Here is a 56714-nt window from a genome sequence, read left to right as displayed (position 1 = left end):
CGCTGACCGGCTTTATGTCACGCAATCGGCGGTCAGCCTGCGGGTGCAGCGGCTGGAGGATACGCTGGGCCGGCAGCTGTTCACCCGGTCCAAGGCAGGGGCCGAGCTGACCTCGGCGGGCAAGGAATTCGAACGCTATGCGCTGTCGCTGATCAAGATCTGGGAAGAGGCGCGCCAGCAGGTCGCCATCCCCGAAGGCTTCACCGACAGCCTGGCCATCGGGGCACAATATTCGCTGTGGCCGCGTTTGGGCTTTCGCTGGATCGACCATCTGCGCCAGACGCGACCGGACCTGAACATCCGGGCCGAGCTGGGCATGCCCGACCGTCTGACGCGGTTCCTGATCGAGGGCGTGGTTCAGGCCGGGCTTTTGTATACCCCGCAGCTGCGCCCGGGCCTGGCGGTGGAAAAGGTGATGGAGGAGGAGCTGGTGCTGGTCGCGCCATGGGAAAACCCCACGATGGATCTGCAGGGGCGCTATGCCTTTGTCGACTGGGGCCCGGAATTCGTTCATGCCCACGCGCTGCACCTGCCCGATCTGACCAATCCCGGCCTGACCCTGTCGCTGGGGGCGCTGGGGGCGGAATTCATCCGGCGGCGCAACTTCGCCGCCTATCTGCCCGCGCGGTATGTCAAGCGGCTGATCGATGCGGGCGAGCTGTTTCTTGTGCCCGATGCGCCGACCTTTCCCTATCCGGTCTGGGCGGTCTGGCGCGAGGACCTTCCGCCCGAGATCCGTGACCCCGCCGCACGGACGCTGCGGGCCGTGGCGCAATCGCTGAATGCCGAACAGGACAGCGTGATCGACGTGCTGGAAGAAATCAGCGTCGACCATCATGTCGACCGGCTGGGCGACGAGGGGGCTTCCATGGATAAGTAAATATCGTTTTAAACATTGATATTTTGAATTTCCCTAATTCATGGTTCGTCCCTAAATCCCGTTGCAGCAGAAATGCTCCCGCCGCCGACCCCGGCGCGGGTCACATTGATGGGAAAGGACTGACCCATGAAAGAACGCACTACTCTGGCCGCGTCGGCTCTGGCGCTGCTGCTGGCCGCCCCCGTATACGCACAGGGCGCGCTGGTCGGTGTCGAGGCCCTCGATGACCGTATCGACGACATTCAGGAAGATGTGGCCGACGACATGTCGGACTCCGACGACGCGGAACGCTTTGGCCAGAACCAGTTCGCACAGGGCTGGGCGGGCAGTGTCTCGCTGGGCTTTGCGGCGACTTCGGGCAACACCGACACCGCAGACCTGTCCTTTGGCGGCCGCTTCCGCTATGGCAACGGCCCGTGGAACCACACCTTTGGCTTCGCTGGCGAATTCGCCGAGGACAACGATGTCCGCAACAAGGAAGAAGTGTTCGCAACCTATGACGTGAACCGTTACTTCAACGACCGGTTCTATGTCTTCGGCCTGGGCTCTGTCCGCTATGACGGCTTTGCCTCTAACGAATGGGACAGCTTCCTGGGCGTGGGCCCCGGTTATCGCGTGGTCAACCAGGACAACATGACCTGGCGCCTGCAGGCCGGCCCCGGCGTGCGCTATCTCGAAGAGCAGAACGGCAACACCGAGACCGAGGTCGCGGGCATCGCATCGTCGCGCTTCTACTACAAGATCAGCGACACGATGTTCCTGACCAACGACACCGATATCCTGTTCTCGGACACCGATACGGTCGCGACCAACGATCTGGGCGTGAACTTCAAGATGACCGATGCGCTGTCGACCCGCGTGTCCTATCGCACCGAATTCAACAGCGATCCGCTGCCCGGTGTGAAACATTCCGACAACACCCTTGGTGTGTCGCTGGTCTATGGCTTCTGAGCCGATCCGCGTCATGCCTTCAGGGGGGCGGGGCTTGCCTCGCCCCCTCTGGCGCTTTCTGTGCCTGCCCAACTGGGCTAGAGATGCCGCCATGACCGTCGATTCCCTGATCGAGGACCCGCGCTGGTCCGGCCCCGATCTGACCGCGCTGGCCGACCGTGCCTGTGCGGCCACCCTGTCGCATCTGGGGCTGGTGCCCGCCGCGTGGGAAATCAGCCTGCTGGGCTGTGACGATGCGCGCATCGCCGTTCTGAACGCCGATTTCCGCGACAAGCCGCGCCCCACCAATGTGCTGTCCTGGCCGTCCGAGGATCGCGCCGCCGATGCCGACGGCGCGCCGCCCGCGCCGCCGCTGGGCCCCGACCCGGAACTGGGCGATATCGCGATTGCCTTCGACACCTGCCTGCGCGAGGCGCAGGAGCAGGGCAAGCCGCTGGCCGATCACACCACCCATCTTCTGGTGCATGGCTGCCTGCACCTGTTGGGATATGATCACATTCGCCCCAAGGATGCAGATCTGATGGAGCAGATCGAGGTGGAAATACTTGCATCTTTGGGTATCGCCAATCCATATGTATAACGCGACACCGGATGTCGTGTGATGTGGTAAGGAACGATGGGCGAAGACGACGGGTCTTCTAGCGCCGCGCAGGGCGCGCAGGATTTCAGTAAACAGATGCAGGGCGGCTTTTTTCACCGCCTGTTCGGCGCGCGGCGGTCCCCGGTCGAGGCGATCGCGCCACAGGCCGAACCGTCCGAACCCAGCACGGAACTGACGATGCCGGTGGCGATGCCCGGTCTGCTGAACCTTCGGCGGATGCGGGTCGAGGATGTGGCCATCCCCAAGGCCGAGATCGTGGCCGTGCCGGCCGATATCGACAAGGATGCCCTGATCGGGATCTTCAGCGACAGCGGCATGAGCCGCCTGCCGGTTTACGAGGGCACGCTGGATTCCCCCGTGGGCATGCTGCACCTGAAGGATGTCGCGCTGCGCTACGGGTTCAACGGGGCTGCGGCCGAATTCTCGCTGCGCGAGCTGCTGCGGCCGCTGCTTTACGCGCCGCCGTCGATGCCGATCGGGGTTCTGTTGCAGAAGATGCAGAATGAACGCGTGCACATGGCGCTGGTGATCGACGAATATGGCGGGGTCGACGGTCTGGTCACGATCGAGGATCTGATCGAACAGGTCGTGGGCGAGATCGCCGACGAGCACGATGTCGACGAGGGCGAATACTGGCTGCTGGAGCGGCCGGGCAGCTATCTGGTCCAGGCCCGCGCGCCGCTGGACGAGCTGGAGCCCGAGCTGGGCCTGAAGCTGGCCGATGAAGAGGACGAGGAAGAGGTCGACACGCTGGGCGGGCTGGTCTTCATGATGATCGGCCGGGTCCCCGCGCGGGGCGAGGTGATCCCCCATGAAAGCGGGGCCGAGTTCGAAATCGTCGATGCCGATCCGCGCCGCATCAAGCGTGTGCGTGTCCGGCTGCCCAAACAGGAAACCTGACCCGTGCCAGCACCGATTGCCGGCAAGCGGCCCCGGCTGATGCGGGCGGCCTTCTGTCTGCTGGCCGGGCTGGTCGCGGCGGCGGGGCAGGCGCCCTTTCACCTGTGGTGGCTGGCGCTGCCAGCCTGGGCGTTCGCCCTGTGGCAGATCCGCGATGCGCGCGACCTGAAACAGGCGGCGTTTCGCGGCTGGCTGGTGGGGGCGGGCTATGTGCTGGCCACGCATCACTGGATCGTCAGCCCGTTTTTCGTCGACGCCGCGCGCCATGGCTGGATGGCGCCCTTTGCGCTGCTGGCGATGGTGTCGGGCATCGCTCTGTTCTTCGGCGCGGCCTATGTGCTGGCCTTCTGGCTGGGGCGCGGGCCTGTGACGCGGGTGCTGGCGCTGATCCCGGCGCTGACGCTGACCGAACTTGGCCGCGCCTATGTCCTGACGGGGTTTCCCTGGGCGCTGATCGGGTCGCTCTGGGTCGGGCAGCCGCTGGCGCAGGCGTCGTCGGTGATCGGGCCGCATGGGCTGGTCTTTCTGACGCTGGCCATCGCGGCGCTGCTGGTGGCGTTTCGCGGGCGTGGGGCGCTGGTGGCCGGGGCCGGGGCGGTGGTGCTCTTCGGGCTGGCCACGGGCTATGGGATGCAGCGGCTTCAGGCCCCGGTGGCACAGACCGGCAAGACCGTGCGCATCGTCCAGCCCAACGCGGCGCAGCACCTGAAATGGCGCCGCGACATGGTCGATCTGTTCTTTACCCGCCAGCTTGACCTGACCGCGCAATCGTCCGAGCGACCGCTGGATCTGATCCTGTGGCCCGAAACCGCCATTGCCTATGGGCTGAGCCCCGACAGCACGGTCTGGGATCTTCAGGCCGAGGCCGCACAGGGCGTGCCGCTGCTGTTCGGGGTGCAGCGCAGCATCGGGCGACGCTGGTACAACAGCCTTGCGGCCATTGGCGCCGATGGCGGGTTGCTGGGCACCTATGACAAGCACCATCTGGTGCCCTTCGGCGAATACGTCCCCTATGGCGATGTGCTGGAGCTGATCGGGATTTCCAGCTTTGCCGCACAGGCCGGGAATGGCTACAGCGCCGGACCGGGGGCCGAGGTGCTGGCGGTGCCGGGCATCGGCAAGGTGCTGCCGCTGATCTGCTACGAGGCGATCTTTCCCCAGGATGTCGGCGCCGCGCAGGAGCGCGCCGACCTGCTGATCCAGGTCACCAACGATGCCTGGTTCGGCGGCACGGTCATGCCCCGGCAGCATCTGGACCAGGCTCGCCTGCGCGCCGTCGAACAGGGGCTGCCGGTGGCGCGGTCGGCCAATACCGGGATTTCGGCGATGATCGATCCCTATGGCCGGGTGGTGGCCGCGCTGCCCTATGGCCAGGCCGGGGCGCTGGATGCGGCGCTGCCCGCGCCGCTGCTGCCCACGGTTTACGCGCGCACCGGCGATTGGCCCATTCTACCGCTGCTTGTGGTGGGCTTTGCGCTGTTGGCGCTGCGTCGCAGAGCGAATACCGGTTGACCGGACCGGGCCAAGCGCGTATCCGGCCCTGATCGACCGTCACAACGGCTTCCTGGCGTGACGGCGTAAATGTTAATGGAGCACTCCTCATGAGCCGTCAGAACTATATCTTCACTTCGGAATCCGTGTCCGAAGGCCACCCCGACAAGGTCTGCGACCGGATCTCGGACGCCATCCTCGATGCCTTTCTGGCCGAGGAACCCGAGGCGCGCGTCGCCTGCGAGACCTTCGCCACCACCAACCATGTCGTCGTGGGCGGCGAGGTCGGCCTGTCGGACCCCGAAAAGCTGACGCGCATGAAGGACGACGTCGAAAGCATCGTGCGCGATTGCGTGCGCGATATCGGCTATGAACAGGACAAGTTCCACTGGAACACGCTGCAGGTTACCAACCTGCTGCACGAACAATCCGCGCATATCGCTCAGGGCGTCGACGCGGCCGAGAACAAGGACGAGGGCGCCGGCGATCAGGGCATCATGTTCGGCTATGCCACCAATGAAACGCCGCTGCTGATGCCCGCGCCGATCCTTTATGCCCACGCCATCCTGCGCCGCCTGGCCGAGGTGCGCAAGTCCGGGGTCGAGGCGGTTCTGGGTCCGGACGCGAAATCGCAGCTGTCGGTGCGCTATGAAAACGGCAAGCCCGTCGGTGTGACATCGGTCGTGCTGTCGACCCAGCACTTGGACGAGACGCTGACCAGCGAAGATGTGCGCGCCATCGTCGAACCCTATATCCGCGAGAGCCTGCCGGGTGGCTGGCTGAACGCGGAAACCGTCTGGCATGTGAACCCCACCGGCAAGTTCGTGATCGGCGGCCCCGACGGCGACGCCGGCCTGACCGGGCGCAAGATCATCGTCGACACCTATGGCGGCGCGGCGCCCCATGGCGGCGGCGCGTTTTCCGGCAAGGACCCGACCAAGGTCGACCGCTCGGCCGCCTATGCCGCGCGTTACCTGGCCAAGAACGTGGTCGCCGCGGGGCTGGCCGACCGCTGCACGGTGCAGCTGTCCTATGCCATCGGCATCGCCGAGCCGCAGTCGATCTATGTCGACACCCACGGCACCGGCAATGGCCGGGATGCGGCGATCGAAACCGCCATCGGCAAGGTCATGAGCCTGACGCCGCGCGGCATCCGCACGCATCTGGACCTGAACAAGCCGGTCTATCAGCGCACCGCGGCCTATGGCCATTTCGGGCGCGAACCCGATGCGGATGGCGGCTTCAGCTGGGAACGCACCGACCTGGTCGATGCGCTGCACAACGCGCTTTAAGACCCGCGCGGTTGGCCGGGGCGTGACGCAGCGTTTCCGGCCACCTGCGGCAATCGTCGCAATTTTGCCCGTATTTTGCGAAAATTCTGCCTGCACCGGTCGCTACATCCGATCATCGAGGCCATCCGACCCTGCCGTTCAGGTGACGATGGCGCAGCCGCAACCGCGTTGCCGAAAGATGAGCGAAGATGTTGGTCAAGCGAACAGTCCTGTCTGCCATCCTGATCTGGGCGATCGGGGTCGGTGCCGCGCTGTCGCAAAGCGTGACCTATTCGACCGACCTGTTTCTGGACACCAATCGCGATTGGGCTCAGGTCCAGGCCGAGGTCATACGCGAACGGCTCTATCTGCGCGACACCTTTACCCGTGATATGAAACGTGTCAGCGACCAGCAGGCACGCGATATGGCCCGGTTTAAGGGCGCCGACAACCGCGACGCCCGCCGCCGCGCGCGCTTCCACGCCAAGGCCGAACGCGCCCGCCTCCGCGAGGCCTATCGCTACAGGTGGCAGGAATTGCAGGACAAGATGACCTGGGCCCGGCGCGAATACACCCTGCGCCGGAAATACAGCGCGGGCACCTACCGGATCCTGAACCGGGACGATCTGGCGCGCGACCCGGTCCTGCCCAGCATCTCGGCGATCCCGCTGGCGCGCTAGCAAGAACCCCCTGTTTTCACTGGAAAGATCGCCGGTTGATGTGACCGGGCGGCTCGTGTTTTAATACGTCTGTTATTGTTGTGACAGAATTTCAATGCTCCCTGTTTCCGAAAGGGCCAGGTATTATGACATCGAATATTGAAGCGATCCGCGCCGCCGAGGCGCGGCTGCCTGACTTGCAGGGCGAGTTGAATCGCATCCGTACGCAGGCCATGGCCGATGACGTGATCACGCCGGATGAACAGCGCCAGATCGACGCGGTCGAGGGCAAGATCGGCGATCTGGAGCGGCTGCTGACCGAAAAACGCCGGATCTGGGAAGAAAACAAAGCAGCTTATGAGCAGTTGCGCGCCAGTATCGACGCCAATCTCACCAGCGCCGCGCAATGCGAATACGAGTTCCTGGCCGAGGACACGCAGGCCATTGCAGACCTTCAGGCCCAGATGGAAGAGGCCGCCGCAGCCGAGGATTACCAACTGGCCCTGGAGCACGGGCGCGCACTGGAAGGGGCTGTCGCGGACTTCCTGATCAAGCTGGAAGAGCTGGAGCTGAAGCGGGCGGAATACGAAACCACCCTGACCGCCTTGCAGCCGCGTCTGGACCAGTACTCGCAATCGACGCCAGAGCTGGCCTATGTCGACGATCTGATGTCCACGCGGGTCACGTTGCAGACCGAGATGGAAGCCGCCGCTGAATTCGGCGATTTCGACAATGCGCTGCGGCTTCAGCAGCAGCTTTCCGACAAGCTGGACGAGATCGACGCCGCGATTGCGGCCAAGCGCGAGGAATATGAAACGCAACGCGCGGAGCTGGACACGCGTTTGGCCGAGATTTCCGGCCATACCTATGTTGATATCGCCAGTGAGCGGGATGCATTGGCGTCCTCGACCGATGCGATTGACGCAGCGGCGGGGGCCGAGGATTGGCAGACCGCGCTGGACCTGACCGGGCAGGCGCTGGTCGATTGCGATTCATATCAGGCGCTGGCCGACGAGCAGGAGGTCACCAAAAACACCATCGAAACCCGCATGGGGACGGTCCGGACCGAGTTGGCCAATCACAGCGGTTCCACATCGTCGGTCAAGCGCGGGGCAGATGCTAATGTGGCCAAGGTGGACCAGGCGCTGGGTGGCGGCGGCAGCCTGAACGAGGCGCTGGCGCTGACCGACACGCTGATGCGGCAGATCGAGGAACTGGAGGCGCTGAAGGCGGTCATGGACCGTCTGGACGCCGCCGATCCCGACGATCTGGACGATGTGTCGCGCACGATTGTCGAGGAGATGACCGCCGCCGGAACCCTGGACACGCTGCCAACCGAAACCCGCACCACGCTGGTCGACAACCTGATGTCGGGCACACCCACCGAAGACGAGCATGCGGCGATACAAGAGATCTTCAGCATCCCGCATGTGGATCGCCAGTTCGAGGATTTCGACAGCCAGACGCGCCAGAGCATCGTCGATGCCTATATGAGCGACCCCGAGGTTCAGGAGCTGGCCGAGAACTGGCACGAGATGGAACCGGCCGACCGGATGGCGGCGGTCAACAAGCTGATCCAGGTGCCCTGCGGCGAGGACGGCTGGGATGTGGGATTGCCCGGCACGATCACGCCCTTCGACGAAGCCTTTGATGCCGATGGCGGTCTTTATGGGGCCTATGACCACGGCGGCGACGAGATGACATTCAACGTCAATGACGACGCCCATGGCGATTTCGGCGAGGTTCTGGACACGATCACCCACGAGATGGGCCACCGGTACCAGATGCAGTTGATCGAGCGATTGGACCCCAGCCACCCCGATGCGCTGAGCCCCGGCGATCCGGAATACGAACAGGCGCGCTGGTTGCAGCAGGACGACAATTACCTCAACCGGTTCTCGGACCCCGATGACGATGACGACCCGTTCGACCGGATCTATTTCACCTCGCCCTCGGAAACCCATTCGCGAGTGATGGGGCGTGAGGTCAAGGAGGGTCTGCGCGAAGGGTTCGACATCCCCGAGGATGACGACGAGGACGGCGGGGGGCATCACCATGACCACGCCCATTAGCCTTGGCAAAGCCGCTGCAGGAGAGTTTCATGAACGGGCCGAAGGCGTTAACAGTTCTGTGGGTGGCGCTTTGCGCGCCAGCCGCGATCACACCGGCCGGGGCGGACATGGCGCAGGAGGACAGCACGATGAGCATCGCATTTAACGTGGGCGAACTGACAGGCGGCAGTTTCGTGTCGCTGGGAACGGTCCGTTTCGACGATGCGGGGGCCGCGACGCTGGAGCTGACGGCCAGCGGTGATGCCGCCGCCAAGCTGCAATCCGCCTTTGCCGAGGCAGCGGCCAAGGACAAGCTGCATGTGCGCCGCACCAAGCGGGTCAAGAACGCCAATGGCGGGGTCGTGACCCAGTTCATCGGCGTGAACGTGGCCAAGGGTACGTCTGACTATCCGCAGGCGCTGGTTGACTACCTGTCGAACGAATACGGGTACTTTGCGCAGATCGCGAAATAGCTTAGCCCAGTTCCAGCGTTGCCACGGCGAACAGGCCTGGTCCGGCGGTGGGGGCGGGGCCCTTGTACATGCGGGCGGTTTCGAATGTAGCGGCGAAGCCTTGGGCGCGCAGGGCGTCCTGTAACGCGGGCTGGGTGTCGGGCACGTCGATGATCATGGCGCGCGCGTCCAGCGCGCCCGCCGCCGCCTGTGCCAGGGACAGCGCCGCATCCCTGTCGCCCGCGATCACCGGCCCCAGCTTGCAGCCCTGACGGCACAGCCGGGCCGTGGCGAACCCGGTTAGCCGGTCGCCCGTGACCTGCACGACGGTTTTCCGTGTGTCAGCATCTGTCAGCCAGGCGTTCAGGAACCGGGGCCGGTCGAACCCGTTCGCGGCGCGGTCCAGCGTGGCCAGGGCATCCAGATCGGCGGGGGTGACCGGGCGGATGCCGGTCACATCGGGCGCCGCGCAGGGGCCTTCGAACCGGGTCGTCGCGCCGGTGCGGACAAAGCCCGAGCGTGCGTAGTTTTCCTGCTGCGCGGCGACGCCATCCAGCCCGACGGTGCGGGTCCCGGCATGGGCCAGGGCGTGCTGCCACAGCGCATAGCCGATCCCGCGCCCACGATAGGTGGGCTGGCACAGGTAAAGCCCCAGAAAGGCGAAACTGTCGGAATGGTTCACCACCGAAATCGCGGCGACCGGCTGGCCATCCTGTTCGGCCACGAAAAACCCGCCCGGGTCGGCATCGGCAAAGGCGGCCGCATCGTCCAGCCCGGGGTTCCACCCCTCGGCCGCGGCCCAGTCCAGCATCTGCGCGATCTCGGCCCGTGTGGCGGTGCGCATCATGGCCCCAAAGCCTCGCGCAGGGATTGCGGCGCCGAGCTGTGCGCGCGCAGGTCGAGCGATGTCAGCAGATCCAGCAGGTGGCTTTGCATCAGCTCTTCGGCCCGGGCGCCATCGCCGGCAGAGATCGCCTTGATCAACGCATGGTGGGCCTGACTTTCACACAGCGCGGCGCGGCGCTGCCAGTAAAGCGCGATGATCAGGGACGAGCGCGAGACCAGCTGCGCGATGAAATCGGCGATGGTGGCCTGATCGGCGATGCGCGCGATTTCGATGTGGAACTGCCCCGACAGGTTCAGCGCCCGGCCCGTGTCACCCGCATGCAGCGCGGCGTGTTCATCGTCGATATGGCGTTGCAGGATTCGGGTATCGGTCGGGGTGATCCGCTCTGCCGCCGACCGGGCGGTGCGCGGTTCCAGCAGGGCGCGGGCCTCGAACACCTCGCGGGCCTCTTTCACGGTGGGCTGCGCGACGAAGGCGCCGCGATTGCGTTTCAGGTCGACCAGCCGCAGATGCGCCAGCCGTTGCAGCGCTGCACGGACCACGGTGCGGCTGACGCCAAAGATCTCGCCCACCTCGTCCTCGCTCAGCTTCATGCCGGGTGCCAGTCGGTGTTCATGGATCGCCGTGGCCAGCCGCGCGGCCACCTGTGCGCCCACATCCTTTTCCGTTTCGTCCGCCTGAACCTGCATCGTCGTGCTCTGCCCCTTGTGCATGGAATCATTGTCGGGCCGCGCGGGCGGGATCGCAAGCGGGCAGCGATGAGCAACAAGATTGTATACAAAATTGGATCATCATTCGCGCACGATAATGGGCGATCCGCCCAAATAAGCGGCATTCGTGGATCGCGGGCCGTGGGCGGGCACGAAACCCTCGCCTTGCGGGCGCGGGTTTGCGCAGCATCGGGTCAGAACTGGGATGCGAAAGCGGGGCGTCGATGCGATCGACAGGGGATCTGGAGCTGGTCCACGTATCGAAACGGTATGACGATGCGGTGGCCGTCAACAATATCAGCCATGTGTTTTCCGAGGGCAGCTATGTCTGTCTTCTGGGGCCGTCGGGCTGCGGGAAATCGACGACGCTGCGGATCATCGCGGGCCATGAAAGCCTGAGCGATGGGTCGGTCGTGCTGGACGGGCACGACATTTCCGGCCTGCCGCCCGCGCGGCGCGGCACGGCGATGATGTTCCAGAACTATGCGCTGTTCCCGCACCTGTCGGTGCGCGACAACGTTGCGTTTTCGCTGCGGATGAAGGGCGTCGACAAGGCAGAGCGCCACCGCGCCGCCGATGAGATGCTGGAACTGGTGCAGATGACGCAATTCGCCGCCCGCCTGCCGGCGCAATTGTCGGGCGGCCAACAGCAGCGCGTGGCACTGGCGCGTGCGCTGGTGACCAAGCCGCGTGTGCTGCTGCTGGACGAACCGCTTTCGGCGCTGGACCCGTTCCTGCGCATCCGCGTCCGGGCCGAGCTGCGCCGGTTGCAGCGCGATCTGGGCATCACCTTTATCCATGTGACCCACGGCCAGGACGAGGCGCTGGCGCTGGCTGACGAACTGGTGGTGATGAACAACGCCGTTATCGAACAGGCCGGACCCGCGCGCGAGGTCTGGAACGCCCCGCGCACCGAATTCGTGGCGCGGTTCATGGGCGGGCATAATGTTCTGACCCTGGACAGCGGCAAGGTCGCCGTGCGCGCCGACCAGGTGCGGCTGGGCGATGATGGCCTGTCAGCCACCGTGACGGCGGTGGAATATCAGGGCGCGACGGTCGCGCTGACATCGGTCACTGATGCGGGCGAGGACGTGCTGGCGCTGGTCCCCGAGGCCGCGTTCTTTCAATCACCGAGATCCCCGGGCGATGCGGTCAGGCTGGCCTGGGACACGGGGCGGCAACACCGCCTTTCCGCCTGACGCACTCATATAAAACAGGGAGCTTCCACATGTCCAAAATGCGTTATTCACGCCGCAACCTTCTGAAGACGGGGGTCGCTGCGGCGGCGGCCTCGACCCTGCCGGCCCCGATGATCTGGGCGCAGGAAATCAAGGATGTCACGCTGCGCCAGTTCGGCACCGGGGTGTCGAACCTGAACGAGGTTGCCGCGAAGGTGAAAGAGGATCTGGGCTTCACACTGGAAATGACCGCGCTCGATTCCGACAGCGTGACCCAGCGTGCCGCGACCCAGCCCGACAGTTTCGACATCGCCGATATCGAATACTGGATCTGCAAGAAGGTCTGGCCCACCGGCAACCTGCAGGCGATGGATGTGTCGAAGATCAAGAATTACGACAAGATCGTCGGCATCTTCAAATCCGGCAAGCTGACGCCGGAAAGCGTGATCGCCCAAGGCACCGCGCCCCACACCGTGGGCTTTGTCGAAGGCCCCGACGGCAAGAGCTTTGCCGCCGAGGAAACCGGCTGGATGACGCTGATCCCCACCATCTATAACGCCGACACGCTGGGTATCCGCCCCGACCTGATCGGGCGGCCGATCAGCAACTGGTCGGAACTGCTGAACCCCGAATTCAAGGGCAAGGCGTCGATCCTGGATATCAGCTCGATCGGGATCATGGACATGGCAATGGTGTGCGAGTCGATGGGCGAGATCACCTATGCCGACAAGGGCAACATGACCAAGGAAGAGATCGACAAGACCATCGGCATCTTCACCGAGGCCAAGAAGGCCGGGCAGTTCCGCGCCTTCTGGAAGAGCTTCGATGAAAGCGTGAACCTGATGGCGAGCGGCGAGGTCGTGATCCAGTCGATGTGGTCGCCCGCGATCACCGCGGTGAAGTCGCGCGGCATCCCGTGTGTCTATCAGCCGCTGGAAGAGGGCTATCGCAGCTGGGGCGGCGGCATCGGCCTGTCGAAATCGCTGAGCGGGATGGAGCTGGACGCGGCCTATGAATACATCAACTGGTATCTCGACGGCTGGGTCGGGGGGTTCCTGATGCGCCAGGGCTATTATTCGGCGGTGCCCGAGACCTCGAAGAACTATATGTCCGAAAACGAATGGGGCTATTGGTTCGAGGGCAAGGAAGCGGTCGAGCCCATCGCCAACCCCTTCGGCGACGTGATGGCCCAGGCGGGCGAGGTGCGCGATGGCGGGTCCTTCTACGACCGGATGGGGGCTGTGGCCTGCTGGAACGCCGTGATGGACGAAAACCAGTACATGGTCCGCAAGTGGAACGAGTTCATCGCCGCGTGATGAACCGCGCGGGGGGCTTTCCTCCCCCCGCACCCCCCGAAGGTATTTTCGCCAAGATGAAGAAGGCACGCGCAAGATGACGAGATCGGTGATCGGCTGGGTGCAGGCTGCGCCCCTGGCGCTGGTGCTGGCGGGGTTCCTGGTGGCGCCCATCGTGATGATCGTGATCGTCAGTTTCTGGGGCGCGACCGAGTTTTCGATCTATCCGGCGTTCCAGTTCGACAATTACGCCTTTCTGTTCGGGTCCGAGGTCGTCTGGCGCGTTATTGGCGCGACGTTCAAATACGCCGCGATCACCTGGGCGCTGACATTGGTGATCGGGTTCACGGTCGCCTATTACCTGGCCTTTCACATCCGGTCGCAGACGGTGCAGATCGCGCTGTTCCTGGTCTGTACAATCCCGTTCTGGACATCGAACATCATCCGGATGATTTCCTGGATCCCGTTCCTGGGCCGCAACGGGATCGCCAACAGCGCGCTGATCGACTGGGGCGTGATCGACGCGCCGCTGGAGTGGCTGCTGTATTCCGATTTCTCGGTCATTCTGGCGTTTGTGCATCTTTACACGCTGTTCATGGTGGTGCCGATTTTCAACACGATGATGCGGATCGACCGGTCGCTGATCGAGGCGGCGCGCGACGGCGGGGCGTCGGGGCTGCAGATCCTGCGCCATGTGATCATTCCGCTGACCAAGCCCGGCATCATGATCGGTACGATTTTCGTGGTGACGCTGGTGATGGGGGATTTCGTCACCGTGCGCTTCATGTCGGGCTCGCAGCGGGCCAATGTGGGGCGGCTGATTTCCAACGATATCGGGCTGTTGCAATACCCGTCTGCGGCGGCGACGGCGGTGGTCCTGCTGGCCACGGTGCTGATCGTGATCGGCATCCTGCTGCGCTTCGTCAATATCCGGAAGGAGCTGTAGCGATGGAGCCGCGATCCAAGAGCTTTTACGTGCTGTCGGTGTTCTTCGCGCTGTTCGTGCTGTTCCTGTACGGGCCGACGGTCACCATCGGCATCCTGTCGTTTCAGGGGCCGCAGGGCGGGCTGACCTTTCCGATGAACGGGGTGTCGACCTATTGGTTTCAGGATCTGTTCCGCGAGCAGGCGGTGGGCGATATCTGGGGCGCGTTTCGGCGGTCATTCGGGCTGGGCCTGATGGTGATGGTGACGACGGTGGTGGTGTCGGTCATGTCGGGGCTGGCCTTTCGCAAGCGGTTTGCGGGGTCGGGGGTGCTGTTTTACCTGGCGATCACGTCGCTGGTCATACCGTCGATCCTGATCTCGCTGGGGGTTGGGCTGATCTTCAACCAGCTGGGGTTGAGGGTGCATTGGGCGACCTCGGGCTTCGGGGCGCAGCTGACATGGACGCTGCCATTCGGGTTGCTGATCATGTTTGCGGTGTTCAACCGGTTCGACAAGTCGTTCGAGGAGGCCGCGCGCGACCAGGGCGCGACCGCCTGGCAGACGCTGGCCCATGTGGTGCTGCCCATCATTGCGCCGTCGCTGATCGGCGTGGCGCTCTTTGGGTTCACGCTCAGCTATGACGAGTTCGCGCGGACGCTGCTGACGGCGGGATCCTATAACACCCTGCCGTTGGAGATCTTCGGCATGACCACCAATGTGACGACACCGGTCATCTATGCGCTGGGCACGCTGACGACGGTGTTTTCCTTTCTGGTGATCGGGGTGTTCCTGCTGACGGTCTGGATCATGGGCAAGCGGCGGCAGCGGTTCGGATCGGATGCGGGCAAGGGCGTGTGAGATGCGCCTTCTTTATCTGAACCCGAATTCCACGGTCGCGATGACCGACAGCATCGTTGCCTCGGCCCGCCGGGCGGTGCCGGGGGCCGCGGTGACGGGCTGGACCAATGCGGGCGGGCCACCCGCGATCCAGGGGCCAGCCGATGGCGATGCAGCGGTGCCGGGGTTGCTGGCGATGCTGCCCGCGGCGCGCGACCATGGGGCGGATGTGATCGTGATCGCCTGTTTCGACGATACCGGGCTGGAACAGTTGCGCGCCGCGGCCCATTGCCCGGTGATCGGGATCGGGCAGGCCGCCTATCACATGGCGGGTTTGCGGGCGGGCGGGTTCACGGTGCTGACGACGCTGCCGGTCTCGATCCCCGTGATCGAGGGCAATGTGGCCCGGCAGGGGTTCGCGCGGCAATGCCATGGGATCAAGGCCAGCGGCTTTCCGGTTCTGACGGTGGAAGAGGGCGCGCCCGACACGCTGGGCACGCTGGCCGGTCAGGCCAGCGCGCTTTATGCCACGGAGGCGGTGCCCGTGGTGCTTGGTTGCGCGGGTATGACCGCGCATCTGGAAAAGCTGGCCGCGCAGACCGGCGCACCCCTGATCGACGGGGTGCGCGCGGCGGCGCATCTGGGCCGCGCGCTGGCGCTCAGCTAAGCCGTTCCAGCGCGACCGCCGTCGCCTCGCCCCCGCCAATACACAGCGATGCGATGCCGCGTTGCAGGCCGTATTTTTCCAGCGCCGCCAGCAGCGTCGCCATCACCCGCGCGCCCGAAGCGCCGATGGGGTGGCCAAGCGCACAGGCCCCGCCATGCACGTTCACCTTGTCATGCGGCAGGTCCAGATCGCGCATGGCGGCCATGGCGACGACAGCGAACGCCTCGTTCACCTCGAACAGGTCCACATCGCCCAGATCCCAGCCGGTTTTGTCCGACAGTTTCCGCAGCGCGCCGATGGGGGCGGTGGGGAACAGGCTGGGCTTGTCGGCATGGGTGGCGTGGCCCACGATCCGGGCGAGCGGTGTCAGGCCCCGCGCCTCGGCGGTCGAGGCACGGGTGATCACCAGCGCCGCCGCCCCGTCCGAGATCGACGAGGCATTGGCCGCCGTGACCGTGCCGCCTTCGCGGAAGGCGGGGCGCAGGGTCGGGATCTTGTCGGGGCGGGCCTTGCCGGGTTGTTCGTCGATCTCGACCACGGTGTCGCCCTTGCGGCCCGCGATGGTAACCGGCGTGATCTCGGCCCCGAAGCTGCCATCGGCGATGGCCTTTTGCGCGCGGGCAAGCGAGGTCAGCGCATAGTCATCCTGCGCCTCGCGCGTGAACTGATAGGCCTGCGCGCAATCCTCGGCGAAAGTGCCCATCAGGCGACCCTTGTCATAGGCATCCTCAAGCCCATCGAGGAACATGTGATCGACGACCTGACCGTGGCCCATGCGATAGCCGCCGCGTGCCTTGGGCAGCAGATAGGGCGCGTTGGTCATGCTTTCCATGCCGCCCGCCACGACCACATCGGCGCTTTCGGCGCGGATCAGGTCATGGGCGAACATCGCGGCCTTCATGCCCGAGCCGCACATCTTGTTGATGGTCGTGGCGCCGGTGCCCAGCGGCAGGTCGGCGCCCAACGCGGCCTGTCGCGCGGGGGCCTGGCCCTGACCGGCGGGCAGGACGCAGCCCATGACGACCTCGTCCACGGCATCCGGTTCCAGCCCTGCGCGCGAAAGGGCGGCGCGGATCGCGGTGGCGCCCAATGCGCTGGCGCTGGCGCCGCTCAGATCGCCCTGAAACCCGCCCATGGGGGTGCGGGCCATGCCGGCGATGACGATGGGATCGGATTGTGTCATGGGGTCTCCTCCTGTTTACGGGTCACTTCGGGGCCATGCGCAGCGCGCCGTCCAGGCGTATGACCTCGCCATTCAGCATCTGGTTGTCGAAGATATGCCCGACAAGGGCCGCGTATTCCGCCGGATCGCCCAGCCGGGGCGGGAAGGGCACGCTGGCGCCCAGCGAATCCTGCACCTCCTGCGGCAGGCCCGCCATCATCGGCGTGCCGAAGATGCCCGGCGCGATGGTCACGACCCGGATGCCATGGCGCGCCAATTCGCGCGCGGCGGGCAGGGTCAGTGCCGCCACACCCCCCTTTGACGCGGCATAGGCCGCCTGTCCGATCTGGCCGTCGAAGGCCGCGATCGAGGCGGTGTTGACGATCACGCCCCGCGCGCCACTGTCATCGGGGGTGTTTTCGGCCATCGCCGCCGCCGCCAGCCGCAGCATGTTGAACGTGCCCACAAGGTTGATGGTGACGGTGCGCGCGAAACTGTCCAGCGCGTGGGGGCCGTCGCGGCCGACGATCTTTTCGCCCGGTGCCACGCCCGCGCAATTGACCAGCCCGTCGATCCGCCCGAACGCATCCCGCGCCGCGTCGATGGCGGCTTGGCCATCGCTTTCGCTTGTCACGTCGCAGCGGCAGAAGATCGCCGCATCGCCCAGGGTATCGGCCATGGCCTGTCCGCCTGTGTCGTTCACGTCCAGCAAGGCCACCTTGCCGCCCCCGTCAACCACCGCCTGCGCAACCGCCGCGCCCAGCCCCGAACCGCCGCCGGTGATCAGAACCACTTTGTCTTTGAATGCCATGCCGTCCTCCGTTTCCGGCAAGATAGATCGCGCGCTATTGCAAACAATGACGAGATTTGCTGAATAAGGTGATCGTTTTTGCAATAAAGGGGCGCGATGGACCGGCGCATGATCTCACCGCTTTTCGTGCAGGATGCGCTGGACGGACTGCGCGCCGCCGATATCCCCGTGGCCCCGTTGCTGGCCCGGGCGGGGATCGATGCGGACCTGTCCGCGGCCGTGACGGCGGACCAGTTCGGCGCGCTGTGGCTGGCGATGGCCGACGCGATGCAGGACGAGTTCTTTGGCCTGGCCGCCCGCCCCATGCGCCCGGGCAGTTTCGCGCTAATGGGGCACGCGGTGCTGCACGCAGGCACACTGGAACAGGCGCTGCACCGGGCCTTGCGGTTTCTGCGCGTGGTGCTGGACGCGCCGCATGGGCATTTGCTGGTGACCGGCGGGCAGGCGCAGGTGGTGCTGAGCGACCCCGATGGCCCGCGCAGCGCGTTTGCCTATCGCACCTTCTGGCTGATCCTGCACGGGATGGCCTGTTGGCTGGTCGGGCGGCGCATCCCGTTGCAGCGGGTCGATTTCGCCTGTGCCCCGCCGGGCGACCGGATCGAATACCGGGTGTTTTTTGGCGCGCCGGTGCGGTTTGGCCAGCCGCACAGCCTGTTGGCGTTTGATGCGGGCTATCTGAAGCTGCCGATCCACCGGTCGGAACAGGCGCTGAAGCAGTTCCTGCGCGGCGCGCCCGCCAACCTGCTGGTGCGCTATCGCCATGATGCGGGGCTATCGGCGCGGGTGCGGGACCGGTTGCGTGGGCGTCCCGCGACCGACTGGCCGGGCTTCGATGCGCTGGCCGCAGACCTGCGCCTGTCGCCCGCCACGCTGCGCCGCCGCCTGCGGGCCGAGGGGCAGAGCTTTGCCGCGATCCGCGACGAGCTGCGCTTTGCCGAGGCACAGCGGCTGCTGCGCGACACCGCGATGACCGTGGCCGAACTGGCGCAGGAGCTGGGCTTCAGCGAACCCAGCGCCTTTCACCGCGCGTTCCTGAAATGGTCGGGGCAAAGCCCTGGGCGGTTCCGGCGCGCGGCGGGGTCAATCGCCAGAAATATGCCGGTCGACCAGCCGGTTCAGCCAGGCCAGCCCGGTCAGCGCCAGCCCCAGCCCGACGAATGAGGCGACGCGGATCAACCCCTCGAGCCCGCTCATGTCGATCAGGAACACCTTGGCGATGCTCAGCCCGACCCCGGCCATCGCCAGCTTGCGCAGCAGAGGCGAGCGCCGCAGGAACGCCGCCGCCAGAATGCAAAGCGAAGCCGCCATCAGCGCAACGGTATAGCTGTAAAGCTCGCCATCGCTGGGCCCCGCCGCCGACAGGTCCGGCCCACGCCAGAGCCTGCGGATTTCCAGCCAGACCCAACCGGCCACCATCAGGGCCGTTGCCCCCGCAAGGCCAAGTTGAAGCCAGGGCTGGCCAAGCCGCCGGGGCGTGGCGACACGGGCCGCCCCAACGCCGAACACCGCCGCCAGCGGCAGGAAGCTGAGCGCCAGGCTGTCCAGCAACGGCGGGCCAAGCACCGGATGGCCCATCTGGCCCAGCATACGGCTCACCGCCGCCGCCAGCATCGCCAGCGCGCCCAGCCCGGCCAGCGTGAACAGGATACCCGCGATCAGCGGGATATACTGCTTCAGGATGTCCTCGGGCCGCAGCCGCCAAAGCTGCGCCAGCGCGGCCATGAACCAAATCGCGGCCATCAGCCCGGCAACCCAATGGTCCTGATCGTTGGCCGTGCCGACGAAGCGCAGCAACAGCACGCACAGCAACAGGCCGAGCACCAGCGCGCCCATGGATTCCGATATCCGCCGCAGGCTGTTTTCGCCCCGGGGCAACAGGACCAGCGCGCCGGCAAAGGCGAGCGCCGGCGCCAGGTGGGACAGGATCGCATCCGTCAGCGTGGCGCGTTCCAGCGCCCAGCTTACCCCGGGATCGGCCAGCAGCCGCCAGGCGATCACGGCGGTGCCCAGGTGAAAGATCCAGCGCAGCGGTGGCATGGGCCAGCGCCGCTCGATCAGGATGACGGCGATCAGCAGGACGCTCAGCGCCAGGGTCAGGGCGGCCTTGGTCAGCATCACGAAGAAGGCCAGCGCGATCATCAGGATGGCGGTCGCGGCAAAGAACCCCGATTGCAGGGCGGCTCCGTCGCCGCCCATCCGTGCGCGGCGTTCGGTCAGTGTGACCATCAGCGCGGCGGCGGCCATCGCCGTCAGCGCCCAGGGGTAGCGGCCCAGGATATATGCCGGTTCCCACAGGAATTCGGCTGTCAGCAGCGCGGCGGGCAGGACAGTCGCCGCCGCCAACGCCCAATAGGGTTGCGAAGCCTGCGCGCGGCGCAGCCGCAGGAAGCCAAGCACGGTGATCGCCACGCCCCCGACCAGCAGGAGCCACAGGGTCTTGGGCAGGGGCGATTCCGGTGGGCGTTGATCGGTCGCCACCCACAGATCGAACAGCGGACCGCCCAGCAGCGCATGCAAGGCCAACCCGACCAGGAACGCCGCCGCCGGGGCCAGCGCCAAATCCTCGAGCGCGGGGGCCTCGGTCAGCCACAGGGTCACGGCCGCACAGAGCAGGACCAGCAAAGCAAACCCCAGCGCGGCGCCGGTCGCGTAGTCGTCGGTCAGGATCACGATCAGCCCGGCCGCCGTGGCCAGCGCCATGCCGCCGCCCGCCAGCCGCGTCGGGAATTCCGGGCGCGCCCAGGTGATGATCAGATCTGCCAGGCGCGGCCCCTGATGCCGGGGTGTCAGGCTGCGCACGGGCAGGGCCACCGCGCCGATGAACAGCGCAAGCGCCGCCCCGGTCAGACCCAGCGCATTGGGCGCCCCCATCCACAACATCCAAAGCGCCAGCGCAGGCAGCGCCAGCGCCATCGCCGACACCCAGGCCGACCGGCGCAGCGAATCGATGGCCAGCCCCACCAGCCCGACGAGCGCGAAATAGGGGTAAAGCAGATCGGCACCATCCGGCCCGCCGCCAATGGCAAAGGGCGCGGCGCTGGCCCCGATCAGCCCGATGGCCGACAGCACCGGGCCATAGAGCCAGCCCATCAGGACCGCGCCCAGCGACACCGCCGCCAGGCCGACCAGCGCGGGCAGCGCCGCGATCAGCCCGTAAAGCCCATGCGCCGACAGAATTGCAATGAACAGGATGACTGCCCCGGCGCCCGACAGGGTCGATGGCATATGGCGCAGCGTGGGCGTGTCCAGATCGCCGTGACGGCGGCGCAGAACCTCGCCCCCCGCGATCAGCGCCAGACCCAGGGCCAAGGCGCCCAGCACCCGCATGGGCGGGGTCAGCAGACCCTTTTCAACGCCATATTGCACCATGAACAGCCCACCCAGGATAAGCGACACCGCCGCAATCGCCAGGGTCCAGTTCTGGCGCAGCCAATCGCCCGCCGCCTGCATGGTTTCGGGGTTCAGGACATAGTTCCGCGCAGGTGAAGCGTCGGGCGTGCGGGGATCAGCGGGCGGCGCAACCACGCGCGCCTCTTCCGGCGTGGGGCGCTGCACGATTGGCGGGGACGGTTCGGCGGTGGGTTGTGGGACAGGGGCGGGAGCGTCGGCCCTGGCACCGCCCAGCTGTTGGGTCAGTTCCCGCACCTCGCGCCGAAGCCGGACATGCGAAATCATCAGAACCGGCAGGCCGATCAGGACCAGAATGCCGTAAAGAATGCCGAAAATTGCTAGTACCTGCATGCGCGCCTTCTGTCCGTGTTTTGCAGGACACTAGGCGCGAAGCCACGCCACCGCAATTGCAGAGAACCGGCCCCGGGGGCCACATGCGGTCAACGATGAGGGGGATGGTAGCGGAGGAGGGACTTGAACCCCCGACACGCGGATTATGATTCCGCTGCTCTAACCAACTGAGCTACTCCGCCAAAGTGTGGCGTAGGTAAGCCACAGCCGATGATGCGTCAAGCGGGAATTTCCCGAAATCCGCCCGAACTATTCCGCCGCCCGCCGATAGCCCAGCGACGCCTCGAGCAGTGCGCGGGTATAGGGGTGGTCCGAGGTCATCCGGCGCATCGCGTCGACCGTCATCACCTCGACAATCTCGCCGTTTTGCATGACCGCCAGCTGGCTGCACATATGCGACACGACCGCCAGATCGTGGCTGACCATCAGGAAGGTCAGGTTGTGTTCGGCGCGCAGGTCGGTCAGCAGGTTCAGGATTTCCGCCTGCACCGATACATCCAAGGCCGAGGTCGGTTCGTCCAGCAACAGGATCGCGGGGTCCGAGGCCAGCGCGCGGGCAATCGCCACACGCTGACGTTGCCCGCCCGAAAGCTGGTGCGGATAGCGGAAGCGGAACCGCGACCCAAGCCCCACGTCGTCCAGCAGCCGTACGATCCGCGCATCGATATCCTTCATCCCGTGCAGGTACAGCGTTTCCGACAGCACCTGATCGACCGAATGACGCGGATGCAGCGAGGCATAGGGATCCTGGAACACCATCTGAACGGTCTTGAAGAATTCCCGGTCGCGTTTGGGACCCAGCGGCTGGCCGTTCACCGCCATCCGGCCCGACCAGTGGGGCGCAAGCCCGGTCAGCGCGCGCATGATGGTGGACTTGCCCGAGCCGCTTTCGCCCACCAGCCCGAAACTGTCGCCAGGGGCCACATCGAATGTGGCGCCCTTGACCGCATCGACCCGGTCGCGGCCGTCGCCGAACCAGACATTCAGGTTTTCAAAAGACAGGGCCGGGGTCATGCGTCGGGTCCAATGCTGGGGGCCGCGGCCCAGGCCGGATCGCGTTGCAGCACATCCAGCCGGTCACGCGGCGCGTCGATGCGGGGCAGCGAATTCAGCAGCCCGCGGGTATAGGGGTGGGTGGCCTCGTGCAGCTTGTCCGCGGCGCAGGTTTCGACCACGCGGCCGGCATACATGATCAGCACCCGGTCGCAGAACTGCGCCACCAGGTTCAGGTCGTGGCTGATGAAAATCAGCCCCATGCCGCGATCCTGCACCAGCTTGTCCATGATCGACAGCACCTGCCCCTGCACGGACACATCCAGCGCGGATGTCGGTTCATCCGCGATCAGCAGCTCGGGGTCGGGGATCAGCATCATGGCGATCATGATCCGCTGGCCCATGCCGCCCGAAACCTCGTGCGGATAGGCGCGCATCACCCGTTCGGGGTCGCGGATCAGGACGGCCTCCAGCATCTCCAGCGCCTTTTGCCGGGCCTCGGCCTTGCTGGCGCGGGCGTGCAGGCGATAGGCCTCGATCATCTGGTCGCCCACGGTCATGACGGGGTTGAGCGAGAATTTCGGGTCTTGCATCACCATCGAAATCCGCTGGCCGCGCACGGCGCGCATGTCCTTTTCGGATTTGCCCAGCAGATCCTCGCCATCCAGTTCGATCCGGTCGGCCTCGACCATCCCGGGTTTGCGGATCAGCCGCAGGATCGCGCGGCCGGTCATGGATTTGCCCGAGCCGCTTTCGCCGACGATGCCCAGCCGTTCACGGCCCAGCCGGAACGATACCCCGCGCACCGCATCGAAGACGCCCGTGCGGGTGGGGAATTTGACCCACAGGTTTTCGACGTTCAGAAGGTCACTCATTGGCTGCCATCCTTGGGGTCCAGAACATCGCGCAGGCCATCGCCCAGCAGGTTGAAGGCCAGGCTGACGGTGAAAATGGCCAGGCCGGGCATGGTGGCGACCCACCAATGGTCCAGAATGAACCGGCGCCCTTCGGAAATCATAGCGCCCCATTCCGGGCTGGGCGGTTGCGCGCCAAGGCCCAGGAAGCCAAGGCCAGCAGCGGCCAGGATGATGCCTGCCATATCCAGCGTCACCCGCACGATCAGGGATGAGATACAAAGCGGCCAGATGTGCTTGGTGATGATCCGCAAGGGGCCCGCGCCCTGCAACCGCACAGCGCTGATATAGTCCGAGTTGCGGATGGTCAGCGTCTCGGCCCGCGCGATCCGCGCATAGGGCGGCCATGCGGTCAGCGAAATCGCCAGAACCGCGTTCTCGATCCCCGCGCCAAGCGCGGCCACAAAGGCCAGCGCAAGAACCAGACGTGGAAAGGCCAGGAAGATATCGGTCACGCGCATCAGCACCAGATCGACCCAGCCGCCCAGGTATCCCGACACGGTGCCCACCAGCAGCCCGGCGATGGGCGCGATCAGCGCCACCAGCGCCACGATATAAAGCGTGATGCGGCTGCCATGGATCAGGCGGCTCAGGATATCGCGGCCCAGGCTGTCGGTGCCCAGCATATGGCCCGCGGTCCCCAGCGGTTTCAGCCGGTTGCTCAGGTCCTGTGCGAACGGGTCATGCGGGGCGATCAGCGGCGCAAAGGCCGCCAGCAGCAAAAGCAGCACCAGGATCGCGATGCCGAACATCGCCATCGGGTTGCCGCGCAATGTCAGCCAGCCCTGATAGAACGACCCCATCCGCGCCTGCCAGCGGGAATGCGGGGTTTCGGTCAACAGCCAGGCGCGCAGCCCTTCGGAAGTTTCTGTGGTCATTTGGCCCTCGGGTCGAAGACGCGATAGAGAAGATCGGAAAAGACGTTCAGCAGAACGAAGATCAGCCCGACGGTGACGGTGCCGCCCAGAACGGCGTTCATGTCGGCCGACAAGAGCGCGGTGGTGATATAGCTGCCGATGCCGGGCCAGCTGAAGATGATCTCGGTCAGGACCGACCCTTCGAGCAGGTTGGCATAGCTGAGCGCGATGACGGTGATCAGCTGAACGCGGATGTTGCGGAACGCGTGGCGCCAGATCACCAGCCATTCCGACATGCCCTTGACCCGCGCGGTGGTGATGTATTCCGCGCTGAGCTGTTCCAGCATGAAGGACCGCGTCATCCGGCTGATATAGGCCAGGCTGTAATAGCCCAGGATCGACGCGGGCAGGATCAGGTGGCTGAAGGCGTTCTTGAAGACCGACCAGTCACCGGCGATGGCGCTGTCGATCAGGATCATGCCGGTGCGGGTGGGCACGATATCCTGGTAAAAGATGTCCAGCCGGCCCGGCCCGCCGACCCAACCCAGCACGCCATAGAACACCAGCAGGCCCATCAGGCCCAGCCAGAAGATCGGCATCGAATAGCCCACCAGCGCCACGACGCGGGCAAGCTGGTCGATCCAGCTGCCCCGGCGCACGGCGGCCACGACACCCAGCGGCACGCCCAGGGCCACACCCATGATCGTGCCCAGCGTCGCCAGTTCCAGCGTGGCGGGGAAGACGCGCGCGATGTCTTCGGATACGGGCCGTGCATTCAGCAACGACATGCCGAAATCGCCATGCAGCACGTCCCACAGGTAATAGCCGAATTGAAAGATCAGCGGCTTGTCCAGCCCAAGCTGTTCGTAAACCTGCTGATAGGTCGATTGCGAGGCGCGTTCGCCGACGATGGCCAGCACCGGGTCGATCGGCATCACGCGGCCGATGACGAAGGTGACGAACAACAGCCCCAGCATGGTGACCGCGATGGAGCCGATGGTCTTGGCAGTGCCCCGGATCCAGGGGGCAAGGGGCGCGGTGCGGCGCCCTTTGCCGGTGTTTTCCGCAAGCGCCATTTACTTGGTGACTTGCCAGTAAGAGGCCGCGGTGATCGCCTGCCCGGTCGAGAAGTTCGTGACATTGTCCCGCTGGGCCGATTGCTCGATCTGCTGGAACATGATCACGAAGGGCGAGATCTCGCGGAACTCGGCCTGGATGTCCATGTACATCTGGGCGCGGGTGTCGCGGTCATTCTCGGTCACGGCGGCGGCGGTCTTTTCGGTCAGCCCGCCGGTGTCCCAGGCGTTCCGCCAGGCCAGAAGGCCGGTTGCCTGTGCCTCGACCGAGTTGTCGGGGTTATAGGCAAAGGTGCCGGCATTGGTCTGCGGATCGGGATAGTCCGGACCCCAGGCGCCCAGATAGACATCCAGTTCCCGCGCGCGGTAACGGCCCAGGATCTGCTTGGCGGTGCCAAGGGTGATGTTCATCTTGATACCGACCTGTGCCAGCGCGTTCTGCAGCGATTGTGCGATCTCGATCCGCTCCTGCGCCTCGCGCACGCCGACCTCGATCTCCAGCCCTTCGGGGATGCCGGCCTCGGCCAGCAGGGCCTTGGCCTTTTCGATGTCATAGGTGAAGGGCGCGTCGCTGGACGCCCCCAGATAGGTCTGGGGCAGGAAGTTCTGATGGATCGTGTACTGACCCTTCAGGAAGCTGTCGCGCATCCCCTCGTAATCGACCAGATATTTGAACGCCTCTTTCACCTGCGGCTTCGACAGCTCGGGGTGGTTCTGGTTCAGCGAGACATACATCAGACGGCCCTTCAGCTCGTCCTCGATCTTGATGCCGTCCGCGTCCGTCACACCGGCGATGTCTTCGGGGTTCAGGTTGCGGGCGATGTCGATATCGCCGCGTTCCAGCAGCAGACGCTGGCTGGCGCTTTCCTGCACGTGGCGCACGATCACGCGCTCCATGGCCGGGGCCCCGCGATAGTAATCGGGGTTCGACTGCATGGTGACGCTTTCATTCGGCTTCCAGCTGACCAGGCTATAGGCGCCCGAACCGGCGGTGTTGGTCTTGAGCCAGGTGTTGCCCATGTCGCCGTCGACCTCATTGGCCATGACGGTGGCCTTGTCGACGATGCCGCCGATGGTGGCGGTCAGACAGTTCAGCACGAAGCTGGTGGCATAAGGCTGGTCGGTGGTGATGGTCACCGTGTTGCCGTCGGCCTTGATCGTCTCGGCCACGTTTTCAGGCGTGAAGCCGAACTGGGTCAGGATGAAGGCCGGGGTCTTGTTCAGGATGACCGCGCGCTGCAACGAGAACACGACATCCTCGGCCGTGACCGGGTTGCCGGAATGAAAGGTCAGCCCGTCACGGATGACAAAGGTGATCTGGGTGCCATCCTCGCTGACGGTCCAGCTTTCCGCGACCTCGGGCTGATAGCCGCCGGCCAGGTCGGCCGGGTCGAAATTCACCAGCTTCATATAGACGTTGCGGCTGACATCCGCGCCCGCGAATTCGAAGCTTTCGGCCGGGTCCAGCGTGGTGATGTCGTCGATCCGGTGGGCGATCACCAGCATGTTGGCGGGCGTTTCGGCCAGCGTGGCCGGGGCGCTTGTCACCGCCACGGCCAGGCTCAGCGCCGCGCCGGTCAATAGTTTGGAAAATACAGACATAGATCCTCTCCTGTTGTGATTATGGCAGCGCGTGGCGGGCTATTGCCCCCAGGTTTTTTCCAGAACGCGCAGCCAGTTGCCGTGGCACAGCTTGGTCATCAGTTCCTGATCGTATCCGTGCCGTGCCATGGCCTGCCGCAGGGCGGGCAGCCCCGCGGCCGAGCCGATTTCTGCGGGAACGACCGCCCCGTCGAAATCGGAACCCAGACCCACCCGGTCCTCGCCCAGGTGGTTCATCAAATGATCGATATGCCGCAGCATCTGTTCCAGCGGCACGTTATCCAGCATTTTGCCATCCTCGCGCAGGAACGCGACAGCAAAGTTCAGCCCCACCATACCATCGCTTTCGCGGATGGCCGCCAACTGATCGTCGGTCAGGTTGCGGGCATGCGGGCAGATGGCGTGGGCGTTGGAATGGGTGGCGACCAGCGGCGCGTCCGAATGGCGGGCCACGTCCCAGAATCCGGCGGCGTTCAGATGCGACAGGTCGATCATGATGCCCAGCCGGTTGCAGCGCTGGATCAGCCGCAGCCCGTGATCGGTCAGCCCGCCGCCGATATCGCCGGTGCTGGGATAGCGAAACGGCACGCCCTCGCCAAAGATCGTCGGGCGGCTCCAGACCGGGCCAAGGGACCGCAGCCCGGCCTGGTACAGGACATCCAGCGTGTGCAGGTCGGGGTCGATCGCCTCGGCCCCTTCGATATGCAGGATCGCGGCCATCTTGCCGGTGGCCAGGCAATCGCGGATATCGGCGGCCGTGCGACAGACCTTGAGCGCGCCGATCTCTTCCAGGCGGAACAGGATCGCCGCCTGGGCCAGCGCGACGGGCAACGCGTCTTCCCATTCCACCGGTTCGGGCAGCGGCAGGTCATAGCTGTCGCGCGTCATCTGGTCGAATTTCAGGTCCAGATCGCTGGGCGAGGGGACAAAGACCGCGAAGAACCCGCCGCCGAAACCGCCCGCCTGCGCGCGGTTCAGGTCGATATGCCCGTCACGCCCCGACGCGAAACTGTCTACGGCGCTTTGTCCGCCCGCGCCATAAAGCCTCAACAGGACGTCGTTATGGCCGTCGAACACGGCCGGTTCTTGTTGCTTTGTCACAGAGTCCCCAACCCAGTCTGAAACCGAACTGCACCGGTCCGGGGCATGTTATGCAAAAAACTGTCATGGACGAGGGTGAATGTGATGAGTAATACTCATAACCATATGATCAAAAATTGAATACCCTTTCAAAGATGGCGCAGAAACAGTCACACAGCCTATCGGAGTATCAGGCCTTCCGCGCGATGATGGAAAGCGGCACGACCATGGCCGCGGCACGGCGGCTGGGCCTGTCGCAATCGGCGATCAGCCGGGCGGTCGCCAGCCTGGAATCACGCACCGACCGGACGCTGTTCGAACGCGAGGCCGGGCGCCTGCGCCCGACCGAGGAAGCCGTGCGCCTGAACCGCCGCCTGGACCCGCTGTTCGAGGCGTTGGACCGGATCGACGGCCCCGCCGAGCCGGTGCAGGAAAGCCTGCGCGTCATCACGCCGCCCACCTATGCGCACCGGTTTCTGGTGTCGATGGTGTCCAGCTTTCTGCAGGCGAACCCGAATTTCTTTGTCAGCCTCGAGGTCAACACATCGGACGAAGTGGTGCGCGGCTTGCTGGAGGATCGCTTCGATCTGGGCGTGATGGGGGTGGAGCTGTCGCGTTCGGGCGTGCGGCTGATGCCCTATCGCGCGTCCAGTGCGGTCTGTGCGATGCCGGTGGGGCACCGGCTGTCGCAGATGGATGTGATCCACCCCCGCGATCTGGATGGCGAGCCGATGATCGCCCTGACCCACCGCCACGCGCGGCGCGGGCAGCTGGACAAGGTGCTGCATGCGGCGGGTGCCCATCCGCGCATCGTGGCCGAGGTCTCGACCTCGTTCGCGGCAATCGACATGGCGAAAGAGGGGCTGGGCCTGGCGGTGATCAACCCGTTTCCCGTGGTGCATTACCGCGCGCAGGAACTGGTCTTTCGGCCTTTCGTGTCGCCGCTGGAGTACCGCACCTATTTCGCGGTGTCGGATCAGCGGCCGCTGCCGCGCATCGGGCGGGCGTTCATCCGGCATGTGCGGCTGCACACGCCGGTCGATCCGTTCACGACCCGCAGCTGAGCGTCAGATGATGTGCCACGCGCCGGTCAGCAGCGCATAGACCGCGATCAGGAAATTCGCGCTGGCATGGGACACGATCGCATCGGTGATGTTGCGCGACCGCCAGACCAGCAGGCCGAAGATGACGCCGGCAATCGCGGCCTCGACCCAGCGGTCGTGCAGCAGGGCAAACAGGCCCGCGCTGATCGCCACCGCCAGCGCCATGCGCCAGCCGGTGCCCGACGGCGCGATGCGTTTGAACATATAGCCGCGGAACATCATCTCTTCGATCAGGGGAACGAACAGGCTGGTGCCGACGATGCGCGCCACGACCCAGCCCGCAAAGGCCAGCCCGGTCAGCGCGCCAAAGGCCGGTGTGCCGGTCGCGGCGGGGGCGGTCACGATCCACAGCGCGGCAATCGCCACGCCGGTGCCAAGCGCCAGCGGGTCCAGCCGCCAGGGCAGCGCGCGATAGACACGCCAGAACAGCGCGATCACCCCGGCCATGATCAGGGCCCGCATCGGATAGATCAGCCCCGGCGTTTCGCTGAAGGTCGACGCCAGCAGCGCGGTCAGCATGAACACGGCAAAGGGCAGCAGCTCGGCCACCGACCGGTCCTGAAAGAACGGCGGCAGCTGCATGCCGGGCACCTTGGCCAGCGCGGCCTGGTTGGTGAAGAACGGCACGGTGCGCGACACCAGGATCAGGCCCACCGACAGTGCGGTGAAGCTGAGCCAGCCCGCATGGGAATGAAAGGCGCCGATGGCCAGCTCGGGCGAGATCTCGAACCCGATCATCAGCAGCGCGGCAATCCGCAGGATGTTGAACAGCCAGCTGGTCAGGATTGCGATGGGAAACAGCAGCAGCGCGCGCGGAAAGCGCAGGTCGTCGCGGAACAGCACCAGATAGATCGTCACAAAGGCCGAGATCAGCGCGAAGCCCTCGACCCCGGAACATTTCGGCCCCACCATCACCAGGAAATCGCCCGCGCCGATCACCTTTTCGGCGCCATTGGCATAAAGGTCATAGCCCAGCAGTTCCAGGATCCGCGCCACCGCGTCAAAGGTGATGTCTGCCACGATATCGAACCGCCACATCGGCTGGATCGCGTCCGTCAGCTCGGGCAGGGCCAGCGCAAAGACGACCAGCGCGCCCAGGGTTTTCCAATGCCCCCGGATCAGCATCAGCCAGCCCTGCGTCGGCGACAGAAGCTGAAGCGTGCCCATCGCACACAGGATGCCGCCGCCGATCCAGCACAGGATCGCCAGCGCGACCATCTGCGGCGTGCTGGCATCCGAAATCACCGGCCAGGGCAGCATGATCAGCGCAAACCCCACCAGGTTCATCGCGATGGCCGTCAGCGCGCGGATCTGTCCGGTGTGAAACAGCGACCGGATCACATGCGGGCGTGCCAGCGCGAACAGCACCAGCCCCGCCAGCACCGCCAGGGTGCGCGGCACGATCCGCCCGGCAAAGCGGCAGAACAGCTCGGGCGCGGCGTGCTTGCAGGAAAAGACGAAATTCTGTTGATAGGTCAGGCTGAGGATCAGCAGCTCGGCCAGCACAAGACCCAGGGCGACCAGCGCCCAGAGCATCCGCCCCGAAGGGCGCGTGGCGGTGTCGGTGGAAAGCTGCACATCACTCATGACATTACCCGGACCAAAGGTTGAACGGCCCCGCCTTTGCGGGGCGGGGCCGTCATCTGTTCAACGCGGCGCGACCATCAGGCCGAGCGGCGGCGGCGTTCCCACACCAGCGCGACGATCGCGGCCAGGGCGGCGATGGCTGCGGTGCCTTCCAGGGCACTGATTTCCGGCACGCGGGTCGGAACCTGCGGCAGCGGGCCACCGGCCATGGCCGAACCGGCGGCGATGGTCAAGGTCGATGCAAGAAATGCAATCTTGGCTTTCATCTCAATCTCTCCAACAACGCTTCGATTCCCCGCCAACCGAAGCGACATATTGTGAAGGGCGGCGCGGACCCTGTCTTGCCCACAAAGGGGGTGGGGCGTGGCCCCGGGGGAAAGCCCCGTTGGGGGCTTTCGCCGTGTTAACCGACCCGTGCCGTCAGCACAGGCAATCCAGGCTGTCGAACTCGACGCCCACGATGAACGGCTGCGAGTTGTCGTCGGTCGCCGGGTTGGGATCCACGATCAGGCCGATGACGTCGCCGGCGCCGGCCTCGAAACCCTCGCCATTGGCATAGGCATCTGCCAGGATCGCTTCGACATCCGCGGCGTCGCCGAACTGATCGTAATAGTCCAGGAAGGGCTCGAACTCGAAATCATCGGTCAGGGCCCAGATCGCGGACTGCACCTCGAACCCGGTATAGCCGTTTTCGGTATAGTCCTGGTTCAGGATGTAGTTGATCAGGTCCAGGTTCTCGATCGCGGCCAGGCCGTTCGCGCCGATCTGATCGGCGTTGAAGATGCCTTCGGGCAGCGTGTCTGCATCGGCGCAGTAAAGGTTGCCGGTCAGAACCGCCGCCGTGCCGAAATCCGCACCCGCTTCGACCGGTTCGATCTGGCTGATGCAATAGGTTTCGGTGAACACCAGACCGTCCAGACGCGCATCGCCCGAGCCCGAGAACTGGATATCATAGGCGATATCGGTCCAGGTCGACGGATCGGACACATCGGGAATGCCGGTCACGATCTGATAGTCGATCATGGTGGGCAGCGAAGCGCAGATCTCGTCCACCGTCTCGGCGGTGCCGCAGAAGGTCGCGGCGATATCGGCCACGTCGCTGCCGCCATTGCCGTCCTCGACGGTATAGCTGTAGGTGATCGTCTGCTCTTCGCCCAGGTTCAGACCGACCAGCGCGTCTTCGGCATCGAAGCTCAGCGCGCCGCCCGACAGGGTGACGAACACGCCGTCGATGTCGATGGTTTCGCCATCGGCGATTGCGATGCCGTTGACCGCGGTCACGGTCAGCGTATCGCCATCGGCGTCGCTGTCATTGGCCAGAACGTCGATCACCAGCTCTTCATTGGCGCAGATATGGCCTGCGTCGTCCTGCGCGTCGGGATCGGTGTTGGGCGTTTCGACACCCGCGTCCACATCCGTCACCGCATCGCCAATGGCCAGCGTGATCGTGCCGGTCATGCCGGTTTCGGGATCGACATCGCTGTCCACGGTATCGTCGCTGCCGACATCCTGCGCGATGAAGACTTTGCCGCCCGCCGCGCTTTCGTCGAACGTGACCTTGTAGTCGCCCGCATCCAGCCCGGTGAAGATATAGTTGCCATCCGCATCAGTGAAGGTTTCGGCGACGAACACGCCGCTGGCGGTGGTCAGGACCACGCGCGCATTGGCGATGCCGGGCTCGTTGTCATCGACATCGTTGTCGTTCTCGTCGCAGAAATAGCGGCCTGCCAGCGACGCGGTGCCGGGATCGATCAGGCCCGCATCGACGGTCAGGTTGGTTTCGCCTTCGGCCAGCGTGATGGTGCCGGTCATGCCGGTGGTCGCGTCCACATCGGAATCCGCGGCATCATCGCCCGCGTCCTGGGTGGTAAAGACCAGCCCACCCGCCGGAACGACCGCGACCGAATAATCGCCAGCGGCCAGGTTTTCGAACAGGTAATTGCCGTTGGCGTCGGTTTCGGTGGTGGCGATCACGTTGCCGTCGGCGTCTTTCAGGTTGACGGTGATGCCCGCCACGCCGGCCTCGTCCGCGTCCTGGATGCCGTCCTTGTCGGCGTCGAACCAGACCGTGTCGCCGATCGCGCCGGTCATCGGGTCGCCATCCTTGCACAGCTCGATCTTGTCCAGGCGCGCGAATTCACCGCATTCGCCCTTGCCATAGATGGTGATCACGTCACCGGCATTCAGCTGCAGATCCTCGACCACGATCTCGCGGAAGGTCGCGGGCGAACCGCCGTCGCCGCCATTGTCCAGATCCAGCCGGACCGGGCCGGCGACCGGCTGACCGTTGACGTAAATATAGATCCAGCCCTGACCGTCGTTTTCGTCCAGTACGGACAGTTTCAGGTCATATTCGCCGCCGGTGCCTTCGAACGTGGTGGTGGCCGATGCCCAGCAGCCGATCTGGCCCTTGACCAGCTGGCCGCCCGAGGCGTCGGGGTTGTTCTGAACGGTATAGCCGCACAGCTGCATGTCTTCGGCTTCGATGACGATGCATTCGCCGCCGGTGCCGCCCTCGTCCACGTCGCAGACATTGACCTTCAGCGCCTTGATTTCCTCGCCGCCCTTGCCGTCGCTGACCTTGACGGTCACGTCATAGGCGTTGTCGCCATCGGCCGAGCCGGGGGTTTCGTAATCCGGTGCGCCCTTGAAGGTCAGCTCGCCGGTGGTGGGGTCGATCTCGAAGCTGCCCGCGTCGGCGCCGCCCACGATCTCATAGGTCAGGCTGTCGCCGTCGGGATCTTCGGCGTTCAGGTCGATGACGAATGTGGTGTTCTCGTCGACGCACAGGATGCCGTCGGCGGGGATGTTGGTGAAGGTCGGCGGTTCGTTCTCGGGGGCGCATTCACCGGCACCCAGGCAGCGGAAATCGACCCAGCAGCCGCTCACGTTGCAGGTCTGCACAACGCTCAGTTCGACCCCTTCGGGCGGGACCGCGCCGTAGAAGGTGAAATAGTCGTCGCCAGCGCCCGGGGCGTCGTGGCCTTCGACTTCGATCTCGATCAGGTAATAGGTCTTGCCGTCCGAGCCTTTCAGCACGTGATAGCTTTCGGCATACATCTGGCTGCCGACCTTGGCGCCATCGACATAGGCCTGCTGGCCGCTGTGGTCGGTGGCGTTCTCGTTGCAATATTCGTCGCCCGAAAGCTTGCTGTCGTCGTCATAGGTCGACATGCACACCGTGGCGCCCGCGGGCATCGTGAAGCTGTCGCCGCAGCCCAGATTGCCGTCGCCATCCTTCAGCAGATCCGCTTCGGTAAAGGCCGACCATTCGTATTTCTGCTGCCAGTTGCAGCCGCCATACGAGCCGCCATAGTAATTTTTGGAATAGTAGGTCATTTGATCCCTTCCTCACCCACCAGTGAACTCAGTCCGTAACAAACGTGAGGGTTCAGGTATCGGCTTGCAGCAAGATCAAATGCAGGACGCCCTGGCCGCACGCCAGAGTCGTGTTGGGCATACACTGCCCGCAGGCATAGAAATTGCCTCGCGAAACTCACTACCGTATCCTTCCCGTCACACACACACCCTGCCTGGAAATACGGCACTTGGGCGTTTCACACGCGCCGGCAACACCACCGACACGGCGGAAATCTGCCGAAATTGGGGCAATAGTCAATCTCTTTGCGCGGTTTGGGTCAAAATTGCGGCGAAATTGAGGGGTAAACGCGCGGCTGTCACAATCCTGGGTTGTGCAAAATTAACTAAGCTGCGTCTTTTGCGTTCATTGTTTCGGACTGCTGCACAATTCGTGATCGGGTTTGATTCGAGGTCAGGAAAAAATGCAACAGTTTTAAACCTTTGCCTCGAAAGGGGTACGCGTCGCGAAAATTATGTTAAACCGAAAACAACAATAAAAACTGATAAATGGCAGGTTGAGGGACATGGAAGCGAGCTTTGCGGGCACGTTTGTCATTCCTTGGTCACAGACAGAGACGGACGGCGTTTCAGGCGCCCCGGCCGAGGTGCTGACCGTCGGATCGGGATGGCGCTGGTTCGGGCAGATGACGCGGTTGGATGGGCCGAACAGCGTCCTGCGTCTGGGTCCGGGCGGCAGCACGGGCGAACTGCGCCGCCGCGCGGCCCGGTCGGTGCAGCGGATCATGAGACAGGTGCCGCGCGACTGCGCCACCGCCACGCCCGCGCCCCAGGACGAGCCACAGGGCGAACGCGGTTTCGTCGTCACCGACGGGATCCGCAGCTTTACCGTCACTCGGATTCCGGCGGGGCAGGGGCGGGCGCCGCTGCTTCTGTTCGTGGATGAGGTCCCGCCTAAGGGCCGCGATTTGTGGGTCGTGCGCCTGTTGGGCGATCCGCGGGCCGAGGTCGACCGGGTCGAGATGCCGCGCGGGGTGATCTGTTTCACCGAAGGCACGCTGATCGACACGCCACAAGGCCGCCGCCCGGTCGAAACGCTGCACGAGGGCGACGCGCTGCTGACGCGCGATGCCGGGGCGCAGCCGATCCTGTGGACGGGCCGCCGCCGGATGAGCGGCGCGCGCCTGCGGGCGATGGCGCATCTGCGGCCCGTGCGCATTCGCGCGGGCGCGCTGGACAGCGAACGCCCGCAACAGGATCTGATCGTGTCGCCGCAGCACCGGGTGCTGATCCGGGGCGGCGCGGCCGAGATGCTGTTCCAGACGCCCGAGGTCCTGGTCGCGGCCGAGGATCTGGTGAACAACCGGTCCATCGTCGTCGATCACGGGCTGCACGAGGTGACCTATATCCATCTGATGCTGGCCCAGCACCACATCGTCTGGGCCAATGGTGTGGAAACCGAAAGCTTCCATCCCGGCGCGGCGGATCTGGATCAGATGAGCGCCGAACAGCGCGACCGGCTGCTGGCCTTCTTTCCCAGCCTGGCGCAGGATCCCGATGCCTATGGCGGCTATGCCCGGCGGATGCTGAACCGGGGCGAGGCGGCGATATTGCAGCACAAGGTCGCCCAGCAGCATTGACACCCTGCGGGGCTTGTGTATAAGCCCGCCATTCCTGGCCCGCGTGGCCGGGGTTTTCATTGGTGTTGGTGGCCCCCGCAAGGGGATCCCTGTCAGGCTTCGGCCAAAGGACAACGCCCTTCACAGGCGCCCACGGGCGTCGACCAGACGAAGGAGATCAGCCGTGACCAAACGCACGTCTGCCAAGTACAAAATCGACCGCCGGATGGGCGAAAACATCTGGGGCCGTCCGAAATCCCCCCTGAACCGCCGCGAATACGGCCCCGGCCAGCACGGCCAGCGCCGCAAGGGCAAGCTGTCGGATTTCGGTCTGCAGCTGCGCGCCAAGCAGAAGCTGAAAGGCTACTATGGCGACCTGACCGAGAAGCAGTTCCGCCGCATCTATGCCGAGGCAGAGCGTGTGAAGGGCGACACCGGTGAAAACCTCATCGGTCTGCTGGAGCGCCGCCTGGACGCCGTCGTCTATCGCGCGAAATTCGTTGCGACCATCTTTGCCGCGCGCCAGTTCGTGAACCACGGCCATGTCTTGGTGAACGGCCAGCGGGTGAACATCCCCAGCTATCGCGTCAAAGAAGGCGACGTGATCGAGGTCCGCGACCGTTCGAAGCAGATGGCTGTCCTGCTGGAAGCCGTGCAACTGGCCGAGCGTGAAGTGCCCGATTACATCGAGGCCGACCATTCCAAGATGTCCGCAACCTTCACCCGGACGCCGTCGCTGGCCGACGTGCCCTATCCGGCGATGATGGAACCGAACCTCGTCGTGGAATTCTACGCGAAGAACTGATCTTCGCAGACCATGGAATTCAGAAACCCGCGGCGCCGTCCGCGGGTTTTTCTTTTGGGCCACACTTGCCCGCCGGGCGTACCTGCCACATTGCGCGATGCAACGCGATTTTCTATGTGGTTCCGACGACCGAGCAGGAGACGACAGGCATGACGCGCAAGACCGGATTGGAAACCAAGTTCGAACAGGGGCTTTTCGCCTCGCGCTGGCTGATGGCGCCGATGTATCTGGGGCTGGTGGTCAGCCTGGGGATGCTGGCCATCGTCTTCGCGCGCGAGCTGATGTATTACGCGCCGCAGGTCATGACGATGACCGCCGACAAGGCGATCCTGGTCATCCTGACGCTGATCGACCTGTCGCTGGCGGGCAATCTGCTGCTGATCGTGCTGTTCTCGGGCTATGAGAATTTCGTGTCGAAGCTGGATATCGAGGATGGCGGCGACCGGCCCAGCTGGATGGGGACGGTGGATTTCTCGGGCCTGAAGATGAAGCTCATCGCCTCGATCATCGCGATTTCTACGATCCACCTGCTGAAACAGTTCATGGAACTGGGCAAGACCGAAAAGCCGCTGGATCAGGATGCGCTTTATTGGCTGGTGGCGATCCATATCGTGTTTGTCGCCTCGGGCCTGATGATGGCGGCGATGGACTGGCTGACAGCCAGAAGCAAGACGGCCAAGAACGGCGCCTGAGGCGCTTGCGGAAACCGCGCTGGCGCCATGCGCGTGCCAGGGCTAGAACCGGAAATTCAGGAGGATGTCATGACCCCGATCCAACCGCAGCCCGGCATCATGGAAATCGCGCTCTATCAGGGCGGGAAGTCGCAGATCGCGGGGCATCATGACGTTCTGAAACTGTCGTCGAACGAGAACCCGCTGGGCGTGCCGCCGCTGGCCGCCCAGGCGATTGCCGATGCGGCAATGGGCAGCCACCGCTATCCGTCGACCGACCATGCCGAGCTGCGCGCGGCGATTGCCGATGTGCACGGGCTGGAGGCCGAGCGGATCATCTGCGGCGTCGGCTCGGACGAGGTGCTGCAATTCGTGACCCAGGCCTTCGCCGGTCCGGGGGATGGAATCATCATGACCCGCCACGGGTTTTCGATGTACCCGATCCTGACCCACATGGCGGGCGCTACGCCGGTCACGGTGGACGAGGCGGATCGTATCGTCGATGTCGATGCGATCCTGGGCGCGGTGACTGACCGGACGCGTATCGTGCTGCTGACCAATCCCGGCAACCCGACCGGCACGCGGCTTTCGGATGCCGAATTGCTGCGCCTGGCCGACGGTCTGCCGCAGGACGTGATCCTAGTGATCGACGCCGCCTATGCCGAATATGCCGAAGGTTATGACGGCGGCGCGGCGCTGGCGGCCAGTCGACCCAACGTGCTGATGACACGGACCTTTTCCAAGATCTATGGCCTTGGCGGGTTGCGCATCGGCTGGGGTTATGGCCCGCAGGAGATGATCGACGTGCTGACGCGTATCCGCCAGCCCTTCAACCTGTCGGTGGTGCAGCTGGCCGCGGCCGAAGCCGCCGTGCGCGATCAGGATTGGGTGCGCACCTGTGCCGATCTGAACGCCGAACAGCGCGCCCGCCTGACCGGGGCGTTGCGGCAGTTGGGGATCGCTTGTGACGACAGCGATTGCAACTTCGTGCTGGCGCGGTTCGCCGACGCGGACGAGGCTGCCGCCGCCGATGCCGCGTTACAGGACGCCGGGATACTGGTGCGCCGCGTTGCGGGTTATGGCTTCCCCGAGGGGTTGCGGATCACCGTGGGCGACAAGGACGGAACGGGCCGCGTGATCGCCGCGCTGACCCAATGGCGCGAGGTGGGCAAATGAGCGTGATTTACAACCGGATCGCCTTGATCGGTCTGGGCCTGATCGCGGGGTCGATGGCGCTGGCCACGCGCCGGGCCGGGGCGGCGGGTGAAATCGTGGGTACTGCGCGGTCCGCGGAAACACGCCAGATCGCCGCCGAAATCGGGCTGGTCGACCGGGTGGTCGAGACCGTGGCCGAGGCTGTGCGCGACGCCGATCTTGTCGTTCTGGCCGTGCCGGTGGGTGCGATGGGGGCCGTCGCCGCCGAGATCGCGCCGCATCTGAAACCCGGCGCCGTGGTGACGGATGTGGGCTCGGTCAAGCGCGCGGTGATCGACGCCGTGGGCCCGCACATTCCCGAAGGCGTGCATTTCATCCCCGCCCACCCGCTGGCGGGCACCGAACATTCCGGCCCCAGATCGGGTTTTGCCGAACTGTTCGACAACCGCTGGACCCTGATCGTCCCGGCCGAGGGCAGCGACCCCGCCGAGGTCGACCGCCTGACCCGTTATTGGCAGGCACTGGGCGCCAACACCGAACAGATGGACCCCGATCACCACGATCTGGTCCTGGCCGTCACCAGCCACACGCCGCACCTGATCGCTTACACGATGGTGGGCGTGGCCGACGATCTGCGCCGGGTGACGGATAGCGAGGTGATCAAGTATTCCGCCGCCGGGTTCCGCGACTTTACCCGCATTGCCGCCAGCGATCCCACCATGTGGCGCGACGTGTTCCTGACCAACAAGGACGCCACGCTGGAGATCCTGGGCCGCTTCACCGAAGAGCTGTTCGCGCTGCAACGGGCGATCCGCACCGGCGATGGCGATCAGCTTTTCGATTATTTTACGCGGACACGGGCGATCCGACGCGGTATCATCGAGGCGGGGCAGGACACCGATGCCCCGAATTTCGGTCGCGGAGTGAAAAAGTCATGACCTTTCGGGCGCGTGTTCTGGTCCTGTTGACACTGGCTCTGGCGCTTCCGGCCTGGGGCCACGCGCCGGACCGGTCGCCGCGCCCGACCGCCCGCCCGGTTGCCCAAACGGTCCAGCCGCGCGCGCTGCGCGTGCCGGTCTTTTACCAGGCGACGCATCGCCCGGTGGCCCGGCCCGGCCGCAAAACGGGGCCGCGTGCCGCAGCAAACACGGGCCGCATCATCCTGGTGCCCGTCCACTATGACGCAAATTACCGCCCGAAACGCCGGCCCAAGGGCCTGTCGCAGCGCCGCTATCAGCACACGGTCAGCACCGCCGCCGCGACCCAGACGCAGCCGCGTTCGGTTGTGACCAGCAGCAAGGGCAAGGTCTGTGGCGACCGCACCCTGCGCGGCGAAACCATGTCGCCCATCGCGGGGCGGATACGCGGGTGCGGCCTGTCCGATCCCGTCAAGCTTTACGAGGTCGACGGCGTGCGTCTGAACCAACCGGCGGTCATCGATTGCACCACCGCCAAGGCGCTGAAAAGCTGGCTGAACAAGGGTGTGCGCCCGGTCGTGGGCCGGTTGGGCGGCGGCGTGTCGGAGCTGCGCGTGGTGGCGTCCTATGCCTGCCGGACGCGCAACAATCAGCCGGGGGCCAAGATCTCGGAACATGGCAAGGGCCGCGCGGTGGATATTTCCGAGATCCGGCTGAAAAACGGGGCCTCGCTGAACGTGCTGCGCGACTGGCGCGATCCGGCCAAGGGCAAGCTGCTGAAACAGATCCACAAATCGGCCTGTGGCCCGTTCGGCACCGTGCTGGGGCCGAATTCCGACCGGTTCCACAAGGACCACTTCCACGTCGACACGGCGCGGTATCGTTCGGGCAGCTACTGCCGCTAGCGAATGCGTAGCACCGGCGCGGGGCCGATGGGCACCGGGCCCAGGCTCATCCGTCCATTGCCGAAGACCAGCGGCGCGTCGATCGTATCGGCATTACCCGACATGCGCGCCAACAGCGACAGCCCGGTTTCGACCGTCGGCGCCAGATCGGCGGGCAGGGCGCCGGTGTCGACAGCGATCTGCAACAGCTCGCGCCAGTTGGTGGCGCGCACCCCGATTTCGCCCGTGGGCAGGCCATCGGCATCGACGGTCAATTGACCCGCAGCCTGAAGGTGAATGCCGCCCCATTTCATCTCGGCCAGTTTCAGGTCCAGCGATGTGACCTGCGGGCGGGCGCGTTCGACCGCAAACCGGTCCCAAGGCGCGTCGAAGGTCATCGTGGCGTCGAATTTCAGCGCCTCGACCGCCTCGGGCAGGGCCACCTGGCCGAAAATCGCGCGGATATCTTCCGACAATCGCGCCTCTGACGCGTCCAGCGCCACGTCATAGGTGGTTTCCGCCCCCTCGTGCCGCAGCGCGGCCAGCCGGGCCTGCGGCAGTTCGGCCCACCAGCCTTGGGTTGAGGCAACGCGGAACGCATCGGCGATCACCGTCAGCCGGTCGGCGGCCAGATCGGGGCCGGGATCGAACACCGCGCTGCCCTGCATCTTGTCGCTGGTCACGCGCAGCTTTTCAAACGGCGTCGTCAGCAGCTGTTCGTTGGGCCAGGTGACGATCATGTGGTGCGGTTTGTAGCTAAGCGCAAAGACCTGCAAAAACGGCGCCTGCCATGACAGGCCGGTATCGGGATCGGCCAGCGTCGGGTTTTCGATCGTCAGGTCGAACCGGTTGGGAAAGCCGCGCATCGCGATCTCGCTGGCCTCGGCCACCCAGCCCTCGGCCCGGCGGGCATCCAGCCACAGCTCCAGCCCGGTCTTGACCCCGCGCGAGCCGATAAACCACCAGCCCGACCACAGGATGGCCGCCAGAATCACAAGGCTCAGCAATCTGCGCATGGCGCCCTCTTTCGTTTCGAATTGTCATTGTGTTTAAAGACAGTCGCGCAAGAGGACCAGCCAATGTCAGACCAGCCGCTTTGGGTTTTCGGATACGGATCGCTGATGTGGGACCCGGGCTTTCCCGTGGCCGAACGTCAGGTGGCGCGGCTGGATGGCTATCACCGGTCGTTCTGCATGTGGTCGATCCACTATCGCGGCACCAAGGATGCACCGGGTCTGGTGCTGGCGCTGGACGCCGCGCCGGGGGGCAGTTGCCTGGGGCTGGGGTTCCGGGTGACTCCGGGGGCCGAGGACGAGACCCTGGCCATCTTGCGCGCGCGCGAGCTGGTCTCCTATGCCTATTACGAGGCGCGGGTGCCGATCACGCTGGTTGGTGGGGAACAGGTGCAGGCCACGACCTATGTCGTCGATCCCAAGCATGACCAGTATTGCGGACAACTGACGCTGGAAGAACAGGCCGCTATCATCGCCCGTGCCCATGGTGAACGCGGGCCCAACACCGAATACCTGCACAACACCGTCGATCACCTGTCGCAGCTGGGCATCGACGACCCCGATCTGGCCTGGCTGAACGCGCGGGTGCGCCGAATGGTGCCCTGATGGACGGGCGCCGTGAATTGCGTGTTGTGACGCTGCGGCGCTTGGCCTAGTCTTGCGCCAAGAACAAAAGGGCGCAGGACGCATTCCATGCCATTGACCGAGCGCGAGGCCGAGCCGCATTTTTCCCAACCCGTGCGCCAGATTTTCCTGATGCTGGTGGCCGTGGGGCTGTTTTCCTTTGGCGCCTATGTCGCTTATCCGCGCGTGGCACCGGTGTTCCTGTCGAACCCGTATCTGAACGGTGTGATCCTTCTGGTGTTCCTGATCGGCGTACTGGCCTGTTTCTGGCAGGTGATCCAGCTGATCTCGTCGGTGCACTGGATCGAGGGGTTCGCCTCGGAACGGCCGGGGCACGAGGTCACGCGTGCCCCCCGCCTGCTGGCGCCGCTGGCCGCGCTGTTGCGGTCGCGCGGGGCGCGGATGCAGATCGGCGCGTCATCGGCCCGGTCGATCCTGGAATCAGTGGCCACCCGGATCGAAGAGCTGCGCGATATCACGCGTTATATCGTCAACCTGCTGATTTTCCTGGGCCTTCTGGGCACGTTTTATGGTCTGGCCACAACCGTTCCGGCGGTGGTCGAAACCATCCGCTCGTTGGCGCCGCAGGATGGCGAAGGCGGGGTCGAGGTGTTTTCGCGCCTGATGGTCGGGCTCGAGGAACAGCTGGGCGGGATGGGCACGGCCTTTGCCTCGTCGCTGTTGGGGCTGGCAGGGTCACTGGTGGTGGGCCTGCTGGAGCTGTTCGCGGGCCACGGCCAGAACCGGTTCTATCGCGAGCTGGAAGAGTGGCTTTCGACCATCACCCGGCTGGGCTTTTCCAGCGGCGACGCGGATGCGGGCGAGGGCGGGGCGATGGGCCATGCGCTGGACCACATGGCCGCGCAGATGGACGCCCTGCAAGAGCTGTTCCAGCAATCGCAGGCCGACCGCAGCGCGATGGACGCGCGGCTGGAACAGGTGGCGGGATCGGTCGAACGCCTGACCGACCGGCTTTCGGGCGACACCGGCAATGCGGCCGCGCTGGCCCGGGTCGCCGATGGGCAGGAACGGTTGATCGCGGCGCTGCAGAACCGCGAGAACACCGATGGCGGCAGCTATGTCGATGCCGAAAGCCGGATGCGCCTGCGGTCGATCGACGTGCAATTGCTGCGCATCCTCGAAGAGATCTCGGCCGGGCGTCAGGAAACCCTGACCGACTTGCGGGGCGATCTGGCCGCATTGGCGCGGGCCGTTCACGACCTGCGCAGATCGGGGGGCAGCTAGGTGGCACTCACCCGGCGCACAGGGCAACGGTTCCAGGCCTCGATCTGGCCCGGTTTCGTCGATGCGATGACCGCGCTTTTGCTGGTGCTGATGTTCGTGCTGTCGATCTTCATGATCGTGCAATTCATGCTGCGCGAGACCATTACCGGGCAGGAAACCCAACTGAGCGAGCTGAACGCCGAACTGACCGCGCTGGCCGAAACGCTGGGGCTGGAACAGCGCCGGGCGTCGGATCTTGAGGATCAGGTGGGGGTGCTCGATGCCTCGCTCGCCGATGCGCGGGCGCAGGCGGAAAGCCAAAGCGCGCTGATCGCCAATCTGACGGCGCAGCTGACCGAAACCTCGGGCGCGCTGGATGCGGCCGAAGCGCAGATCACCGAGTTCGAGGCTCAGGTCGCGGGGCTTTTGGCGCAGCGTGACGATGCGCTGGCGCAGGTCGAGGGGTTAAGCGCGGAGCGGGCCGAACTGCTGAGCGCGCGCGAGGCGCAGGCGCTGGCGCTGGCCAACCTGCGGGACGAGATCGACGCCCAGACCGAGGCCGCGCGCCTGGCCGCGGCGCAAAGCGATGCGCTGGAGGCATTGGTCGACGATCTGCGCCGCCGCACCGCCGAGGCCGAGGCCGCCAACACCATCAACACCCGGCAGATGGCCGAGCTGACCGAGAAACTGAGCGCAGAAGAGGCCGCGCGCCTGGCCGAAGCCGCCGCCGCGCAGGCCCTGCGCGACAAGCTGCAAGGGGCCGAGGACGAGCTGACCGCGATGACCCTAGCGCTGGAAGAGCAGCGCAAGAAGGCCGAGGAAACCCTGACCCTGCTGGCCGCGGCCAATATCGCGCGCGACGGTCTGAACGAGCGACTTGCGGCGGCGTTGCAGGACCTGACCGACACCCAGGCCGAACGCGATGCGCTGCGCGGGACGCTGGACGCCACGACTGAGGATACCCGCGACCGGGCCGAGATCGAACGACAGCTGGCCGCCGCGCTGGCCGCGAAACTGGCCGCCGAACAACAGGCCACCGAACAGATGACCGAAGCCGAAGAGCGCGCCGCACTGTTGGCCGCCGCCAATCAGGCCCTGTCCGAGGAAGAGGCGAAATCAGCCGAAAGCCAGCGCAAGCTGGCGCTGTTGAACCAGCAGGTCGCCGCGCTGCGAAGCCAGTTGGGCAGTCTTCAGACGCTGCTGGATGCCGCCAGCGAACGGGACGAGGCCGCGCAGGTCCAACTCGAGGCGCTGGGCAGTCAGCTGAACACCGCGCTGGCGCAGGTCGCGTCGGAACAGCGCCGCCGGGCCGAGCTGGAAGCGGCCGAGCGCAAGCGGCTGGAGGAAGAAGCCGCCCGCCTGAACGCCGAGGCCAAGGATCTGAAGAACTATCGCTCGGAATTCTTCGGCCGGTTGCGCAGCGTTCTGGCCGGGCGCGAGGGCGTGCGCATCGTCGGCGACCGGTTCGTGTTCTCGTCCGAGGTGCTGTTTGAACCCGCCTCGGCCCAGCTGGCGGCCGAGGGGCGGGCGCAGATCGCCAATGTGGCCGCGATCCTCAGCGATGTGGCCGACGAGATCCCGCCGCAGATCGACTGGATCATCCGCGTTGACGGCCATACCGACGACACGCCGCTAGCGCCCGGCGCGCGCTATGCCGACAACTGGGAGCTCAGCCAGGCCCGCGCGCTGTCGGTGGTCCGCTACATGATCGACGGTCTGGGCTTTCCGGCCGAACATCTGGCGGCCACGGGGTTCGGCGAATACCGCCCGGTCAACACCGAAAACACCCCCCAGGCCCGCGCCCAGAACCGCCGGATCGAGCTGAAACTGACCGAGCGGTGAGGGGCGTGGATGCGCCGCCCGCCCATCGCGTCAGTTATGATCGCGAAGCGCCCATGATCACGCTGCGCCCGATCACCCTGTTGTTGCTGTGCGTGGCGGCGGCGGTGCTGGCTGGCGATATCGCGTTCGAGTTGGCCCGGCCCGTGCAGGCTGGCAAGAGCGTCCTGATCGATTTCGACGCCTTTTACCTGGTCGGGCAGATGATCGGCGAAGGGCAGTTGCAAGGTGCCTATGATCCGGCGGTGTTCGACGCGCGGCAGCAGGCGCTTGTGGGATATGGCGAGCCGCTGATCTGGAGCTATCCGCCGCCCTTCAACCTTGTGGTTGCGCCCTTTGCGCAGGCGCCGAACTGGCTGTCCTATCTGCTGTTCATGGGGGGCACGCTGGCGGCCTATCTGTGGATCCTGCGGGCCATTGCGGGGCCGCAGTTTCATGCAACGCTTGTCTTATGCCTGGCGCTGTTCCCGATCGTGATCCGGTCGGGGCAGAACAGCTTCCTGACTGGCGGGCTGATCGGTTTGGCGTGTCTGCTGGCGTTGCGGCGGTCGGTTTGGGCCGGGGTGCCGCTGGGGCTGATGGTGATCAAGCCGCATCTGGCTTTGGGCGTGGGGCTGTGGTCCGTCCTGGATCGGCGCTGGGGCATGGTTGCCGTGGCTTTCGCGGTCAGCCTGTTGGCCTGTGGCGTTGCCACGCTGGCATACGGTCCCGCCGCCTGGGGGTGGTTCATCGACGCGGCCGCGGCCACCCAGGATTTTCTGCGCGCGGGGCAATATCCGCTGTTTCGGATGACATCGGTTTTCGCCTTCGGGCTGTCGGCGGGGTTGGGCCCGACCCTGGCGATGGTGCTGCATCTGTGCAGCGCGGCGGCGGCCATTGCGCTGTTGATTGCGGTGCAGGTTTCGGGCGCGGGGCTTCGGCGCCGGATCGGCGCGGCGGTTTTCGTATCGGCGCTGATCAGCCCCTATAATTATGACTATGACCTGGCGATGCTGGCGTTTTCCCTGGCGCTTCTGATGCCGGCGATTGCCGCGCGGAACACCCGGTTGGAGCGTGGCGCGATTCTGATCGGCATGTGGGTGGTCGGTTTTTACGGTGTCGCGGTGTCGCTGGGGATGGATCGCGGTGTGCTGGGGACGGATTGGCGCGGGATTTCCATCTGTGGCCCGGTGCTGGTGCTGACCGGGCTGGTGATCCTGCGCGGAGCGCTCAGGGCGCGGTCGTGATCCCGTTCGACAATATGGCCCGCAACAGGGCAGCCGGCGCGCACATAAGGAAAACCCCGCCACATGGGCGGGGTTTCCGGTATCAGTCCGCTGTCAGAAGCGGGGGTTTCTTTGACGAGAGCCGTCGTTTTTCCGGCTCTTCGATGCGCAGGTCGATCTTGCCATCCTTGACGCCGACCTTGACGACACCGCCCTTGGCCAGCTTGCCGAACAGCAGCTCTTCGGCCAGCGGCTTCTTGATGTTTTCCTGGATCACACGGCCCAGGGGGCGCGCGCCCATCTTGTCGTCATAGCCCTTTTCGGCCAGCCATTCGGCGGCGGGGCGGGTCAGTTCGATGCTGACATCGCGGTCCATCAGCTGGGCTTCCAGCTGCAGCACGAATTTCTCGACCACCTGCAGGATGACCTCTTTGCCCAGCGGGGCAAAGCTGACCACTGCATCCAGACGGTTGCGGAATTCGGGGCTGAAGGTGCGCTCGATCGCGGCGGTATCCTCGCCCTCGCGCCGGTCGCGGCCGAAACCGATGGCGGATTTGGCCTGTTCGGCGGCGCCCGCGTTCGAGGTCATGATCAGGATCACGTTGCGGAAATCCACCTGACGGCCATTGTGGTCGGTCAGTTTGCCGTGGTCCATCACCTGCAGCAGAATGTTGAACACATCCGGGTGCGCCTTTTCGATCTCGTCCAGCAGCAGCACGCAATGCGGGTGCTGGTCGACCCCGTCGGTCAGCAGACCGCCCTGGTCGAAGCCCACATAGCCCGGAGGCGCGCCGATCAGCCGGCTGACCGCGTGTTTCTCCATGTATTCCGACATGTCGAACCGCAGCAGTTCCACGCCCAGCGTATCGGCCAATTGCTTGGCGACCTCGGTCTTGCCGACGCCGGTGGGCCCGGCGAACAGATAGTTGCCGATGGGTTTTTCCGGCTCGCGCAGGCCCGCCCGCGACAGCTTGATCGCCGAGGACAGCGCCTCGATCGCCAGATCCTGGCCGAAGACCACGCGTTTCAGCGTGCGCTCCAGGTCCTTGAGCACGATTGCGTCATCCTTGGTGACGTTCTTCGGCGGGATGCGGGCGATCTTGGCCACCACGGCCTCGATCTCTTTCACGCCGATGGTCTTGCGCCGCTTGCTTTCGGCGACCAGATGCTGCGCCGCGCCAGCCTCGTCGATCACGTCGATGGCCTTGTCAGGCAGTTTCCGGTCATGGATATAACGCGCCGACAGCTCGACCGCGGTCTTGATCGCGTCGCTGGTGTATTTGATGTCGTGGTGTTCCTCGAAATACGGTTTCAGACCGGTCAGGATCTTCACCGAATCCTCGACCGAGGGTTCGACCACGTCGATCTTCTGGAACCGGCGGCTCAGCGCGCGGTCCTTTTCGAAATGCTGGCGGAACTCCTTATAGGTGGTGGAGCCCATGCAGCGCAGCTTGCCACCCTGCAGCGCGGGTTTCAGCAGGTTGCTGGCATCCATCGCGCCGCCCGATGTGGCGCCCGCGCCGATGACGGTGTGGATCTCGTCGATGAACAGGATCGCATCGGGATGCTCTTCCAGCTCGGACACGACCGCTTTCAGCCGTTCCTCGAAATCGCCGCGATAGCGGGTGCCGGCCAGAAGTGCGCCCATATCCAGCGAATAGATCGTGGATTTCGACAGAACCTCGGGCGTTTCGCCGTTGACGATCTTATAGGCCAGCCCTTCGGCAATGGCGGTCTTGCCCACGCCGGGATCGCCCACCAGAAGCGGGTTGTTCTTGCGGCGGCGGCACAGCACCTGGATGCAACGCTCGACCTCGTCCGCGCGGCCGATCAGCGGATCGACATCGCCTTCGGCCGATTTGGCGTTCAGGTCGACACAGTATTTGGCCAGCGCCGATTCCTTGTTGCTGCCTTCTTCGGCCTGCTGGGCGGTGGCGGTTTCCTCTTCGCCGAAATCGGCGCCCGTCACGGGGCGGCTTTCGCCGAAGCTGGGATCCTTGGCCACGCCATGGGCGATGTAATTCACCGCGTCATAGCGGGTCATGTCCTGTTCCTGCAGGAAATAGGCGGCGTTGGATTCGCGTTCGGCAAAGATCGCGACCAGCACATTGGCACCGGTCACTTCGGTCCGGCCCGAGGACTGGACATGGATCGCGGCGCGTTGGATCACGCGCTGGAACGCGGCGGTCGGCACGGCTTCGGACCCTTCGATGCTGGTGACCAGCGTCGAAAGCTCGTCATCGATGAAGTCCACCAGCGTCTTGCGCAGCTCTTCCAGGTCGACCGAACAGGCCTGCATGACCTTGGCCGCGTCGGGTTCGTCGATCAGCGCCAGCAACAGGTGTTCCAGCGTTGCGAGTTCGTGGCGGCGCGCATTGGCCAGGGCCAGCGCCGAATGAATGGCTTGCTCGAGTGTATTCGAAAACGACGGCACGCGATGTGCTCCTTCTTCTGTAGGGCCGAGGGGAGGGATGGCGGGCCCGTCCTCAACCGTGGCCTCATAAACTTAAAGTTTGGTGTTCTTCACCGCGCTTCAAGTTTTTTCTGCCGACATCCGCATATCCATCCGGCATTCGCATCATTTTTGAGCGCATTCGTGGCGGGCAGACCCGTATCCTCGGCTCAAAATCTGTCTTTTTGCGCGCGGATTTCGGCAAATACCGCGACATCGCTTTCCGTTTCCATGCCCATGGCGGCCTTCATCTCGGGAAGGTGGGCGCGCAGGAAGGGATTGGTCGCGCGTTCCTCTGACAGTAGGGCGGGCACGGTTGGCTGTCCAGCATCGCGTGCGGCGTCCACCGCCTTTGAACGTGATGTAAGCGCGGCATTGTCGGGATCAATACTGAGCGCGAATTTCATGTTGGATTGCGTGTATTCGTGACCGGAATAGACCCGTGTCTCGTCCGGCAGCGCGGCCAGTTTGCACAGGCTGTCCCACATCATTTCCGGCGTGCCTTCGAACAGCCGCCCGCAGCCCATCACCATCAGGCTGTCGGCGGTGAAAACGGCATTGGCGCGGGGGAAGTGATAGGCCATGTGGCCCGCCGTGTGCCCCGGCACGTGCAGCGGCACGGTATAGGATTCGCCGGTGCCGCCGTTCATCCCCTCGGTCAGGGCCATGTCCAGCGGCGGCAGCTTCGATTCCTCGGCCTTGGGGCCCATCACCTTGCAGCCGTATCGCGCGCGCAGCTCGGCCACGCCGCCCACGTGGTCGTGGTGATGATGCGTGATCAGAATCGCCCGCAGCGACCAGCCGCGCGCATCAAGCGCGGCAATAACGGGCCCGGCCTCGGGTGCGTCGATCAGGCACACCCCGTCGGGACCTTTCACCAGATAGGCGTAATTGTCGCTCAGGCAGGGGATCGTCACGATGTCGAGAGGCATGGCGTTTTGTGTCCTGTTCGCTATTCTGCACTGGAATTTTTGCCGATCCCAAGGCCGACTGCAATGCACCTGGATGTGCTCGACCTCAGAAACTTCTACTACCGCACCAATCTGGGGCGGGTGGCGCAGCGGTCGATCCGGGACCAGGTTCTGACCTTCTGGCCCGAGGCCAAGGGCCAGACCGTCGCGGGGTTCGGCTTCGCCGTGCCGCTGCTGCGCCCCTATATGCAGGATGCCCGCCGGGTGATCGGGTTGATGCCCGGCCCGCAGGGCGTGATGCCCTGGCCCGCGGGGCAGGACAACATGTCGGTGCTGGTCGAGGAAACCCAATGGCCGCTGGCCACCGGGCTGGTCGACAAGCTGGTGATGATGCACGGGCTGGAGACCAGCGATAACCCCTCGGCCCTGCTCGAGGAAACCGCGCGGGCGCTGGGGCCGGGGGGGCGTGTGCTGTTCATCGTGCCGAACCGGTCGGGCCTGTGGTCCAGCCGCGACGCCACGCCGTTCGGCTTCGGCCGGCCCTATTCCCTGAGCCAGCTGGAATCGCAGTTGAAAAAGCACGGGTTCCAGCCCGAGGACCACCGCGCGGCGCTGTTCGCCCCGCCGTCGCATAAACGGTTCTGGCTCAAGACCTCGCCGGTCTGGGAACGGTTCGGCCGCAAGGTCAGCCGCTATTACGCGGGCGGTGTGCTGATGGTCGAGGCGACCAAGCAGGTCTATCGCCCGGTGGGGCCGGGCCTGCCCGAGGCGGTCAAGCGCCCGCTGCGCGTGCTGGAGGGGCTGCCCAAGGCCGGGACCGAGCCCGCCTGACGCGTGCGGTGATTCTGCGCCCGGATCAGCGGGGCGCGCAGCGAATCCGTGGTGTTAGCGCCAACCCCGGACGGCAAACATCAAAATGGCTTACATAATGTCATTCTTGGATGTTGCTAGGATAGATTTGCTCTGTTACACCCACGCCGATTTCGGAAGCGCACCCGTTCCGGGGCGCAGAATGATCTGCCTCATTGCCGCGTCCTGCGGAAACTGATGAGGCCAAAGACATCGGAAGGGTGGACGTGTCCGAACCAGCTTCGATCTCCTCCGGCATTGCTGCGCGCTATGCCACGGCCATTTTCGAACTGGCCAAAGAATCCAAACAGCTCGAGTCCCTCGAAAAGGACCTCGGTGAAATCGAGGCCCTGCTGAGCGAAAGCGCCGATTTCCGCGACCTGATCGCGTCGCCGGTCTATGGCCGCGAGGCGCAGAGCGCAGCGGTGACCGCGATCGCCAAGAAGATCGGTCTGTCGGATACCGTGACCAACGCGCTGGGCCTGATGGCGTCCAAGCGCCGTCTGTTCGTGCTGCCGCAACTGGCCGCGGGCCTGCGCGCGATGATCGCCGAGGAAAAGGGCGAGATCACCGCAGATGTCGTCGCCGCGACCGCGCTGAGCGCGGCCCAGCAGGACGAACTGGCCGCGTCGCTCAAGGCGAGCACGGGCAAGGACGTCAAGATCAACACGACCGTCGATGAAAGCCTTATCGGCGGTCTTATCGTAAAAGTGGGCTCGAAGATGATCGATACCTCGATCCGTTCGAAGCTCAACGCACTCCAGAACACCATGAAAGAGGTCGGATAAATGGGTATCCAAGCAGCTGAGATCTCTGCGATCCTGAAGGACCAGATCAAGAATTTCGGTCAGGAAGCAGAAGTTGCCGAAGTTGGCCGCGTGCTGAGCGTCGGTGACGGCATCGCCCGTGTGCACGGCCTCGACAACATTCAGGCCGGCGAGATGGTCGAATTCCCCGGCGGTATCCGCGGGATGGCGCTGAACCTGGAGGTCGACAACGTGGGTGTCGTGATCTTCGGTTCGGACCGGGACATCAAGGAAGGCGACACCGTCAAGCGCACCAACGCCATCGTGGACGTGCCCGCGGGCGAGGCGCTGCTGGGCCGTGTTGTGGACGCGCTGGGCAACCCGATTGACGGCAAGGGCCCGATCGCGGCGTCCGAGCGCCGCATCGCCGATGTCAAGGCGCCGGGCATCATCCCGCGTAAATCGGTGCACGAGCCGATGGCGACCGGCCTGAAATCGGTCGACGCGATGATCCCGATCGGCCGTGGCCAGCGCGAGCTGATCATCGGCGACCGCCAGACCGGCAAGACCGCCGTGGCGCTGGACGCGATCCTGAACCAGAAATCCTATAACGACGCCGCCGGCGACGACGAAAGCAAGAAACTATACTGCGTCTATGTCGCGGTCGGTCAGAAGCGTTCGACCGTTGCCCAGCTGGTGAAGAAGCTGGAAGAAACCGGCGCGATCGATTATTCGATCGTGGTGGCCGCAACCGCGTCCGACCCCGCGCCGATGCAGTTCCTGGCACCCTATGCCGCGACCGCGATGGCCGAATTCTTCCGCGACAACGGCAAGCACGCGCTGATCATCTATGATGACCTGTCCAAGCAGGCGGTTTCGTATCGTCAGATGTCGCTGCTGCTGCGCCGTCCGCCGGGGCGTGAAGCCTATCCGGGTGACGTTTTCTATCTGCACTCGCGCCTGCTGGAGCGTTCGGCGAAGCTGAACGAGGATCACGGCGCAGGTTCGCTGACCGCGCTGCCGATCATCGAAACCCAGGGCGGCGACGTTTCGGCGTTTATTCCGACCAACGTGATCTCGATCACCGACGGTCAGATCTTCCTGGAAACCGAGCTGTTCTATCAGGGTATCCGCCCGGCTGTGAACACCGGCCTGTCGGTTTCGCGCGTGGGCTCGTCGGCCCAGACCAAGGCGATGTCCTCGGTCGCCGGTCCGGTGAAACTGTCGCTGGCCCAGTACCGCGAGATGGCGGCCTTTGCCCAGTTCGGTTCGGACCTGGATGCCGCCACCCAGCAGCTGCTGAACCGTGGTGCGCGCCTGACAGAGCTGATGAAGCAGCCGCAATACGCGCCGCTGACCAACGCGGAAATCGTCTGTGTGATCTTCGCGGGCACCAACGGGTATCTGGACAAGGTTCCGGTGAACCAGGTGGGCCGGTTCGAGGCAGGTCTGCTGACCTTCCTGCGCCAGAAGCACCAGGACACGCTGGACTGGATCACCAACGAAGACCCGAAAATCAAGGGCGATGCTGCTGACCGCCTGAAAGCTGTCATCGACGAATTCGCCAAAGATTTCGCCTGAGGGCAGGTAAGGATCGGATAGATGCCAAGCCTAAAGGACCTCAAGAATAGGATCGAAAGCGTCAAGTCGACGCGGAAGATCACCAAGGCCATGCAGATGGTCGCGGCGGCCAAGCTCCGCCGCGCCCAGGATGCCGCCGAAAGCGCCCGGCCCTATGCCGAGCGCATGAACGCGGTGATGGGCGGTCTTGCGGCTTCGGTCGCGGGATCCTCTGGCGCGCCGCGCCTGCTGTCGGGCACCGGCAGCGACCAGGTGCAGCTGTTGGTCGTCATGACCTCGGAGCGCGGTCTGTGCGGCGGCTTCAACAGCTCGATCGTGAAGAAGGCCAAGGCGCGCATCGAGGCGCTGCAGGCGGCCGGCAAGACGGTCAAGATCCTGACCGTGGGCAAGAAGGGCCGCGAGCAGCTGAAGCGTGACTATGCCAGCCTGTTCGTCGGCCATGTGGACCTGAGCGAAGTCAAGACGCTGGGCTATGTCAACGCGCAGGACATCGCGCGTGACATCCTGGGCCGTTTCGACGCCGGGGAATTCGACGTTGCGACGATCTTCTTCAACACGTTCCAGTCGGTGATCAGCCAGATCCCGACCGAAAAGCAGGTCATCCCGGCCACGTTCGAGCCCGCCGAGGGCGACGAAGGCAGTGCGCTGTACGACTATGAGCCGTCGGAAGAGGGCATTCTGGTCGACCTGCTGCCGCGGGGCGTTGCGACGCAGATCTTCACCGCGTTGCTGGAAAACGCCGCCTCGGAACAGGGCGCGCGGATGTCGGCAATGGACAACGCGACCCGCAATGCGGGCGACATGATCGACAGGCTGACCATCGAGTACAACCGCTCGCGTCAGGCCGTCATCACCAACGAGCTTATTGAAATCATTTCGGGCGCGGAAGCGCTCTAACGGAACCGGAGACGAAACATGGCAAACGCAAAAGGCAAAGTGACCCAGGTCATTGGCGCCGTTGTGGACGTGCAGTTCGACGATCACCTGCCGGAGATCCTGAACGCGCTTGAGACCGACAACAACGGGAAGAAACTGGTTCTGGAAGTGGCCCAGCATCTGGGTGAGAACACCGTCCGGACCATCGCGATGGACGCGACCGAAGGTCTGGTGCGCGGCGCGGTCGTGACCGACAGCGGCGCCCCGATCTCGATCCCCGTGGGCAACGCGACCCTGGGCCGGATCCTGAACGTGATCGGCGAGCCTGTGGACGAGCAGGGCCCGGTGAAGGCATCGGAAACCCGTGCGATCCACCAGCCCGCGCCCGAGTTCAACGAACAGTCGACGGAATCGGAAATCCTGGTCACCGGCATCAAGGTCATCGACCTGCTGGCACCTTACGCCAAGGGCGGCAAGATCGGCCTGTTCGGCGGCGCCGGCGTGGGCAAGACGGTTCTGATCATGGAACTGATCAACAACATCGCCAAGGTGCACTCGGGCTATTCGGTGTTCGCCGGTGTGGGTGAACGGACCCGCGAAGGCAACGACCTGTATCACGAGATGATCGAATCCAACGTGATCAAGCCCGACAACCTGGAAGACAGCCAGGTGGCGCTGGTCTATGGCCAGATGAACGAGCCTCCGGGGGCGCGTGCCCGTGTGGCGCTGACCGGCCTGACCCTGGCCGAACAGTTCCGCGACCAGTCCGGGACCGACGTTCTGTTCTTCGTCGACAACATCTTCCGCTTTACCCAGGCGGGTTCCGAGGTGTCGGCGCTGCTGGGCCGTATTCCTTCGGCTGTGGGCTATCAGCCGACGCTGGCCACCGACATGGGCGCGATGCAGGAACGCATCACCTCGACCAAGCAGGGTTCGATCACCTCGATCCAGGCCGTCTACGTTCCCGCGGACGACCTGACCGACCCCGCGCCGGCAACCACCTTTGCGCACCTGGACGCCACGACCGTTCTGTCGCGCGCCATCTCGGAGCTGGGCATCTATCCGGCGGTTGACCCGCTGGACAGCTCGTCGCGCCTGATGGACCCCGCCGTTGTGGGGGAAGAGCATTACAAGGTCGCGTTCGAGGTTCAGGGTATCCTTCAGCGTTACAAGTCGCTGCAGGACATCATCGCGATCCTCGGCATGGACGAACTGAGCGAAGAGGACAAGCTGACCGTGGCCCGCGCCCGGAAGATCCAGCGTTTCCTCAGCCAGCCGTTTGACGTGGCGAAAGTCTTCACCGGTTCGGACGGTGTTCAGGTTCCGCTGGAAAAAACCATCGCCTCCTTCAAGGCGGTTGTGGCCGGTGAATACGACCACCTGCCCGAAGGCGCGTTCTATATGGTCGGTGACATCGACGAAGTGATCGCCAAAGCCGAGAAAATGGCAGCCGACGCTGCCTAAGGGGGCCCTTGATGGCAGATACGATGCAATTTGACCTGGTGTCACCGGAAAAGAGCCTGGCCTCGCTTCAGGTGACAGCGGTCCAGATCCCGGGCGCCGAAGGCGACCTGACGGCCATGCCGGGCCACGCACCGCTGATCACAACGCTGCGTCCCGGTATCCTGAAGGTGGCTTCGCCCGAGGGCGATCTGGAATTCGTCGTGACCGGCGGATTTGCCGAGATCGGCGAGGGCCTGTCGGTTCTGGCCGAGCGTGCCCTGCCCGTGGCCGAAATGACCAAGGAGGCCTATGACGCCCTGGTCGAGGAAGCCCGCGCCGCGCATGCCAGCGCCCAGGAGGCCAGCCATAACGAGCCTGGCCCGGTGGACGATGCGGCCAAGCTTTTGGCCGACATGGTCGCCATGGGCACCCATGTGGGCCTTGGCTGATCGCCGCTGATCACTGAAAACCAAAAACCCCGCAAGAAATTGCGGGGTTTTTTGTTGCCCGGCGGGCGGTGCGGTCCGCGCCACACACGTCTTGCGTGATTAACATTGCGATTTACGCCTGTTAGGGACAAAATACCGACCGGTTTCGACTAAAACGGGCTTTCCGAAGGGTACATTTTTATATGCAGCGTATGGAATCACGTTCACTGGGTGTGGCGCAGGGAACGGCAATCCTGTTTTCAGATTTCGATTCCGGCGGTCCGATGTGGACCGGCACAGGGCCGCGAGTGGTGACCCATGCCGTGACATTCAAGGACCGGTTCCGGTCCAAACCGGCGGTGACCGTGGGCATCGGCATGTGGGACATGGCCAGCGGTGCCAACATCCGCGCCGATATCTCGGCCGACAATGTGACGGCCGAGGGGTTCGATATCGTGTTCAAGACCTGGGGCGACACCCGTATCGCCCGCATCCGCGCCGACTGGATGGCCATTGGCGAAACCCGGTCGGACGACGATTGGGAGCTTTACTGAGCCCCCAACCGCATCAGCTGCTGTACAGCCCCTCATAGATCGGGGCCAGCGTGTCGTGCTGGAACAGCGACGAGACCGACGTGCCGTTCCAGGTGTTCAGGATCGCCTGGGCGAACATCGGCGCGGTTGGCACGATGCGGATATTCTTGGCCTTCTGCGTGGCCTTGGTGGGTTCGATCGAATCCGTGATGACCAGGCTTTTCATGACCGAATTGGTCACCCGTTCGACCGCCGGTCCGGACAGCACACCGTGTGTGATATAGGAATGCACCTCTTTCGCGCCGTGCTGCATCAGCAGATCGGCGGCCTTGCACAGCGTACCGGCGGTGTCGCACAGGTCGTCGACGATCAGGCAGGTCTTGCCCTTCACATCGCCGATCACGGTCATCTCGGCGACTTCGCCGGGCTTTTCGCGGCGTTTGTCGACAATGGACAGCGGCGCGTCGATCCGCTTGGCCAGCTCACGCGCGCGGGCCACGCCGCCCACATCGGGCGACACGACCATCAGCTCTTTCATGCGGCCCTTGAAATTGTGCTGGATGTCGAGCGAGAAGATCGGCGCGGCATAAAGGTTGTCGACCGGAATGTCGAAGAATCCCTGGATCTGCGTCGCGTGCAGGTCCATGGTCAGGATCCGCTCGATACCGGCACCAACCATCATGTTGGCCACCAGCTTGGCGCTGATCGGTGTGCGGGCCTTGGTCCGGCGGTCCTGGCGGGCATAGCCGAAATAGGGGATCACCGCCGTGATGCGGGCCGCCGAAGACCGGCGCAGCGCATCGGAAATGATCAGCAATTCCATAAGGTTGTCGTTGGCGGGGTTCGACGTGGACTGGATGATGAACATGTCCTCGCCGCGCACGTTCTCGTAAACCTCGACGAAGATTTCACCGTCGTTGAACCGTTCGACACGGGCATCGACCAGGCCGACATGCGCCCCACGATGCATCGAGATAC

Annotated in this window: 51 protein-coding genes, 1 tRNA gene and 1 riboswitch (2 of these 53 only partly in view); of the genes, 33 read left to right on the top strand and 19 right to left on the bottom strand. The window is 64.8% G+C overall.

The window, feature by feature from the left end:
- The 9 genes from CLM60_RS07935 to CLM60_RS07895 form a co-directional block, all read left to right on the top strand.
- On the top strand, positions 1-880 hold the 3' portion of the coding sequence (locus CLM60_RS07935; protein WP_095588693.1) for a LysR family transcriptional regulator. 62 nt of this gene lie to the left of the window's left edge; 880 of the gene's 942 nt are visible here — the last part of the coding sequence; its start codon lies off the left edge, out of view; it ends in the stop codon at positions 878-880.
- Between the two features lie 126 nt (positions 881-1006).
- Positions 1007-1831, top strand: coding sequence for a DUF481 domain-containing protein (locus CLM60_RS07930; protein ID WP_176473825.1), 825 nt, complete (start codon positions 1007-1009; stop codon positions 1829-1831).
- 91 nt (positions 1832-1922) lie between these two features.
- Positions 1923-2411: an rRNA maturation RNase YbeY gene (ybeY, locus tag CLM60_RS07925; RefSeq protein ID WP_095588618.1), complete on the top strand. Its 489-nt coding sequence runs from the start codon at positions 1923-1925 to the stop codon at positions 2409-2411.
- Positions 2412-2447: 36 nt separating this feature from the next.
- The gene (locus CLM60_RS07920) at positions 2448-3332 is read left to right on the top strand and encodes a hemolysin family protein (protein WP_095588617.1); all 885 of its coding nucleotides are present in this window, start codon (positions 2448-2450) and stop codon (positions 3330-3332) included.
- A 3-nt stretch (positions 3333-3335) separates the two neighbouring features.
- Positions 3336-4844 (top strand): apolipoprotein N-acyltransferase, encoded by a 1509-nt coding sequence (gene lnt / locus CLM60_RS07915; RefSeq protein WP_245848293.1) that lies wholly within the window; start codon positions 3336-3338, stop codon positions 4842-4844.
- A gap of 33 nt (positions 4845-4877) precedes the next feature.
- Positions 4878-4927, top strand: a riboswitch (SAM-SAH riboswitch).
- 6 nt (positions 4928-4933) lie between these two features.
- Positions 4934-6115 carry a methionine adenosyltransferase gene (gene metK, locus CLM60_RS07910; RefSeq protein WP_095588615.1) on the top strand — a complete coding sequence of 394 codons (1182 nt, stop codon included), beginning with the start codon at positions 4934-4936 and terminating at the stop codon, positions 6113-6115.
- Positions 6116-6303: 188 nt separating this feature from the next.
- Positions 6304-6774 carry a hypothetical protein gene (locus tag CLM60_RS07905; RefSeq protein WP_095588614.1) on the top strand — a complete coding sequence of 157 codons (471 nt, stop codon included), beginning with the start codon at positions 6304-6306 and terminating at the stop codon, positions 6772-6774.
- Positions 6775-6899: 125 nt separating this feature from the next.
- Positions 6900-8825 (top strand): hypothetical protein, encoded by a 1926-nt coding sequence (locus CLM60_RS07900; protein ID WP_095588613.1) that lies wholly within the window; start codon positions 6900-6902, stop codon positions 8823-8825.
- A 29-nt stretch (positions 8826-8854) separates the two neighbouring features.
- Complete coding sequence (locus CLM60_RS07895) at positions 8855-9277, top strand: hypothetical protein (RefSeq protein WP_095588612.1); 423 nt, start codon at positions 8855-8857, stop codon at positions 9275-9277.
- A gap of 1 nt (position 9278) precedes the next feature.
- On the opposite strand, the gene CLM60_RS07890 is transcribed toward CLM60_RS07895, so the two are convergent.
- Positions 9279-10100, bottom strand: coding sequence for a GNAT family N-acetyltransferase (locus CLM60_RS07890; protein WP_342745112.1), 822 nt, complete (start codon positions 10098-10100; stop codon positions 9279-9281).
- Positions 10100-10792 carry a GntR family transcriptional regulator gene (locus CLM60_RS07885; protein ID WP_095588691.1) on the bottom strand — a complete coding sequence of 231 codons (693 nt, stop codon included), beginning with the start codon at positions 10790-10792 and terminating at the stop codon, positions 10100-10102. The genes CLM60_RS07890 and CLM60_RS07885 overlap by 1 nt, the downstream gene beginning before the upstream one ends.
- Positions 10793-11037: 245 nt before the next feature.
- Here CLM60_RS07885 and CLM60_RS07880 point away from each other — a divergent pair, with 245 nt between their 5' ends.
- The 5 genes from CLM60_RS07880 to CLM60_RS07860 all read left to right on the top strand — a co-directional run bounded on the left by CLM60_RS07880 (position 11038) and on the right by CLM60_RS07860 (position 15717).
- Positions 11038-12012, top strand: coding sequence for an ABC transporter ATP-binding protein (locus CLM60_RS07880; RefSeq protein WP_095588610.1), 975 nt, complete (start codon positions 11038-11040; stop codon positions 12010-12012).
- A 29-nt stretch (positions 12013-12041) separates the two neighbouring features.
- Entirely contained in the window at positions 12042-13307 is a 1266-nt protein-coding gene (locus CLM60_RS07875; RefSeq protein WP_095588609.1) for an ABC transporter substrate-binding protein, read from the top strand.
- Positions 13308-13383: 76 nt separating this feature from the next.
- Complete coding sequence (locus CLM60_RS07870; RefSeq protein ID WP_095588608.1) at positions 13384-14232, top strand: ABC transporter permease; 849 nt, start codon at positions 13384-13386, stop codon at positions 14230-14232.
- 2 nt (positions 14233-14234) lie between these two features.
- Entirely contained in the window at positions 14235-15071 is an 837-nt protein-coding gene (locus CLM60_RS07865; RefSeq protein ID WP_095588607.1) for an ABC transporter permease, read from the top strand.
- 1 nt (position 15072) lies between these two features.
- The gene (locus CLM60_RS07860) at positions 15073-15717 is read left to right on the top strand and encodes an aspartate/glutamate racemase family protein (protein WP_095588606.1); all 645 of its coding nucleotides are present in this window, start codon (positions 15073-15075) and stop codon (positions 15715-15717) included.
- Here the strand turns inward: CLM60_RS07860 and CLM60_RS07855 are convergent.
- Both CLM60_RS07855 and CLM60_RS07850 read right to left on the bottom strand, forming a co-directional pair.
- Positions 15710-16900 carry an acetyl-CoA C-acetyltransferase gene (locus CLM60_RS07855; RefSeq protein ID WP_095588605.1) on the bottom strand — a complete coding sequence of 397 codons (1191 nt, stop codon included), beginning with the start codon at positions 16898-16900 and terminating at the stop codon, positions 15710-15712. The two genes, CLM60_RS07860 and CLM60_RS07855, sit on opposite strands and share 8 nt — an antisense overlap.
- A 22-nt stretch (positions 16901-16922) precedes the next feature.
- The gene (locus CLM60_RS07850) at positions 16923-17690 is read right to left on the bottom strand and encodes a 3-hydroxyacyl-CoA dehydrogenase (RefSeq protein WP_095588604.1); all 768 of its coding nucleotides are present in this window, start codon (positions 17688-17690) and stop codon (positions 16923-16925) included.
- Between the two features lie 108 nt (positions 17691-17798).
- On the opposite strand from CLM60_RS07850, the gene CLM60_RS07845 reads away from it, so the two are divergent.
- Positions 17799-18851, top strand: coding sequence for an AraC family transcriptional regulator (locus CLM60_RS07845; RefSeq protein ID WP_245848290.1), 1053 nt, complete (start codon positions 17799-17801; stop codon positions 18849-18851).
- Here the strand turns inward: CLM60_RS07845 and CLM60_RS07840 are convergent.
- The 8 genes from CLM60_RS07840 to CLM60_RS07805 all read right to left on the bottom strand — a co-directional run bounded on the left by CLM60_RS07840 (position 18771) and on the right by CLM60_RS07805 (position 27974).
- Positions 18771-21431: a DUF2339 domain-containing protein gene (locus tag CLM60_RS07840; RefSeq protein ID WP_095588602.1), complete on the bottom strand. Its 2661-nt coding sequence runs from the start codon at positions 21429-21431 to the stop codon at positions 18771-18773. The genes CLM60_RS07845 and CLM60_RS07840 overlap by 81 nt on opposite strands.
- A 105-nt stretch (positions 21432-21536) precedes the next feature.
- Positions 21537-21613, bottom strand: a tRNA-Met gene (locus CLM60_RS07835).
- Between the two features lie 67 nt (positions 21614-21680).
- Positions 21681-22445, bottom strand: a complete 765-nt coding sequence (locus CLM60_RS07830) for an ABC transporter ATP-binding protein (RefSeq protein WP_095588601.1) — start codon at positions 22443-22445, stop codon at positions 21681-21683.
- Positions 22442-23299, bottom strand: coding sequence for an ABC transporter ATP-binding protein (locus CLM60_RS07825; protein WP_095588600.1), 858 nt, complete (start codon positions 23297-23299; stop codon positions 22442-22444). Before CLM60_RS07825 ends, CLM60_RS07830 begins: the two co-directional genes overlap by 4 nt.
- Positions 23296-24216, bottom strand: coding sequence for a nickel transporter permease (gene nikC, locus CLM60_RS07820; protein WP_095588599.1), 921 nt, complete (start codon positions 24214-24216; stop codon positions 23296-23298). The genes CLM60_RS07825 and nikC overlap by 4 nt, the downstream gene beginning before the upstream one ends.
- Positions 24213-25271: an ABC transporter permease gene (locus CLM60_RS07815; RefSeq protein WP_095588598.1), complete on the bottom strand. Its 1059-nt coding sequence runs from the start codon at positions 25269-25271 to the stop codon at positions 24213-24215. Before CLM60_RS07815 ends, nikC begins: the two co-directional genes overlap by 4 nt.
- Positions 25272-26873 carry an ABC transporter substrate-binding protein gene (locus CLM60_RS07810; protein WP_095588597.1) on the bottom strand — a complete coding sequence of 534 codons (1602 nt, stop codon included), beginning with the start codon at positions 26871-26873 and terminating at the stop codon, positions 25272-25274.
- Positions 26874-26912: 39 nt separating this feature from the next.
- The gene (locus CLM60_RS07805) at positions 26913-27974 is read right to left on the bottom strand and encodes a dipeptidase (protein ID WP_095588596.1); all 1062 of its coding nucleotides are present in this window, start codon (positions 27972-27974) and stop codon (positions 26913-26915) included.
- Between the two features lie 116 nt (positions 27975-28090).
- On the opposite strand from CLM60_RS07805, the gene CLM60_RS07800 reads away from it, so the two are divergent.
- Positions 28091-29017: a LysR family transcriptional regulator gene (locus CLM60_RS07800; RefSeq protein ID WP_245848287.1), complete on the top strand. Its 927-nt coding sequence runs from the start codon at positions 28091-28093 to the stop codon at positions 29015-29017.
- Positions 29018-29020: 3 nt separating this feature from the next.
- Here CLM60_RS07800 and xrtE read toward each other — a convergent pair whose 3' ends face one another.
- From xrtE to CLM60_RS07785, 3 genes are all read right to left on the bottom strand, one after another.
- On the bottom strand, positions 29021-30643 hold the full coding sequence (xrtE, locus tag CLM60_RS07795; RefSeq protein ID WP_095588594.1) for an exosortase E/protease, VPEID-CTERM system: 1623 nt from the start codon (positions 30641-30643) through the stop codon (positions 29021-29023).
- Positions 30644-30720: 77 nt separating this feature from the next.
- Entirely contained in the window at positions 30721-30909 is a 189-nt protein-coding gene (locus CLM60_RS07790; protein WP_095588593.1) for a hypothetical protein, read from the bottom strand.
- Positions 30910-31063: 154 nt separating this feature from the next.
- Complete coding sequence (locus CLM60_RS07785) at positions 31064-33982, bottom strand: SdrD B-like domain-containing protein (protein ID WP_095588592.1); 2919 nt, start codon at positions 33980-33982, stop codon at positions 31064-31066.
- A 545-nt stretch (positions 33983-34527) separates the two neighbouring features.
- Here CLM60_RS07785 and CLM60_RS07780 point away from each other — a divergent pair.
- The 6 genes from CLM60_RS07780 (at position 34528) to CLM60_RS07755 (ending at position 40033) form a co-directional block, all read left to right on the top strand.
- Positions 34528-35601, top strand: coding sequence for a Hint domain-containing protein (locus CLM60_RS07780; RefSeq protein ID WP_095588591.1), 1074 nt, complete (start codon positions 34528-34530; stop codon positions 35599-35601).
- Positions 35602-35764: 163 nt separating this feature from the next.
- The gene (gene rpsD, locus CLM60_RS07775; protein ID WP_095588590.1) at positions 35765-36385 is read left to right on the top strand and encodes a 30S ribosomal protein S4; all 621 of its coding nucleotides are present in this window, start codon (positions 35765-35767) and stop codon (positions 36383-36385) included.
- A 149-nt stretch (positions 36386-36534) separates the two neighbouring features.
- Positions 36535-37077 (top strand): TIGR00645 family protein, encoded by a 543-nt coding sequence (locus CLM60_RS07770; RefSeq protein WP_095588589.1) that lies wholly within the window; start codon positions 36535-36537, stop codon positions 37075-37077.
- Positions 37078-37146: 69 nt separating this feature from the next.
- The gene (hisC, locus tag CLM60_RS07765) at positions 37147-38232 is read left to right on the top strand and encodes a histidinol-phosphate transaminase (RefSeq protein ID WP_095588588.1); all 1086 of its coding nucleotides are present in this window, start codon (positions 37147-37149) and stop codon (positions 38230-38232) included.
- Positions 38229-39149, top strand: a complete 921-nt coding sequence (locus tag CLM60_RS07760) for a prephenate/arogenate dehydrogenase family protein (RefSeq protein WP_095588587.1) — start codon at positions 38229-38231, stop codon at positions 39147-39149. Before hisC ends, CLM60_RS07760 begins: the two co-directional genes overlap by 4 nt.
- Entirely contained in the window at positions 39146-40033 is an 888-nt protein-coding gene (locus tag CLM60_RS07755; protein WP_095588586.1) for an extensin-like domain-containing protein, read from the top strand. The genes CLM60_RS07760 and CLM60_RS07755 overlap by 4 nt, the downstream gene beginning before the upstream one ends.
- Here the strand turns inward: CLM60_RS07755 and CLM60_RS07750 are convergent.
- Positions 40030-41028 carry a DUF2125 domain-containing protein gene (locus tag CLM60_RS07750; protein WP_095588585.1) on the bottom strand — a complete coding sequence of 333 codons (999 nt, stop codon included), beginning with the start codon at positions 41026-41028 and terminating at the stop codon, positions 40030-40032. The genes CLM60_RS07755 and CLM60_RS07750 overlap by 4 nt on opposite strands.
- Positions 41029-41091: 63 nt before the next feature.
- Between CLM60_RS07750 and CLM60_RS07745 the strand changes: the two genes are divergently transcribed.
- From CLM60_RS07745 to CLM60_RS07730, 4 genes are all read left to right on the top strand, one after another.
- Positions 41092-41631, top strand: a complete 540-nt coding sequence (locus CLM60_RS07745) for a gamma-glutamylcyclotransferase (protein WP_095588584.1) — start codon at positions 41092-41094, stop codon at positions 41629-41631.
- Between the two features lie 87 nt (positions 41632-41718).
- Positions 41719-42894, top strand: a complete 1176-nt coding sequence (locus CLM60_RS07740; protein ID WP_095588583.1) for a biopolymer transporter ExbB — start codon at positions 41719-41721, stop codon at positions 42892-42894.
- Entirely contained in the window at positions 42895-44715 is a 1821-nt protein-coding gene (locus CLM60_RS07735) for a peptidoglycan -binding protein (protein ID WP_095588582.1), read from the top strand. It begins immediately after the preceding gene.
- A gap of 53 nt (positions 44716-44768) precedes the next feature.
- Positions 44769-45938, top strand: a complete 1170-nt coding sequence (locus tag CLM60_RS07730; RefSeq protein WP_141246481.1) for a glycosyltransferase family 87 protein — start codon at positions 44769-44771, stop codon at positions 45936-45938.
- An 82-nt stretch (positions 45939-46020) separates the two neighbouring features.
- Here CLM60_RS07730 and clpA read toward each other — a convergent pair whose 3' ends face one another.
- Positions 46021-48351, bottom strand: coding sequence for an ATP-dependent Clp protease ATP-binding subunit ClpA (clpA, locus tag CLM60_RS07725; protein ID WP_095588580.1), 2331 nt, complete (start codon positions 48349-48351; stop codon positions 46021-46023).
- A 188-nt stretch (positions 48352-48539) separates the two neighbouring features.
- Positions 48540-49301, bottom strand: coding sequence for a hydroxyacylglutathione hydrolase (gene gloB / locus CLM60_RS07720; RefSeq protein ID WP_095588579.1), 762 nt, complete (start codon positions 49299-49301; stop codon positions 48540-48542).
- Between the two features lie 63 nt (positions 49302-49364).
- Here gloB and CLM60_RS07715 point away from each other — a divergent pair, with 63 nt between their 5' ends.
- From CLM60_RS07715 to CLM60_RS07685, 7 genes are all read left to right on the top strand, one after another.
- Complete coding sequence (locus CLM60_RS07715) at positions 49365-50111, top strand: class I SAM-dependent methyltransferase (RefSeq protein WP_095588578.1); 747 nt, start codon at positions 49365-49367, stop codon at positions 50109-50111.
- A 245-nt stretch (positions 50112-50356) separates the two neighbouring features.
- Complete coding sequence (locus CLM60_RS07710) at positions 50357-50917, top strand: F0F1 ATP synthase subunit delta (RefSeq protein ID WP_095588690.1); 561 nt, start codon at positions 50357-50359, stop codon at positions 50915-50917.
- Positions 50918-52456 (top strand): F0F1 ATP synthase subunit alpha, encoded by a 1539-nt coding sequence (atpA, locus tag CLM60_RS07705; protein ID WP_095588577.1) that lies wholly within the window; start codon positions 50918-50920, stop codon positions 52454-52456.
- A gap of 21 nt (positions 52457-52477) precedes the next feature.
- Complete coding sequence (locus tag CLM60_RS07700; protein ID WP_095588576.1) at positions 52478-53353, top strand: F0F1 ATP synthase subunit gamma; 876 nt, start codon at positions 52478-52480, stop codon at positions 53351-53353.
- Between the two features lie 18 nt (positions 53354-53371).
- The gene (gene atpD / locus CLM60_RS07695) at positions 53372-54796 is read left to right on the top strand and encodes a F0F1 ATP synthase subunit beta (RefSeq protein WP_095588575.1); all 1425 of its coding nucleotides are present in this window, start codon (positions 53372-53374) and stop codon (positions 54794-54796) included.
- An 11-nt stretch (positions 54797-54807) separates the two neighbouring features.
- Complete coding sequence (locus CLM60_RS07690; RefSeq protein ID WP_095588574.1) at positions 54808-55224, top strand: F0F1 ATP synthase subunit epsilon; 417 nt, start codon at positions 54808-54810, stop codon at positions 55222-55224.
- A gap of 182 nt (positions 55225-55406) precedes the next feature.
- Positions 55407-55757 carry an H-type lectin domain-containing protein gene (locus CLM60_RS07685; RefSeq protein WP_095588573.1) on the top strand — a complete coding sequence of 117 codons (351 nt, stop codon included), beginning with the start codon at positions 55407-55409 and terminating at the stop codon, positions 55755-55757.
- A gap of 13 nt (positions 55758-55770) precedes the next feature.
- Here the strand turns inward: CLM60_RS07685 and CLM60_RS07680 are convergent, their stop codons facing one another.
- Positions 55771-56714, bottom strand: partial view of a ribose-phosphate pyrophosphokinase gene (locus tag CLM60_RS07680; protein WP_095588689.1) — the 3' portion only. Its footprint extends 73 nt past the window's final position; 944 of the gene's 1017 nt are visible here — the last part of the coding sequence; its start codon lies off the right edge, out of view; its stop codon occupies positions 55771-55773.

It is taken from the genome of Actibacterium ureilyticum (assembly GCF_002285435.1).
Taxonomy (GTDB): domain Bacteria; phylum Pseudomonadota; class Alphaproteobacteria; order Rhodobacterales; family Rhodobacteraceae; genus Actibacterium_C; species Actibacterium_C ureilyticum.
This window is presented reverse-complemented; position numbering and strand designations above follow the sequence as displayed.

What these genes read in the sequence shown, in the direction of transcription:
- CLM60_RS07930 (WP_176473825.1), top strand. Translation starts at nt 1,007, where the DNA reads ATGAAAGAACGCACTACTCTGGCCGCGTCGGCTCTGGCGCTGCTGCTG.
- ybeY (WP_095588618.1), top strand. Translation starts at nt 1,923, where the DNA reads ATGACCGTCGATTCCCTGATCGAGGACCCGCGCTGGTCCGGCCCCGAT.
- CLM60_RS07920 (WP_095588617.1), top strand. Translation starts at nt 2,448, where the DNA reads ATGGGCGAAGACGACGGGTCTTCTAGCGCCGCGCAGGGCGCGCAGGAT.
- metK (WP_095588615.1), top strand. Translation starts at nt 4,934, where the DNA reads ATGAGCCGTCAGAACTATATCTTCACTTCGGAATCCGTGTCCGAAGGC.
- CLM60_RS07905 (WP_095588614.1), top strand. Translation starts at nt 6,304, where the DNA reads ATGTTGGTCAAGCGAACAGTCCTGTCTGCCATCCTGATCTGGGCGATC.
- CLM60_RS07900 (WP_095588613.1), top strand. Translation starts at nt 6,900, where the DNA reads ATGACATCGAATATTGAAGCGATCCGCGCCGCCGAGGCGCGGCTGCCT.
- CLM60_RS07895 (WP_095588612.1), top strand. Translation starts at nt 8,855, where the DNA reads ATGAACGGGCCGAAGGCGTTAACAGTTCTGTGGGTGGCGCTTTGCGCG.
- CLM60_RS07890 (WP_342745112.1), bottom strand. Translation starts at nt 10,100, where the DNA reads ATGCGCACCGCCACACGGGCCGAGATCGCGCAGATGCTGGACTGGGCC.
- CLM60_RS07885 (WP_095588691.1), bottom strand. Translation starts at nt 10,792, where the DNA reads ATGCAGGTTCAGGCGGACGAAACGGAAAAGGATGTGGGCGCACAGGTG.
- CLM60_RS07880 (WP_095588610.1), top strand. Translation starts at nt 11,038, where the DNA reads ATGCGATCGACAGGGGATCTGGAGCTGGTCCACGTATCGAAACGGTAT.
- CLM60_RS07875 (WP_095588609.1), top strand. Translation starts at nt 12,042, where the DNA reads ATGTCCAAAATGCGTTATTCACGCCGCAACCTTCTGAAGACGGGGGTC.
- CLM60_RS07870 (WP_095588608.1), top strand. Translation starts at nt 13,384, where the DNA reads ATGACGAGATCGGTGATCGGCTGGGTGCAGGCTGCGCCCCTGGCGCTG.
- CLM60_RS07865 (WP_095588607.1), top strand. Translation starts at nt 14,235, where the DNA reads ATGGAGCCGCGATCCAAGAGCTTTTACGTGCTGTCGGTGTTCTTCGCG.
- CLM60_RS07860 (WP_095588606.1), top strand. Translation starts at nt 15,073, where the DNA reads ATGCGCCTTCTTTATCTGAACCCGAATTCCACGGTCGCGATGACCGAC.
- CLM60_RS07855 (WP_095588605.1), bottom strand. Translation starts at nt 16,900, where the DNA reads ATGACACAATCCGATCCCATCGTCATCGCCGGCATGGCCCGCACCCCC.
- CLM60_RS07850 (WP_095588604.1), bottom strand. Translation starts at nt 17,690, where the DNA reads ATGGCATTCAAAGACAAAGTGGTTCTGATCACCGGCGGCGGTTCGGGG.
- CLM60_RS07845 (WP_245848290.1), top strand. Translation starts at nt 17,799, where the DNA reads ATGATCTCACCGCTTTTCGTGCAGGATGCGCTGGACGGACTGCGCGCC.
- CLM60_RS07840 (WP_095588602.1), bottom strand. Translation starts at nt 21,431, where the DNA reads ATGCAGGTACTAGCAATTTTCGGCATTCTTTACGGCATTCTGGTCCTG.
- CLM60_RS07830 (WP_095588601.1), bottom strand. Translation starts at nt 22,445, where the DNA reads ATGACCCCGGCCCTGTCTTTTGAAAACCTGAATGTCTGGTTCGGCGAC.
- CLM60_RS07825 (WP_095588600.1), bottom strand. Translation starts at nt 23,299, where the DNA reads ATGAGTGACCTTCTGAACGTCGAAAACCTGTGGGTCAAATTCCCCACC.
- nikC (WP_095588599.1), bottom strand. Translation starts at nt 24,216, where the DNA reads ATGACCACAGAAACTTCCGAAGGGCTGCGCGCCTGGCTGTTGACCGAA.
- CLM60_RS07815 (WP_095588598.1), bottom strand. Translation starts at nt 25,271, where the DNA reads ATGGCGCTTGCGGAAAACACCGGCAAAGGGCGCCGCACCGCGCCCCTT.
- CLM60_RS07810 (WP_095588597.1), bottom strand. Translation starts at nt 26,873, where the DNA reads ATGTCTGTATTTTCCAAACTATTGACCGGCGCGGCGCTGAGCCTGGCC.
- xrtE (WP_095588594.1), bottom strand. Translation starts at nt 30,643, where the DNA reads ATGAGTGATGTGCAGCTTTCCACCGACACCGCCACGCGCCCTTCGGGG.
- CLM60_RS07790 (WP_095588593.1), bottom strand. Translation starts at nt 30,909, where the DNA reads ATGAAAGCCAAGATTGCATTTCTTGCATCGACCTTGACCATCGCCGCC.
- CLM60_RS07785 (WP_095588592.1), bottom strand. Translation starts at nt 33,982, where the DNA reads ATGACCTACTATTCCAAAAATTACTATGGCGGCTCGTATGGCGGCTGC.
- CLM60_RS07780 (WP_095588591.1), top strand. Translation starts at nt 34,528, where the DNA reads ATGGAAGCGAGCTTTGCGGGCACGTTTGTCATTCCTTGGTCACAGACA.
- CLM60_RS07770 (WP_095588589.1), top strand. Translation starts at nt 36,535, where the DNA reads ATGACGCGCAAGACCGGATTGGAAACCAAGTTCGAACAGGGGCTTTTC.
- hisC (WP_095588588.1), top strand. Translation starts at nt 37,147, where the DNA reads ATGACCCCGATCCAACCGCAGCCCGGCATCATGGAAATCGCGCTCTAT.
- CLM60_RS07760 (WP_095588587.1), top strand. Translation starts at nt 38,229, where the DNA reads ATGAGCGTGATTTACAACCGGATCGCCTTGATCGGTCTGGGCCTGATC.
- CLM60_RS07755 (WP_095588586.1), top strand. Translation starts at nt 39,146, where the DNA reads ATGACCTTTCGGGCGCGTGTTCTGGTCCTGTTGACACTGGCTCTGGCG.
- CLM60_RS07750 (WP_095588585.1), bottom strand. Translation starts at nt 41,028, where the DNA reads ATGCGCAGATTGCTGAGCCTTGTGATTCTGGCGGCCATCCTGTGGTCG.
- CLM60_RS07745 (WP_095588584.1), top strand. Translation starts at nt 41,092, where the DNA reads ATGTCAGACCAGCCGCTTTGGGTTTTCGGATACGGATCGCTGATGTGG.
- CLM60_RS07740 (WP_095588583.1), top strand. Translation starts at nt 41,719, where the DNA reads ATGCCATTGACCGAGCGCGAGGCCGAGCCGCATTTTTCCCAACCCGTG.
- CLM60_RS07730 (WP_141246481.1), top strand. Translation starts at nt 44,769, where the DNA reads ATGATCACGCTGCGCCCGATCACCCTGTTGTTGCTGTGCGTGGCGGCG.
- gloB (WP_095588579.1), bottom strand. Translation starts at nt 49,301, where the DNA reads ATGCCTCTCGACATCGTGACGATCCCCTGCCTGAGCGACAATTACGCC.
- CLM60_RS07715 (WP_095588578.1), top strand. Translation starts at nt 49,365, where the DNA reads ATGCACCTGGATGTGCTCGACCTCAGAAACTTCTACTACCGCACCAAT.
- atpA (WP_095588577.1), top strand. Translation starts at nt 50,918, where the DNA reads ATGGGTATCCAAGCAGCTGAGATCTCTGCGATCCTGAAGGACCAGATC.
- CLM60_RS07700 (WP_095588576.1), top strand. Translation starts at nt 52,478, where the DNA reads ATGCCAAGCCTAAAGGACCTCAAGAATAGGATCGAAAGCGTCAAGTCG.
- atpD (WP_095588575.1), top strand. Translation starts at nt 53,372, where the DNA reads ATGGCAAACGCAAAAGGCAAAGTGACCCAGGTCATTGGCGCCGTTGTG.
- CLM60_RS07690 (WP_095588574.1), top strand. Translation starts at nt 54,808, where the DNA reads ATGGCAGATACGATGCAATTTGACCTGGTGTCACCGGAAAAGAGCCTG.
- CLM60_RS07685 (WP_095588573.1), top strand. Translation starts at nt 55,407, where the DNA reads ATGCAGCGTATGGAATCACGTTCACTGGGTGTGGCGCAGGGAACGGCA.